Genomic DNA, 46862 nt, shown 5'->3' on the forward strand with positions numbered 1-46862 from the left:
TGATGCCATTGGCTTCGAGCGCGGCGCGGATCGCCCATGAGGCTTCAGTAAGCGATTCAACGTTGGCGAATTCGAGTTGCTGGCCGTGATCCGCCACGAGAAAGAACCAGTTGCCGCCCCAGGCAATATCGCCATGCACGCGGCCAAGCCCCGGCACATCGAGCGCCACGTTCTCGCGATAACGGTATGCGGGCACATTGCGCACGGTCACGCTATGGTCGGCATGCAGTTCGGCTTCGACAACGCCCACGGGCGTTTCGATGCGATGCACGCCCGGCGCGATACGCCCCATATGGGCGAGCGACACGATCAGCCCGATCGTGCCATGCCCGCACATGCCGAGAAAACCGACGTTATTGAAGAAGATCACGCCCGCCGAACAGGTGCTGTCGTGCGGCTCGCAGAGCAGCGCGCCGACCATCACATCCGAGCCGCGCGGCTCGTTGACCACGCCTGCGCGCACGTGATCGAAATCGCGGCGGAAAATGTCGAGCCGCTCGGCGAGCGGGCCACGGCCCAGATCGGGGCCGCCTTCAACGACGAGCCGCGTGGGCTCGCCGCCGGTATGGGAGTCGATGACGGTTATGGTGTTCATGTCGACAATCGTAGGCATCGCCCGCCTGGCCGTCTTGCTCGAACGCCCCGTGCGCGATGACGATTTCTGCATAACGGACGAGCGGGCAAACGGCGCGGCGAACGACAAAATGAAGCGCCCGGCGAGCGTGAATGATGCGGACCATTCACGGCGTGCGCCGGGCGAATTAGAGGACGTCGAAGGTTTTGCCGCTGTCTTACTTCGTCCCGACCGTTTGCAACGGCTTCCATGCGCCGTTGACGACCTTGTAGACCGTCACGCCGCCGTACTTGAGGTCGCCATACTGATCGTAGGACAGCTCGCTGGTCGTGACGCCCTTCATGTTGGTCGCCTTGAGCGCGGCGAGAAAGACATGGGGATCGGTCGAGTCGGCTTTCTTCATGGCGTTGAACACCGCCATCGTGCCGTCGTAGGCATAAGGCGCGTACAGCTCGACGGGCTGGTTGAAGCGCCTGGCGTAACGCTCGCCAAATGCCTTGCCACCGGGCATCTGCGCAAGCGGGCTACCCTCGGATGCGGCCAGCGTGCCTTCCGACGCGTCGCCCGCCACCTTGATGAGGTTGTCGGACTGCAGCATGTCCGGGCCGATCAGCACCGACTTGATCGCCAGCGAGCGCATTTGCTTGAGCATTGGCGCGGCCTGGGTGTCGGCGCCGCCGTAAAAGACCGCATCGGGATTCACGGCCTTGATCTTGGTGAGAATCGCGCGGAAATCCACCGCCTTGTCGCTCGTGTATTCCTCGTCGACCACCGTTGCGCCCGCGGCTTTGGCGGCCTTGGCGAATTCTTCCGCCACGCCTTGCCCATAGGCCGTGCGGTCGTCGACGATCGCAAAACGTTTGAACTTGAGGCCCTTGACGGCGTAATCGCCGAGCACGCCGCCAAGCTGTGTATCCGAAGTCAGCAGGCGGAACGTCGTGGGAAGGCCCAGGCGCGTGTACGTCGGCGACGTCGCCATCGCGATTTCGGGCGTGCCCGCCTTCGCGTAGATCGGCGCGGCCGGGATGCTCGTACCCGAGTTGTAGTGGCCGATCACCGCAACCACGCCGTCGTCCACCAGCTTTTGTGCGACCGTCGTGCCCGTGCGCGGATCGGCCTGGTCGTCCTGGGCGTCGAGCACGAAGTGCACGGGCTTGCCGCCGATAACCGGGTTGGTGCCGTTCATGTCCTCGATCGCGAGTTGCACGCCGCTGCGGAAATCCGCACCGTAATGCGCCTGGCCGCCGGTGAGGGGCGCGGCAAAGCCGATCTTGATCTCGACCGGCGAAGCGGCGGCATAGGAGCATGGTGCAGCGGCCATGGCAACGCCCAAAGCCAATGCGGTGGAGATGGCCGTCCTCTGAAATTGCATTATTCGTGCTCCTTGATAGTTGATTACCCCGTTACCCGCGTCCTGATGGATCATCCGGGCATTCGCCGCTAGCTTGTCCGGCGTGGCCGGTGGTGGGCTGGAAGCAATATAAGTTTTCAAAAATCGCCCAGTCTTGCGGGAAATCGACAGCGGAAATGCAGAAATCGGCATAGTCATCGTGCACCGCTGAATGCGATTTGCGGGTATACGCGTAACAAGGCGCGTGTCCATGTCGTTTTAAGCGTCTCCATACGAAAAAAGCGCCCAATGGGCGCTTTCTCGTGCTGCGACTCTGCCGGTACTCAAACTTCAGGCATTCACTTCCTTCGACCAGCTGGCGTACCAGTTGCGGAACAGTTCGTACTGGGTTTGGGCGTAACGGCGCTGCGCTTCGCTCAGCGCATCGGTTTCGTTGAAATGGAGCGTATATTCCTTGTCGCCGTTGAGCACCATCAGGTACTTGTAGTACAGCACCAGGTCGGTGCCTTCGTCGAACGACGACAGCACCGCGAGCGCCGCTTCCAGCTCGCGCGCCTGGCGACGCGCCGTTACATCGCCCTTGACGGCCTTGCGGCACAACTCCACCAGGTGAAGCACTTCACGCGGCAACGCATTGCCGATGCCGGTGATCGCCCCCGTCGCGCCGCAATTGACGAAGCCATGGAACACCTGCGTGTCGACGCCGGCCATCAACGTGACGCTGTCGTCCTGGCTGGTGATGTGCTCGGCGGCATAACGCATATCCGCTGCGCCGCCAAACTCCTTGAAGCCGATCAGATTGGGATACTTCGCGCGCAATTCGAAGAACAGATCGGCGCGCGTGGCAAAGCCATAGTACGGGCTGTTGTAGATGACCGCTGGCAGTGCCGGAGCGGCTTCAAGAATCGCGGAGAAGTGCGCCTTCTGCGCCGCCGGCGACGCACCGCGCGACAGCACGCGCGGAATCACCATCAGGCCGTGAGCGCCTACCTTGGCCGCGTGCGCGGCATGAGCAACCGCTTCCTTCGAGTTGACCGCGCCGGTGCCGACGATCGTCGGCACGCCTGCTGCAACCAGCCGCGCCACCCCTTCCTGACGTTGCGCTTCGGTCAGCAGCGGCCAGTCGCCCATCGAGCCGCAGTAAACGACCGCCGACATGCCGAGATCGACCAGCTCGCGGCCCTTTGCGACGAGTGCGTCGAAATCGGGCGTACGCGCTGCCGTGCACGGTGTCATGAGGGCGGGAATCGTACCCGTGAAGATGTTGTTGCTCATGAAGTTTCCTTTGGACCCTGAAAAAATTGGAGGCTGCGTTTCGAACCATGACTGCGCAGAACACGTCCTGCCGTCGCGGGCTGCGCGCCGTTCCGGAGTCGATCGCAGTGACCGTGTTCGTGCCGATAATCGTAGGCAACGCGCGCCGGGCCGTCTTGTTCCCGTGGCCCGGCTAGCATGACGATTTCCGCACAGTGGTTCTCGCGGCAGCGCCCGATTACGGGTCCATCGTCAGGATGATTTTCCCCACGTTCGCCGACGATTCCATGCGCCGGTGAGCGTCTGCGGCGCGCGCGAGTGAAAACGTACTGTCGACCACCGGCTCAAGGCGCCGTCCGCCCGAAAAGCGATTGAGCCAGTGCTCGCGAAAACGTTGGACCATGGCGTGCTTTTCGGCCTGGGTGCGCGATTTCATGACCGTGCCAATAATCTGGATGTGGCGATAAAGAATGGCCTCCAGCTCGACACTCACCTGCCCGCCTCCGCCAAGAATGCCGACCTGCACCAGCCGGCCGCCATTCGCAAGCGACGCGATATTGCGCGCGAAATACGGCGCGCCCACGAAGTCGATCACCACATCGACGCCTTTTCCCCCAGTCCTTTTAGCCACGACATCGGCAAAATCCTGTGTGCGATAGTCGATGGCATGGTCGGCGCCCAGTTGAACCACGCGTTCGAGCTTCGACGCCTCGGCGGTTGCGAACACCGTCGCACCGGTTGCATAAGCCAACTGGACCGCAGCGGAACCTACGCCGCCAGCGGCTGCGTGAATCAGCACGGAATCACCTTGCTTGAGCCTGCCGAGATGCATCAGCGCTTCGTGCGCCGTGACGAACACTTCGGGGATGGCTGCCGCGTGCACATAGTCGAGCTGCGGCGGAATCGGCATCGCCATGCGCCAGTCGATGCGTGCGAGTTCGGCGTAGGCACCGCCGCCCACTACGCCCATCACGCGGTCGCCAACTTGATAGCCTTCGACCGACGCGCCGGTTTCGATTACCTCGCCCGCGATTTCCAGCCCCATGAGGGTCGAGTCGCCGAAATTCGGCCTGCCGTAGCCGCCGCGGCGATGCGTAAGATCGGCGCGATTGACGCCCGCAGCGTGCACGCGCACCAGAAGATCATCGGGGCGCACTTCCGGGTCGGGAACATTGGCAATCTTGAGTACATCGGCGTCGCCGAATTCGTTGAATGTGATGGCTTGCATGATCAGGTGTCCTGTTTTGTCAGATCTGGCTGATGAACTTGCTGGTGAGATAGAACTCGATGCCTTCCGCGCCGCCTTCGGAGCCGATTCCGCTTTCCTTGATACCTCCGAAGGGCAATTCGGTGGCGACAATGCGGTACTGGTTAATGCCGATCATGCCGGCCTCCAGCCCGTCGGCCACGTCGATGGCAGTACGCGCGTCGTTCGTGAACGCGTAGGCAGACAGTCCATAGGGCAAGCGGTTTGCCTCGGCGAGACCATCGCTCAGGTTGTCGAAGCGCATCAGCACCGCGATCGGCCCGAACGGTTCCTCGTGCATCACGCGGGCGTCCATCGGCACGTCGGCGAGCACGGTCGGCTCGAAGAAGTAGCCGTCTGCGGCGATGCGCTTGCCGCCGGCCAGCACCTTCGCGCCGTGCGCCACGGCATCCGCGACCAGTTCTTCCATCTTGGCAATCTGGCGCGGATTCGCGAGCGGGCCAACTTGCGTGCCTGGCTGCATACCGTCGCCGATCTTGAGCGCGCTGGCGGCGCGCACAAAATGGTCGGCGAATTCGTCGTAGACCTCGCGTTGAATCAGGAAGCGGGTCGATGAGATGCACACCTGGCCGGTGCCGCGAAAGCGATTCGCTGCGCCTTCGACAGCGGCCTTTTCGACATCCGCGTCCTTGAAAACCAGCACGGGGCCGTGGCCGCCCAGTTCGAGCGTAATCGGCTTGACGCCCTCGGCGGCGCGCGCGGCGAGCAGGCGGCCGATGGGCACCGAACCGGTGAACGTCACCTTGCGAATGACTGGCGAGGCAATCAGCGTCTTCGACACTTCGTCGGGCACGCCGAACACCACCTGCAGCACGCCTTTGGGCAGACCCGCATCGTCCAGCGCGCGGGCAAGCGCGAGCGCCGTGGCGGGGCTTTCCTCGCCCGGTTTGATAATGACGCTGCAACCTGCTGCCAGCGCAGCGGAGAGCTTGCGGGCCGGCGTGATGGCCGGGAAATTCCACGGCGTGAAAGCGGCGACCGGTCCGATGGCCTGCTTCTTCACCAACTGCTGCACGCCGGGGCGATTGGACGGCACGACGCGGCCGTCGATACGACGCGCTTCCTCGGCGAACCACTCGAAGTATTCCGCCGCGCGCAGCACTTCATCGCGGCTTTCGGCCAGCGGCTTGCCCTCTTCCAGCGTCAGCAGTTGCGCGATGTGCTCCGCGCGCTCGCGAATCAGGTTCGCGCCGCCCTTGAGAATGCGGGCGCGCTCAGCCGGCACCGTGTTGCGCCATACGTTGAAGGCGCGCTGGGTCGCTTTTAAAGCGCGGTCGAGATCCGCTTGCGTTGCCAGCGGGACCCGGCCCAGCTCCTGCAGCGTAGCGGGATTGACGACCGGCGCGCTATCGCGCTCGCTGGCCGCAATCCATTCGCCATCGATGAAAAGATAAAGTGAGTCGTAATGAGCATTCATGTTCGCCTATCCCAGATAGTTAGCAATTCGAATTAATAGACATTGATGCGCGGCCTTCCGATTGCGCTTCGATCGACGTTATCGGATCAAGGTCTGCGCTCAGTGCCTGTCTACGGAATGCAGTCTATGCGGGAAGCGCGGCTGGTTTTAGCCGGGGCAGAAAGAATGAATCTTTCCGTGAGAGGGAAAATCCGGGTGCGAGAGCCGGCCAGGCTTAGCGACAGCGAAATCGGCGCTCGCCTATGATGGCTGGGGCTTCGAGATAGAAATTCAGACGAAAGGAACGGATGGGATGGACAAGTTATATAACATGTCGGTGTTTGCGAAAGTCGTCGAAATGGGCAGTTTCACGGCCGTCGCGAACCACCTCGAAACGACGGTCGGCAACATCTCGCGCGCCGTTTCGGTGCTCGAGGAGTCGCTCGACACGCGGCTCATGCAGCGCTCCACGCGCCGCCTGGTCATCACCGACGCGGGGCGGCGGTTCTATGACCGCTGCGTGGCCATCCTGACCGACGTGGAACATGCCGAAGCCGAGGCGCGCGACGCCCTGCTCGAACCGCGCGGCACGCTGCGGGTGCATTCGGTGCCGGGGCTTGGACGCAAGCTCGTGACGCGCGCGGTGATGGCGTACCGCGAGACCTATCCGGATGTCTCGGTCGATCTGCTGCTGTCCCAGCGCATGCCCAATCTGCTCGAAGAACAACTGGACGTCGGCGTCGTGATTACGCGCACGCTGCCCGACTCTGCGTATGTGAGCCAGAAGATCGGCGTGAGTCATTGCATTCTTGCGGCGGCGCCGGCTTACCTGGCCCGGCGCGCAGCGCCACAATGCCCGGAAGACCTCATCGACCACTCGTGTGTGCTGCTCGGCACCGTGGATTACGCACCGGACGAGTGGCATCTGGAGAGCGTCAGCGGGAGCGCCAATGAAAACGCCACGTTTCGCCCCACCGGATCGCATTTCAGCGTCAACGACATGGACTCGATGGCGCAGGCGCTGCGCGACGGCGCCGGTATTGGCCTGCTCGCAGCATTCTCGGCGATAGACGATCTGCGCAGCGGCGCGCTCGTTCGTGTGCTGCCGCAATACCACACGCAGGTGCGCAACGTGTACGCCGTCTACCCGTCGCGTCAATTCGTCGATGCGAAAATCAAGCGCTTCGTCGAGGCATTGAAAACGCACGTAGGCGAGCATCTAGACGCCTACGCCAGAGAACTGGAAATCGAGGCGGGTACCGCGACGCCCGCCGGTCGCTAAGGGAGGCCGGTGGAGATTACGGCACCCGCACCACCGGCTTGCCGCTGAAATTGCGCTGCCGCAGATCGTCTAGCAGTTGCGCCAGCGCCTCGAACGGTCGCACGATGCGCGTCGGCGGCTGAAGCCGCTCATGGGCGACGGCCGCCAGCATCTGCTCGCCCGCCGTGCGCAGCCCCGTCCACGCGTCATCGTCGCCTTGCTGGTGCAGCGCGCCCAAGGCAACCTCGTGCATCGACAAGGTCAGGCCAAACGGATCGCACGGCCACTGTGGCACGCGGTCCTGAATGCAGACGAGATGCCCATTGGCGCGCAACGCAGCCGCCATGCGTGCGGCGTGAGTGCCGCTGACCGAATCGATGACCGCGAAGTAGCGGCGTCCACCTGTCCACGCATCGCCCTCGGCCAGCGGACCGTCGATGCAATCCGCAGCGCCCAGCGCAAGCAGCCGGTCGCGATGTCGGGCATTGGCCATTGCCGTCACCACGAAGCCGCGCGCCGCCGCCAGTTGCACCAGGTACTGGCCCACCGCGCCGCCCGCGCCGGCGACCAGCAGCGGCTGCCCCGGCTTGAGCGGCACCTTTTCGATCGCCAGCCACGCGGTCAGCGCCGGACAGGGAAAGCTCGCCGCCGTGTCGTAATCGAGCGCATCGGGCAAGCGCAATAGCGCGCGGACATCCACCACCGTGTGCTCCGCGAAACTGCCGTCGCGATGCAGGCTGGTGTGCCAGGCCACGCGGCGGCCCAGCCAGTCGGCCGACACGCCATCACCGAGCGCCGCCACCTCACCCGCGCCATCGACGCCCGGCACATGGCCCGGCTGCCAGTTCACCAGCGCGCCGCCCAGCACCTTCCAGTCGACCGGGTTCAATCCGATTGCCACATTACGCACCAGCACCTGACCCGCTGCTGGCACCGGCATCGGCACATGGCGCAGTTTCAGGTCCAGCGGCGCAGCACTGCCGTGCCAGATCCAGGCGCGATGCTCGGCGCGCGGCGTTGCCTGCACATCTGACGTAGTCACGATTGATAGGCCCCCGCCGAGTACGTCAGCTCGTAGCTATGGCTGTAAATCTCGACGATATTGCCGAACGGGTCTTCCATGTAGACCATGCGGTACGGCTTCTCGCCGGGGAAGTACTCGCGCACCGGCATGCGCTGCTTGCCGCCCGCCGCGACGATCTTCGCCGCCAGGCCTTCCACGTCCGGGTCCTGAACGCAGAAATGGAAAACGCCGGTTTTCCAGTATTCGAAGTTGTTGTCGGGCTTCTGCGCGTTGCGGAATTCGAAGATCTCCACGCCGATGCGGTCGCCCGTGGACAGATGGGCGATACGGAACGATCCCCAGCCCGCGCCGAATACATCGGTGCACATCACGCCGATCGCGCTGTCGTCCTCGGTGATGGTGGTCGGCGGCATGATCAGATACCAGCCCATGACTTCGCTGTAGAAGCGCACGGCGGCATCCAGGTCGGTCACGGACAGGCCGATATGGGAAAAACTGCGCGGATACGGGCGGGGATGGTTTTGCGACATGGGGAACACTCCGTTGGATTCGATTCCTCAAGGGTAGCGCCGCTCAAACCAAACATGCTCTAATGCTTCCTTATCTATTCGATAAGATTTCGTTATGCTCAATCCGCAATGGTTACGCTCCTTCGCTGCGGTGGCGGAATTGGGCGGCTTCACGCGCGCGGCGCGGCATCTGGGGCTCACGCAGGCGGCGGTCAGCCAGCATATGCAGCACCTCGAGGCCGAACTGGGTCCGCTCCTGATCCGGCGCGGCCGCCAGCTCGAATTGATGCCGGCCGGCGTCGCGCTGCTGGCCTACTGCGGTGAAATCGAGCAGGCGCACAGGCGCCTGCAGTTGCAGCTATCCGACACCACGCTCGACAGCGGCGAAGTCAGCCTCATCACGCCGGGCAGCGTCGGCCTGGCGCTTTATCCGCTGTTGCTGGACCTGCAGCAGGCGCACCCGGGTCTGGTGATTCGCCATCGCTTCGCGCCCGATTCCGAAACGCGCGAGGCCGTGCTCGACAAGCGCTACGAACTGGGCCTCGTCACCTTGCGGCCCGACGATCCGCGCCTCGCCGCCGAACCGTTCGCAGAAGAACCGCTGGAACTGGTGGTTCCCGCCGGCGAGCAGGTCAATGGCTGGGCGGATCTCGAACGGCTCGGCTTTATCGATCACCCCGATGGCCGGGCCATGGCCACGCGTCTTCTGTCGCGTCATTTCCCCGGCAATCCGGGTTTGAGCACGCTGCCGCTGCGCGGCTTCAGCAACCAGATTTCGCTGATTCTCGCGCCGGTCGCTCGCGGCCTGGGCTTCACGGTGATTCCCCGTCACGCGCGCGAGGCATTCGTCGATGCGCACGCAATTCGCGTGATCGAATGCGCAACACCGGTCGTCGATACCTTGTGGCTCGTCCATCGTTCGGAATGGCCGCTGTCCTCCCGCGCGGCGTGGGTGCTTAAACAGATTCGCGAGCGGCTGACGATCGGGCCCGCGCGTCGAAGCTGACAAGACGCCGCGCCCTCAGAACTTGTGCACCAGACCGACGCCGATGCCGCGCGTGTCGGTGCCAGGCGTGAGCGCGAGGCCCGAATAAGCCGTGCCGGCCAGCGTATAAGCCGCCTGATTGCGGTTCTGGATAAAACCCGCGGCAGTATAAAGCTCAGTGGCCTTGGACAGCGAATATTCATAAAGCAAGCCAATTTCCTGCGCGTTGTTGCCTTTTCCGGTGCGGTCGTGCAGGTAACCGTACATCACCGAAAGCATGGCGGCTGGCGAAAACTCATAGGAGTCCGATATCTGGTAGACGTCGTGCTGCATGTATTTGGGCGTATTGGTCAGGTTTTCCGTGTGATACGCCAACCAGATGCGGTTGGCGCCAATCCCGTATGAGGCGCCTGCGTTGAATACGCTAAAGACCGCGCCAGGACCGGCGGCCGCCCCACCCGCCAGCGTATAGCTGCCGCCCGCCCCGACGCCCGGTTCGTCGCCGCGTTCGTAGCCGGCCGCCGCCTTCAACGGCCCGTTGGAGTATTGGACAACGACGTTGTAAAACCCGATGCCATTACCCGTGCCGGCACTCGAATCGCGTAATGCCACCATAAATTTCGCAGCAAGACCCGCGTAGGTTGGCGTGTAATACGAGATCCCATTATTCGCGCGGATAATCAGCCCGTTGAAATTATTCATGGGCGACGCGATGCTTTTGACCCACGACGGGTCCATGGCCGCCTGAAGCACATCGTATTGCGGCGAGTTTTGCAGGCCAAAGCGGACTTCACCGAAGCCACCGGACAAGCCAACATAGGCAAGACGATTAAAGGCATCGGCCGGGTTCGTCGCCACACCCGTCTGGCCGGAAAAGGCCTGCTCCAACTGGAAATTGACATGAATGCCGCCACCGATATCCTCGCTGCCCTTAAATCCGTAGCGAGTGGCGAACAGGCCGCCAGGCACCGCACGAACCGCCGAATTGCCTCCGCCTGAACTTTGATAGACAAGTCCATTGTCAAGCACGCCATAGAGCGTAATCGACGACTGCGCTAAAACAGGAAATGAAGCGACGCTGGACAGCACCGCACCTGATGCGAGAGTGATCAATTTTTTCAAGCTGCATCTCCGTCTTTATCCGCATCGGCATAGCGACGCTTTTATAATTGATCGATTATTAATTCGCATATCTAATCAACTATCGATCTATCGATTCGAAAACCGCTAGACGTCACGGTTTTACGGCGAGAAGAGCAGCAAGATTAATGTCGCGACTGGCCATCGGTCCATGGATAAAACTTAGATTGGATGGCATTTTTTGTGATTCAGCCGAAGGGGTAAACCAGTATCGACTTTATGATCGGCGCGCAATTGCGCAATTCGCCGAAGTCCAGCGCGGCAATTCAAAATCGCGAACGACCGTTTTTATTCCGGGAATGGATTGTGCCGGATAGCGTTCGATGCGCTGGATTGCGCCGGGCCGTGGAGACCCGGAATCGACTATCGGTATTGTTCGGTTACTGCGATTCGTATCAGGATGCCGCCGCCACGCCGCGAACGAAATGATGCTCCAGCCGCGTGCGCAACACGCCATCAAGCGCGGCAAGCCGCTGGCGCAGTCGGATCGCCTGGCCTTCCGGCATCTCGCCTAGCGCGATTCTTTGCTCGAGCACGCCGCCGCAGCGGCTGACATTCCAACGGTCCGCCACAATGGTTTCACCTTCAAGCACGGCTGCCGCCGCCGAAACAATCTGCGGATTCAACTGCGATACGACATGAACCGTATGCGTCAAGGCGACGCCGGGAAGGACGTGGGACCAGTCGTTACAGACGGTCTGGGGATCGATAGAGGTCGCTTGGCACATGGTGGCTCCGGATACAGGGTTGATCGAACCGGTGCCAGCCAGACGGCTCCCGCTTCGTTGCCGTCAATCGGCCGCATCGCCTCAAGGGCTTCCACCTTGCCCGGGCAGGCAGGTTGGCGTCGGACACTCCGACTCTGGATGCATATTTTGGTATAACGTTCGCTATTCCGAACTGAAATCCATTATACCGAAATATCGTCGCCAGACAAGACGTCTGTGCGAGCCGCCACACCGAAGCGGCCGCGACGTTACGAAAACCTCGGCCGAATGGCCAGGGCCGTCAAGATCGCCCTCATTCTCGGAATTTCCTCATATGTCCGCATTCGCTCGTGCGCTTCAATAGAGTCGCTGATCAACCAAACGGGAGAAAACTGTCATGAGGAAAATCTTCATCGTTGTTGCGCTCATCATTGCATCGATCGCTTCAATTACTTCGATCGCCGTCTATGCGCAAGGCACGCTGCAGTTGAGCGAACTGCGCGGCGTGGTCGACCCGGGCGGGGTCACGGGCTATATCAGCGGGATTGCGACCAACACATCCGGCGTGCGCATCGACGAGGCCACCATCACGATCAATCTGCTCAATGCCCGTGGCGAGATCCTGGGCACCACGTCGGCAAGCGGCGCCGCCATCGCGCCGGGCCAGCACTGGCGCTTCCGCGCACCCACGTCGATGCCCTACGACCAGTCGGCTGTGGCAATGGTCAAGACGTCCTGACCGCAATAGCGGATATCCGCGGATTTACGTGTGTCGCCCGGCGCATCTGCAAGCGCTCAACCGGCACTGGGCGCTCCCGGCTTGCCCTGCGCCACCAGCCGCAGGAACGCCCGCACGGCCGGCGCTCGTTCGTGCTTGCGATAGACCAGCGCCAGTTCCGACGTAATCGGCTTGCCCGCAATGGGCCGATAAACAATGCCTGGCAGCGTTACGCATCCCGCCAGGGCATCGGGGATCACACCCACCCAGCCGTTCACCGAGACACAGGCGAGCACCGCCAGCAAGCCGCCCGGACGCGCCGCGATGCGCGGCACGAAGCGGCCGCGACGCGCGAGTTCGAGCGTGCCGAAGTCCTGTTCCGGCACCGCGAAGCTGGCTTCGGCAAGATCGGCTGCGCGCAGCGTCGCGCTCTCGGCAAACACCGATCCAGCGGGCACCGCGGCCACGAAAGCGTCGCGTTGCACGGTGGCCAGACGCAAGGAATCGGGCAGCGCGAGCGGCGGGCGCACGTAAGCGATATCGAGCAAGCCGGCTTCCAGACGTCGCCCCACATCGTCCATCGCGACCTCGGTCAGGCTCACTTCCACACGCGGCCATGCGGCACGGAATTCGCCAATCGAGCGTTGCAGCGCACCTGAATACACCGCCGACGACACATAGCCCGCCACGATGCGCCCCGCCTCGCCACGCGCGGCCAGTGCTGCGAGTTCCTCGCCACGCTGCAGATGTTCGAGCGCCGCCGCCGCTTCCGGCAGATAGGCTTCGCCCGCCGCCGTCAGCGAAACCGCGCTACGCGAGCGATGGAACAGCCTCGCACCCAGATGCCGCTCGGCTTCCTGGATATGCCGCGTGAGCGCGGGCGGCGCCATATCCAGTTCTTCGGCGGCGCGCGCGAAATGCAGGTGACGCGCCACGCTCAGGAACGCCCGCAGGTGACGCAGTTCGATACGGCTCATGATTGATAGTTTTGCGAAGCAAATCGCTATTTTATGGCAATGACTCACAACCGTCGATGATGCGACGATGCGGGCTTCCTCTCGTGTTGCCCCGCTACCTGCCGATCCCATGTCCGAACCTTCCGTTTCCAGCGCGAGCGTCGCTGCCGCCCCGCCCGACGCGAGCTTTTCGCAGCGCCATCCGCATATCACGCTCACGCTCGCCTCCGCGACCTGCGCCGTGATCGTGCTCGACACCAATGTCGTCGCCGTTTCGCTGCCCTCGATCGCGCACGCCTTCCACGCGAGCTTCGCGCAGATCGAGTGGGTCGTGAGCGCCTACATGACCGCCTTCGCGGCCTGCCTGCTGCCTGCGGGTGCGCTCGCCGACCGCTTTGGCCGACGCCGCACGCTGCTGGGCGGCCTCGTGCTGTTCGCGCTGGCCTCGTTCGCCTGCGGTGCTGCGCCCACGGCTGCCGCGCTGATTGCGGCGCGCGCCGTCAAGGGCGTGGGCGCGGCGCTGCTGCTTACGGCCGCGCTTGCAGTGATCGCGCACCGTTTCGCGCAGGGCCCGGGACGCGAGCGCGCCTGGGCGATCTGGGGCATGTGCATGGGGATCGCGACAACCCTCGCCCCGTGGATCGGCGGCGCGATTACGCAGTGGGCGGGCTGGCGCTGGATCTTTCTGATGAATCCGCCGATCTGCGTCGCGCTCGGCGTCGGCGCGTGGATCGCCATCGACGAATCGCGCGATCCGCACGCGAGGCGCACCGATGCGCCGGGCAGCCTGTTGTTCGCGGCGTCGCTCGCCTGCGGCGTGTGGGCGTTGATCGGCATCCCCGCGCATGGCTGGGACTCGGCGGCCACGCTGGGCAGGGTCGCGGCGAGCGCCGCGCTGCTGGCCGCTTTCGTGTGCGCCGAGCGCTGGCAGGCGCGCCCGATGATCGACCTCGCGTTGTTTGGCCGCGCGCGTTTTGTCGGCGCGCTGCTGGCGATGTTCGGCTATGCCGCCTGCGCACAGGTGATGATGACGTTCCTGCCGCTCTATCTGCAGATCGCCTTCGGGTTTTCCGCGCTCGCGGCGGGCCTGGGCATGCTGCCGTTCGCGGTGGCGATGATCGTCGGACCATCGCTGGGTGCAGCGCTGTCGCGGCGCTTCGAAACGGGCGGCGTGCTGGGCGTGGGCCTTGCGCTGATCGGTCTGGGCAACCTCGCGACGGCGGCGTGCGCCGCCAGTGGCCACTATGTCTACGTCGCGCTGGCGATGCTCGTGACCGGCACCGGCGCGGGCATCATGAACGGCGATACGCAGAAGGCCATCATGGCGTGCGTGCCGCCGCAGCGTACCGGTATGGCTTCGGGCATCAGCACGACCACGCGTTTCGCGGCCATCGTCACGTCGGTCGGCGTGCTGGGTGCTGTGCTGGCCGTGCGCACTCACACGGCGCTGGCGCAACTCGTCGCCGCATCGCCCACCGCATCGCGCGCCGTCGACGCGCATTTCATGGCCAGTCTGCTCGCGGGCGATATGGCCGATGCGCTGCGCGCAATGGACGCGTCGGTCGTGCAGGTACTATCGCGCGCCGCGCCGCTTGCGTTCGCTCAGGGTTTCGCGTGGGCCTTGCTGCTCAGCGGTGGCTTTGCGCTCGTCGCGGCTGTGGCAGTCAAATGGCTGGCCGATGCGCAGGACGCATCAATCTAGTTGCGCTCACAACAAAACTCGCAATAAAAAACGGGCTTGCTCCAACAGAGCAAGCCCGTTTCGAACATCGGTTGCGAGCGGCACACCCGTGCCGCGCGCTTCGGGCGATCGAATCAAGCAGACTTCGGCCCGAACCCCGATCAGAACGCGTGACGCATGCCGACCGTGACCGCCACCTGCGTATCCGTCGACGACGGCGACAGCGTGTTGATCATGGCGTGCGAGAGCACCGAGCCTTCCGGCGCGCCGTGGACGTTCTGGTACACGCCTTCCAGGTAGAAGTCCGTGCGCTTGCTGATCGCGTAGTCCGTCTGCAGCATCGCCGTGTTCCAGCCCGGGTTCGAGCCGTTGTACGCGCCGTGCGTGTACGTGTAGGCGCCCGAAACCGACCATGCCGGCGTCAGTGCGTACTTGACGTTCGCTTCGAAGTTATCCAGACGCAGCGAGCCCGAGAGCGAGCCTGCCGACGAGTCGCCGCTGCCCAGGTACGTACCTGTGCCGAACGAGAACACGCCCGAAGCATTGTCGATCTGCGAGTGGCTCCACAGCAGGCCGGCGGTGACCGGGCCGTACGTGTAGTTGCCGCCCAGCGACCAGATGCGCTGACGTTGCGCGATGAAGTTCGCGCTGGCGTCGCTCTGCGTGACCGCGCCGCTGCCGCTGCCTGCGTTGTTCAGTTGCAGGTAACCGGCTGCGAGGTTGATCGGGCCTTGTGCGTACGACACCGCGAAGCCGTACGAGCGGTTGTTCGCGAAGTTGCCTGCCTGGTTGCTGAACGAGTACATCGTTTCGAACGTGACGCCGTACCACGTCGGGCTTGCGTACTTGACCGAGTTGTTGATGACAACCGAGTTCGCCGCGAGGTTGTCGTTCTCGAACGGATGCGCTGCGAGGCTGCCGCCCCACGTGTTGAACGAAGCCGAGATCGGGCCGACGAGGTCGTTCATCACATCGAACTGGCGGCCGAACGTGACCGTGCCGTATTGATCCGCCTGCAGGCCGACCCAGGCCTGGGAGCCGAACATGTCACCCGAGAAAGCTTGCGCGCCGTTGTTGAGAACGAAGCCCTGCTCGAGCTTGAAGATCGCCTTCAGGCCGCCGCCGAGGTCTTCCGTGCCCTTAAGGCCGAACACCGTGTTCTGCGTGGAGCTGCTATTCAGTTGCCAGTTGCTGTGGCCCATCTGGTTGTTCGTGTAGACGAGACCGGTATCGATGAGGCCGTACAGCGTCACGCTGCTCTGCGCGTGAGCGGATACTGCAAAAGCGCCAGTGAGTGCGAGGGCGATTAGCGATTTTTTCATGTTTTATGGCTCCGAGTTTGGGCGTTAATTCATTGAATCGAATACGCTTTCCACGCGACACATACCGTTGCGCGCGCACCATTCGCAGATCGATGCGAATCGTGCTTCCAGCACCTCAATTGCGCAATACCCCGATAATCACGAGCGATTATTGCGGACAATGCAATGCCCACCTGCGCTTGCATTCACTGACAAAGCAGGCTCGCCGGCCAATACGCTCGTGACGTCGCGCCGCGTGGAAGAAAATACGATCACGCGCATCATAAGGCTTCGAAAATAAAAATTGCGTCGAAATTGAATCGGCGTTGCGTCAAAAGAACACCTCACAATGCATGCTGAAAATAGCGTTGCAAATGCAGGTGCATGGCGCTTCCCGCATCGCGCTTATGCAGTGCAATGCCGCCCCAAAAACGCGCATGAAACACGATAAATCGGCAATCAAGACGGCTTCGTAAAGAAAATGAAATGTTTTAATGTGGCCGATTGCTAATGCACCTGTTTCGCATCGATTTCAACGGTTGTGAACATCGCAAACTCGCGATGGAAATTCAGACGAAATTCGAATGAGGAATAGCGCTACACATTGAAGTTAGAATCGGCGGTATCAGAAATGCCTGCGCGGCAAGCGACAATCGAGCCGCCAGACTCAAGGAGACACGCCATGACCGTCGATTCATTGCTCAGCGCCGCAGTTGTCTATCGCGGCGGCATCGTCGAAAGCACGCATCGGGCGCATATCGCCGTCGTCAACGCACACGGGCAGTTGCTGCACGCCTTCAACGATCCGCATCGGCTCACGCTGGTGCGCTCGGCGGCCAAGCCCGCGCAGGCGCTGGCCGTTATCGAAACCGGCGCGCTGGAGCGCTTCGGCTTTGACGATGCCGATCTCGCGCTCATGTGCGGCTCGAACAGCAGCGAAGCGCGCCATATCGAGCGCACGCGCAGCATGCTCGCAAAGGTCGGTGCGGAAGAATCGGCGATGCGCTGCGGCGCTCACACGCCGCTATCGGATGCGGTCTGGCGCGACTGGATCAAGCGCGGCTTCGAGCCGACACCGGTCTGCAGCAACTGTTCGGGCAAGCACGTCGGCATGCTCGCGGCCGCACGCGCAATGGGCGCGCCGCTCGACGATTACCATGCGGCGGGTCATCCGCTGCAATTGCGCGTGAAGCACACGGTCGCTGAAGTCTGCGATCTGCCCGACGATGGCGTGCAATGGGGCATCGACGGCTGCAATCTGCCTACGCCCGCTTTCCCGCTCGACCGGCTTGCGCGGCTTTATGCGAAGCTCGCACAAGCCGCTGACGTGGACGCGCAGGATGCGCGCAGCCAGGCGCTCGCGCATATCTATCGCGCCATGACCACGCATCCGGAGATGGTCGCGGGCGAACAGCGCTTCTGCACGACGCTGATGCGCGCGTTTGGCGGCGATGTGGTTGGCAAGGTGGGCGCGGACGGCAGCTATGGGATTGGCGTGCGGCGTGGCGCGCTGAAAAACGCCAGGCGCGGCGCTGACGAAGCCATCGGCATCGCTGTGAAAGTGGAAGATGGCAATGTGACCGCGCTCTATGCGATCGTGGTCGCCGTGCTCAAGGAGCTTGGCATCGGCACGCCGGAGCAACTGGCCGCGCTGCGCGCATTCGACAAGCCGCCAATCCGCAACACGATGGGCGTGGAAACCGGCTGGCTGGAAGTGCGCGGCGATCTGTTCGGGCGATAACGCAAGATTCACCCCAACGCGGGATCGCCGCGCATTTCACGGCATTACAGCACCGCCACGACCTTCACATCGCTGCGGTCCGCCGACGCCACCACCTTGCCGTCCACGCGGCGGAACGTGAGCGTGACCGAAGCGTTGCCCACGCGCATATGCCCCACTTCTAGCCAGTCGATGCCTTCGGGCAGCATCGGCTGCTCGACGCGCACCTCGTGGCGCGCGGCGTCGATGCTCACGCCCAGACACGCCTCGAGCATCATGAACGGCGAACCCGCCGCCCACGCCTGCGGCAGACACGCAACCGGGTACGCCGTCGGCGGCTCGCCACGGCGGCGCGGGAAGCCGCAGAACAGCTCGGGCAAGCGCATATCGAAGGTCACCGCCGCTTCAAACAGGGCCTGCAACAGCCGCACGGCCGCTTCCTTGCGTCCATAGCGCGCGAGTCCACGCGCGCACAGCGCATTGTCGTGCGGCCAGACCGAGCCGTTGTGATACGCCATCGGATTGAAGCGCGCCTGCCCCGCCGCCAGCGTACGCACGCCCCAGCCCGTATGGAACAACGCCGATTCGAGCGTTTCCGCCACCGCGCGGCCACGCTCGTACTCCGGCAACCCGAACGCGAGCAGATGCCCCGCATTCGACGCCAGCACGCGGCACAGCTCGCCATGACCGTCCAGCGCGATGCCGTAGAACTGCGACTCCGGCATCCAGTATTTATCTTCGACGCAGCGGCGGATCTTCGCGGCGCGGCCTGCGTAGCGCGCGGCCTCTTCCACCAGACCGCGATGCGTGGCGAACTTCGCCATCGTTTCGAAGGCCGCGCTCGCGTAGGCCTGAACTTCAACCAGCGCGATCGGGCCATCGGGAAAGCGCCCGTCCGCATGAAACACCGAATCGTGGCTGTCTTTCCAGCCCTGATTCGCGAGGCCGCCTTCGGATTCGCGCCGATAGTCGAGCAGGCCGAGTTTGTTGCGCTCGCAAACACCTGCGACCCACGCGGCAGCGCGTTCGAGCGCCGGCCACAGTTCATCGATCAGCGCCATATCGCCGGTACGCTCGGCGTAAGCGCCCGCCAGCACGACGAACAGCGGCGTGGAATCCACTCCGCCGTAATAGAGCGCGAACGGCACTTCACCGGTGGCCGCCATTTCGCTCTTGCGCATCTCGTGCATGATCTTGCCGACCGCGGCATCGCGAAACGCCGAATCCTCGCGCGCCTGATGCGCCGCCAGAAAGCGCAGCACGCCGCGCGCCAGCGCCGGTTGCAGCCAGAGCGTCTGCAGCGAGGTAATGATCGCGTCGCGGCCAAATGGCGTGGAGAACCACGGAATACCCGCGTACGGGTACGGTCCGGTCGGCAGATCGGTGGTCAAGAGGCCGAGATCTGCAATCGAGCGGTTGATCCACGCATTGAAGAGCGGATTGCTGGAACGCACGTGCCCCGTCTGGCGACGCCGTTCGCGCATGACGATGTGCGCGTCGACGAGCGCGGCGCGCACCGCCGCGCGGCCCACGCTCTGTCCGTTCGCGGCGAGACAATGTTGCGGACGGATAATGCCCGCGCTCGGTGAATCGGCCGCAACGCCTTCGAGCGGCTCGACTTCGATCGACACGGTGAGATAGAGCGATACGCAAGCCTGCGCGGGCAACTCGACGGAGAAGTCCGCGCGATCCGCCAGCAGCTTGTCCGGCTTCGGCGAGAACTCGATACACACGCGCCGCGCGACCTTGTCCAGGCCGATGTATTCGAGCCGCACCTCGTTGCCGTCCACACGCGGCGGCTTGAGTTCGCCGCGCACTTCGCGCTTGAGGCCGCGCACTTCGAACATGTCGCGGAAGTCGCTCGCGAACGACACCGACAGCGGCACCACGGCGTCTTCGGTGCCGTAGTTGGTGAGTTCGATGGCCTCGGTCATCATCGTGCCCGAGAGCACGCGCTCGCGTTCGACGTGAATCACGCCTTCGGGCGTGCTGGTGCCGCCGAGCGGCGGCAAGGGACGATTGGTGAGGTGGGCGGTAAAGGCCGTGTTGTCGCTGCTCACGCTGCCGGACAGCAGCGAAGGCACGCGCCCGCCAAAGGTCAGGCGCAGCGACGACAGCACGCGCGTGTCGTTCACAAACAGCCCGTCGTCGATGCCGGTGATATCGCCAAGCGGATCGTTGACGATGAAGGTATCGCCCGACTTCAGCACGTGCTGGTCGGCGCTGGCGACTTCGGGGGTTTCGGGCGCAATAAAGACGCCGTCGGGAGAATGATCGGGGTGATCCACGCCGCTGGAACGCGTCACGCCGCCGAGTGTTTCAGGATCCTGCATTGCCTGCCTCCTCTCTAACCATTGCCAGATCAGTGCATCTAGGTGCTGCGTCCGAACGATTGTAGTGGCTATGCAGCCGTTCGCGCGAATACCGGGCAGGCATCCGATGTGCTTGCGCGTTCGACATATGCATCGTCGCGCACGGCCCCGGAAATAATTACGGGCGCCGGCACGGTAAAACGTGCGGGCGCCCGTCGATCGCTGCACGACGGCTTGTGGCCGTCGCGCGCTCGTCACAACGTTATGCGTCAATGCATGGCGTGGCGATCTTGTTTACGCATTAGCGAAACTGGCGGGTTTAACGTTGCGCGATCGGCTTCGCTTCGCGCGGCGCATTGCCGACGAAGAGCTGACGCGGGCGGCCGATCTTCTGTTCCGGATCGCCGATCATTTCGTTCCATTGCGCGATCCAGCCCACCGTGCGCGCCATCGCGAAGATGCAGGTGAACATCGCCGTGGGGATGCCCAGCGCGCGCTGCACGATGCCCGAGTAGAAGTCGACGTTCGGGTACAGCTTGCGCGACACGAAGTATTCGTCTTCGAGCGCGATCTTTTCGAGCGCCATCGCGAGCTTGAACAGCGGATCGTCGTGCAGGCCCAGTTCGTTGAGCACTTCGTGGCACGTTTCGCGCATCAGCTTGGCGCGCGGATCGTAGTTCTTGTAGACGCGGTGGCCAAAGCCCATCAGCTTCACGCCCGAGTTCTTGTCCTTCACCTGCTCGATGAACTTCGGAATGTTGTCGACCGAGCCGATTTCTTCGAGCATGTTCAGCGCGGCTTCGTTCGCGCCGCCGTGCGCCGGGCCCCACAGACAGGCGATGCCCGCCGCGATACACGCAAACGGATTCGCACCCGAAGAACCTGCCAGACGCACCGTCGAGGTCGACGCGTTTTGCTCGTGGTCGGCGTGCAGGATCAGGATGCGGTCGAGCGCGCGCACCAGCACGTCGTTGACCTTGTAGTCCTCGGCCGGGTTCGAGAACATCATCTGCATGAAGTTCGCGCTGTACGAGAGGTCGTTGCGCGGATACACGAAGGGCTGGCCCACCGTGTACTTGTACGCCATCGCCACCAGCGTGGGCAGCTTGGCGATCATGCGGATCGCGGACACTTCACGATGCTTCGGATCGTTGATGTCGAGCGAGTCGTGATAGAAGGCCGACAGCGCGCCAACAGCCGCGACCAGAATCGCCATCGGGTGCGCGTCGCGACGGAAGCCACGGAAGAAGAAGTGCATCTGCTCGTGAACCATCGTGTGGTTCGTGACAGTGGCGACGAACTCGTCCTTCTGCGCTTGCGTGGGCAGTTCGCCCTTGAGCAGCAGATAGCAGCTTTCGAGGAAGTCGGCGTTCTGCGCAAGATTGTCGATCGGGTAGCCGCGATACAGCAGTTCGCCCTTGTCGCCGTCGATATAGGTGATCGCCGAGTTGCACGCCGCCGTCGACATGAAGCCCGGATCGTACGTGAACATGCCGGTCTGGCCGTACAGCTTGCGGATATCGATCACGTCCGGGCCCTGCGTGCCCTTGTAGACCGGCAGCTCGACGCCTTCAGCGTGGCCGGGGATCGTGAGTGTGGCGTGTGTCTTCGAATCGATCATGTCCTGTCCTTGCATTTGCATTCAATTGCACTCAAGTGCCGTTACTTCGCAAGACGCAGCGCCGCACAAGGGCTTTTCTGCCCGGCTTCACTGCGACCACTTGCCGCATTCTACGCCGCGTCGCAGCAGCGATTGATAGCGAGACCAGCAACAATGCCTCTTCGGATCAACAACATTGAATGCTTGCAGCTTGCTTAATCCCGATTTATGCAACAATATTTTGCCTGTGCAGCGCAACATCAAGGCGCCGTATCTGCGATACTGGTTCCCATGCATTGACTTCCCCTGTCTTGCATGCATCTTTCGGCCCGCCTTCCTTTTGGCGGGCCTTTTTTACTTAGGCCACACGCGCTGTACGCAAAACGTAAGGAAAGAACAGATGAACATCTCGATCGACACCCTGTTCGCTGAAGACGAACTTGCAGAGGGCGCCGTTGTTACGGCTCTCAATCACCAGGACATCGTCGTCGCGCTCTCAGCGGCCCTCGCCTCGGAACGGGTGGCGGTGCTCCACATGCTCTACCCGCGCACCGACGCGCGCACGCACGCCAGCCTCGACGCACTCGTCGCGGCACTGCACGGCCACGGCCTGCACCAGGTCGCGCGCCTCGTCTCGCAGGAAGCGCACTACCTCGTGTTCAAGGACCCCGTGAAGGCATGGAAGGCCTTCCACGAAATCCGCAACGACTCGCTCGCCATCGGCGTGCATCTGTACTACGCGGGCCTGGTTGGCGAAGCCGCCGAGAACAAGCTCGACGCGCACGCGCACGGCCGCGACTAAGCGATCCGCCACACTCGCCCAGCTGGCCGCGCCGTTGCTGTTGGCCAGCCGGGCCGTTGGCGACCACTTCCGTTTCATGACGAATTTCGCGCGATTGACGCACGTTTTTCTGCATGAAAATTAGTTCGGACTGCCATTTGTTGACACGCAGACGACGATGGCCGCATCAAGCGGCCATCGTGTGCATTCAAACGTAAATCGGCAAATCAGCGGCCGTGGCCGCTTGCGAACTGGTCGATCAGATCATTGAACGCGGCAGGGCGCGCGAGGTTCATGCCGTGCGAGGCGCCCTCCACCGTCGCGCGGCGCGCGTCGGGCATCCATTCTTCCAGCGCAGCCGCAGCGCGCTGGAACATCACCGGGCTCAATTCCCCGTCGATCAGCAGCACGGGGCACGTCACCTCGGCGGCCTCTTCACGCGTATAGGCAGCAAGCGGATCGAGGAATTGCGGACCCAGCGTATGCGCGTTGTCGATCGCCATGCGGCGGAACGACTGCGTGCTTTTGGCCCAGAAACCGGGACGGCTCACCGAATCGACGAACAGTTCCAGTCCGCCGTCCACGTCGCCTGCATCGATCAGTTGCACGGCGCGGGCGCGCAGCGCGTTGACCGTCTCGGGCAGCTTCGCGAGGGTCTGGCCGGGCTGCTGCACCGGGCCGCCCGGATCGGCGAGCGTGAGCGACTGCAGATGTTGCGGATAACGCCGCGCGAAGTGGTACGCAACCGAGCCGCCGCGCGAATGGCCGATCACGTGCGCCGGTCCCGCGCCGAGGGCGTCGATAAATTGCGCGACCTCGTCGGCGTGACGGCTCCAGCTAAACGGCTCGCCTCGCGCGCTGTCGGGCGCGGGCCAGTAGTGCGTGAGGCTCACGGACACGCAGCGGTAGTGCTCGCCCAGGCCCGCAAGCTGCGGCTGCCAGTAGCGGTAATCACAAAGCGACCCGTGGATAAACAGGAGCAATTCGCCCTTGCCCGTTTCGACATAGGGCATGGGCTGCCCGCCGGGCAGTTCGACGAACGACCCGGGAGCGGGAAATACGGCTTGATTCACGGCTGGATGATGACTGACGAAAGCTGACGAAGGAACAGCGCTGACGAAACAACACAGCCATTTCGCTGCGGCGCCCGACGTTTTTCAGGGTAATGGAAAAGCAAAAGGCGCGTATTGTCGCACGAGCGCGCCCGCCCCGCGCGGCCTGAGTTTCGGCGGCGCCTCCGTCAGCTTTCTATAAGCTTTCGATTTGCGCGCAGGCAGGCTCAGTCGTAGGCGCTGAAAGCGGGCTGATCCGCCGCCACGGCCCCCGCAGCGGCCGCGCCCGCGCCGCGTACCGCGCAGGTCAGTGGCGCATCGGCCACACGTACCGGCACGCCCAGTTCGGCCGCGAGACATTGGTCGAGGCGGCCCAGCAGCGCACCGCCGCCAGTCAGCACGATGCCGCTATCGGCGATATCGGTCACGAGTTCGGGCGGCGCGCTCTCGAACACCTGACGCACCACGCCGATCACCTGGCGCAGCGGAAGCGCCAGCGCATCGGCGATATCCTCGCTGGTGATTTCGATGGTACGCGGCAGGCCGTCGTCGAGACTGCGGCCGGTCGCGCGCATGCGCCCGATCGGCTCGCCGCGCAGCGCGCTGCCAATGGTCATTTTGACGAACTCGGCGGTCTGCTCGCCGAGGATCACGCCGTAGAGGTTGCGTACGTGCTCGATGATGGCGCGGTCGAACTGGTCGCCGCCCACGCGCAGCGACCCGCCGCACGCCACGCTGCCCAGCGCGATGACGCCCACTTCGGTGGTGCCGCCGCCAATATCGACGACCATCGATCCGGTCGCCGCGCCCACCGGCAAGCCCGCGCCCAGCGCGGAGGCCAGCGACTCGTCGATCAGATTCACGCTGGCCGCGCCCGAGGCGAAAGCCGCCTCGCGGATCGCGCGGCGCTCCACCCGGGTGGCGTCGCCGGGCACGCAGACCGTGAACGCCGAACGGCGGCTCAGCAGACGGCGCGGCCGCGCCATGGCGACGAAGCGGCGCATCATGTGCTCGGCGGCGAGAAAGTCAGCGATCACGCCGTGCGACAGCGGCTTCACCGTTTCGAGGTTTTGCGGCGCGCGCCCGACCAGCGCCTTGGCCTGGACGCCCACGGCCGCGACGCTCGCTTCAGCGCTCTTGCCTTTGCCCTTGTAGCCGTTGCGATCGAAGCAGACGACCGAAGGCTGGTCCAGCACGATGCCCTCTTGAGCCGTGTAGATCAGCGTGTTGGCCGTGCCGAGGTCGACCGCCACCGTGTTGCGGTCGGTGTGGCGGGACAGTTTGTGCAGAAGTGAAGATTGCCGCGTGGCTCGGGCCATGTCGTCGTTGTGTTTGAGGAGCGCGCGCGCCGGCGGCACACTCCCGGAATTCGAACCCGGCGCTTAGTGGTCAAAACTAGTCGTCAAAAACAATCGTCTGAATAATCAGTAACAGTCTGAACAATCAGCTGAACTATCCAATCCCCGATGGGACGATTCCGCTGACGAATGCTGTATCCGACGTGTATTGCGACTGCGCGTCGGGCGCATGGGGCCTCGACGGCCCATTGGCTCTGTTTACGGCACAAGCCGCGCGAGACTTTAACCGCAACAGAAATAACCGGGCAGCTTAAACGCGAAGTGTGGAAAAAATGCGTCAGGCCGCAACAAGGTGCGGCCTGATGAGATTGACAAGGCGCGACGGGCGTCGCGCTCGATAATGTTATTTAACCCAACGCGCGCACCAGCGCATCGCGGCCGAGCATCGCGCCCTGCGCCGTGATCGTGTGACCGACACCCGGCAGCGCGTAGGCGGCCACGGCGTAGCCCGCGTCGCTGAACGCGGTGGCGGCGCGTTCAAGCTCCTGCACGGGTATCACGGAATCGTCGTCGCCATGCACGAGCGTGAGCGGCGTACGGTTTTGCGCGACAACCGGGGCCGAGAGCCGGCCGGCGTAAGCGACCACCGCCGCAAAGCCGGTGGGCTGCGTCGCCACCAGATACAGCGACATGATCGAGCCTTGCGAGAAACCCACCAGCGCGAGCGCGTCGGCGGCGAGGCCCCAGTGCGCGAGTTCGTCGGCCAGACGCTTTTGCAGGATCGGCGCCGCGGCGATCACGCGCGCGCCGCGATTCGCTTCGTTGACGTCGCGCAGACTGAACCACTGACGCCCGCCAAAACCGCCGTCGAACGGCTCACTGCCATCCAGCGACGCGAACGCGACGCCCGGCAGCGCATCGCGCCACGCATCGGCGAGCGGCATCAGATCGCGTGCGTTGCTGCCCACGCCGTGCAGCAGCACGACCAGCGCGCGCGGCGCGCCGTCGGCCGGCGCGAGACGCCAGCCACCATCGAATTGTTCCCAGCTCATTCTCGAAATCCCCTGTGGGCGTGTGTCATATCAATGCAGAAAGCGCGCGGAGGTCCAGCCGCAGGCATTGCGCTTGCGATCCTCCGCGCCAGCCGCAAGGATACGCCGGGCTTGCAGGACGCGTCGCCACGTCCGCCACCCGAAAGCCAGCAGCAAGGCTGAGCCGCTACCAGGCCGCCGCGAATTCCCTTTGCCGCGTGGGGATGCTTACACGGGCGTCCATGGCATTTGCCGATTGCGGTTATCCTTGCCGCAAAACCGGCCCGCCGTGCGCGGGCCTTCCCTGTTTTGCAGCACCGAAACACGCGGAGAAGAAGCTTGAACCAGCCTGCCGCCTCGGCCACGCCGCCTGCACCGCCCAAACCGCCTGCGCCACCCGCACCGCCCCCGCCGCTCGAAGGCGGCCGGCTGATCCTCGCGACCGTCGCGGTGGCGCTCGCGACCTTCATGAACGTGCTGGACACCTCGATCGCCAACGTCGCCATCCCGACGATCTCGGGCGACCTGGGCGTGTCGGTGGACGAAGGCACCTGGGTCATCACCGTGTTCGCCGCGGCCAACGCCGTCTCGATTCCGCTCACCGGCTGGCTCACCCAGCGTTTTGGCCAGGTGCGGCTGTTCGTGGCGTCGATTCTCTCGTTCGTGCTCGCCTCGTGGCTGTGCGGCATTGCGCCGAGCCTGCCCTTCCTGCTGATCGCGCGCGTGTTGCAAGGCGCGGTGGCCGGCCCGCTGATTCCGCTTTCGCAGGCGATCCTGCTCGGCTCCTGGCCCAAGGACAAATCCTCCACCGCACTCGCGTTCTGGGCCATGACGACGACGGTCGGCCCGATCGCCGGCCCGGCGCTGGGCGGCTGGATCACGGACAGCTACAACTGGTCGTGGATCTTCTACATCAATATTCCGGTGGGCCTGTTCGCGGGCTTCGTGACGTGGAGCATCTACCGCAACCGCGAATCGCCGACGCGCAAGCCGCCCATCGATATCGTGGGTCTGGGCCTGCTGATCGCATGGGTCGCCTCGCTGCAGATCCTGCTCGACAAGGGCAAGGACCTCGACTGGTTCAATTCGCCGCTGATCGTCGGGCTGGGTGTCGTGGCGTTGATCAGCTTCGCCTTCTTCCTCGTGTGGGAATTGACCGAAGCGAATCCGATCGTCGATCTGCGGCTATTCGGCCAGCGCAACTTCCTGGGCGGCACGATTGCGATTTCGGTGGCATACGGCGTGTTCTTCGGCAATCTCGTGTTATTGCCGCAGTGGATGCAGGAGTATCTGAACTACCGCTCCGTCGATGCGGGGCTGGTGACCGCGCCGCTCGGCATTTTCGCCGTGATTCTCGCGCCGGTGGTGGGCCGCATCCTGCCGCGCTCGGACGCCCGCGTGATCGCGACCTGCGCGTTCGTGCTGTTCGCCGTGGTGTTCTTCATGCGCTCGAAATACGTGATCGAAATCGACACGTTCCATCTCGTGCTGCCCACCCTGCTGCAGGGCATTCCGATGGCGCTGTTCTTCGTGCCGCTGACCGCGATCATTCTCGCGGGGCAACCGCCCGGGCGGATTCCGGCAGCGGCGGGCCTGTCGAACTTCGTTCGCGTGTTCTGCGGCGCGGTGGGCACGTCGATCGCGACGAATGCCTGGAACAACCGCACGGTACTGCACCACGAACGCCTTACCGAACAGGCCTCAATCGACAATCCGGTATTCCGCCAGTCGATCGAAAACACGCAAACGCTGCTGCATATAAGCGAGCCATCGGCGCGCGCGCTGTTCGATTTCCAGTTGACCACGCAGGCCGCGATGATGGGCCTGAACGATATCTTCTATATCTCGGCGATCATTTTTCTCGCCATCATCCCGCTCATCTGGATCACGAAGTCGACGCGCGGTGGTGGCGGTGGCGCGGCCGGAGCGCATTGACGACACACATCGACGCTATGCCGACTGCGCGCCCGCGCGCTCAGGCAAAGCGCATCGGCGAGTACGGCGTGGGATCGGTGAAAGGCGTCTCGCCCGCGATCAGTTCGGCGACGAGTCGCCCCGTCACCGGGCCGAGCGTGAGGCCATGATGGTTATGGCCGAACGCGAACCACAGCCCCGCGTGACGCGGCGCGGGCCCGAGCAGCGGACGCATGTCCGGCGTGCAGGGGCGCATGCCCATCCACGGCGTGGCGTCGAGGCGCTCGCCCAGACCGAACACGGGCCGCGCGGCGCGCTCGGCGGCGTCTAGCTGCGTGTAGTTGGGCGGCCGGTTGCGCGTGGCCAGTTCCACGCCGGTCGTCAGACGCAGGCCGCGGCGCATCGGCGCGACCACGTAACCGCCTTCGATATCGACGATCGGACGCAACAGCGGCGCGCCCGCCGTGCTCGCGTAGTGCATGTGGTAGCCGCGCTTGGCCATGAGCGGCACGCGGTAGCCAAGCGGCGCCGTCACCTGATCCGACCACGGCCCCATGGCCACCACGGCCAGTTCGGCGGCGAGCGGACCCTCGTCGGTCTGCACCTCCCAGCCACTGCCCCGCGCGCGCAACGTGCACGCGTCGCCCTTCGCAAAATGGCCGCCTTCACGCAGAAATAGCTGCGCATACCCCTTCACGAGCGCCCCGGGATCGGCCACGCTCGCCGGATCGATCCAGTGGATCGCGCCCGCATAGCCTTCGCCTAGCGATGCCTCGGCGGCGCGCAGTCCTGCGGCGTCGAAAATTTCCGTGCCCAGATGATGTTCGGCGGCCAGTTGCTGTGCCGCTTCGCGCTCGCGCTCGAACGCCTGCGGCGAGCGATACGCTTCCAGCCAGCCAATCGGGCGCACGAGCGCACGCAGATCAGTGCGCCCGATTAGGGCTTCATGTTCGGCGACGGAGCGCGAGATGAGCGGCAGCATGTCGCGCGCCGCTCCCGCCAGGCGCTGCGGCGCCGACTCGCGCCAGAACGCTGCCAGCCAGCGCGCGTAGGCAGGCAACGAACGCACGTCGTAACGCAGCATCGTCGAGTCATTGCGCGCGAGACGCAACAACGTGCGCCAGTCGCGCGGAAAGCCATACGGCACCACCGACGACGACTCGATCAGCCCCGCGTTGCCGTAACTCGTCTCCTCGCCGGGCGCGCGCCGGTCCACCAGCGTGACGCGCACACCGCGCGCCTGCAGATGCAGCGCGACACTCACGCCGACGATGCCCGCGCCGAGTACGATCGCGTCCTTGCTCATGCCATTCCTCTGGAGTCCGTAGCGGTTTGCATCGCCATGCCTATGCCATCACTTCGCCACGATATCGCGGCCAAAGTATTTCATCGAGAGCTTCGTGAGCGTGCCGTCCTGACGCAGCGAATCGAGCGCCGCGACCAGCTTCGCCTTGAGCGCCGGATCGTTTTTGCGCAAGCCCAAACCGGTGCCCTCGCCCAGCGTGGCGGGGTCCTTGAGCGGCGCACCCGCGAAATCGAAGCCCTTGCCCTGCGGCTTCGAGAGAAAACCATCGGTGGCAGTCTGCACTTCCTGCACTGCGCCGTCCAGACGCCCGGCCGCGAGGTCAGCGAAAATCTGGTCCTGATTCTCATAGGTGACGATCGACACGCCCTGCGGCGCCCAGTGCTTGCGCACGAAATCTTCCTGCGTCGAGCCTTGCAGCACGCCAATCTGCTTGCCCTTGAGGCTGGCAGGCGTGGGTTGCAGCCCCGAGTCACGCTTCGCAACCATCTGGATCGGCATGACGTAGACGGCCGGCGTGAATTCGATCTGCTGACGACGCTTGTCCGTGATGTTCATCGCCGAATTGATGACATCGAACTTGCGCGCTTCGAGCGCCGCGATCAGGCCGTCGAAGCTGTTTTCCACCCACACGCACTTGACCTGCATGCGCTGGCACACCGCATTGCCGATGTCGATATCGAAGCCCTGCAACTGGCCGGACGGCGCCTTGCTCTCGAACGGCGGATACGACGCCTCCACGCCGAAGCGCAAGGTCTGCGGGTCCTGCGCGTGCGCCACGCCCGCCATCATGCCGAGCCCAGCACCGAGTACAGCGGCCAGTCCCACAAGGCGCGCACGGCGCGCGTAGCGAATCGTCTTCCTGTTCATCGTCGTCACCATAGTCGTAATGAGGTCGGGCAGGCGGCGCACGGGAAGGCGTGCCGCGGCCACAGGGCGAATATAGACGAAAAATAAAAATAAAGTCTAGAATAGACAAAAAGGTCCACGCAGAAAGTTTCCACAGGAGTCCAGCATGACCGTAACGACCCTCCCGGGTGCGGGCGCCGCACCGTTCATCGTCAACGCCGCGCAGGTGCGCGCCGCACTGCCCGCCCTCGACGTGCGCGGCGCCCTTGCGAGCATGTTCGGCGCGCTTGGCCGCGGCGGCGCCGTGCAGCCACCGCAAACGCTTACCGTGTTTCCGCAGCAGGCGGGCGACTACATTACCTACCTGGGCGTGCTGGCCGAAGCCGGCGTGTTCGGCGCGAAGCTGTCGCCCTATATCGCGGGCGTGGACGGCGCAAAGCCCATCATCACGGCCTGGACCGCGCTGATGTCGATGCAGACCGGCCAGCCGCTCATGTGGTGCGACTCGGCGCTCCTGACGACCGAGCGCACCGCGGGCACCACCGCACTGGCCGTCGAGCAGCTTGCACCGCGTGAAGCGCGCCGCCTCGCCGTGATCGGCGCGGGAGACGTGGCGCTTGCGCATATTCGCCATGTCGCGCCGTTGCGCGAATGGGAACGCATCAACGTGTGGTCGCCGTCGCTGGCAGAACCGTCGGTTGCAAACAATACGGAGCGCGCCGCCCAGATCCGCGCCGCCGACACGCGCGTGCACATCGCGCCGACCGTTCAGGCCTGCGTCGCCGATGCCGACGTCGTCATGCTCTGCACCTCATCGGGCAAGCCCGTGCTTGCGCTCGACGCGCTCACAAAACCCGCGCTCATCACCTCGATTAGCACCAACGTCGCGCACGCACACGAAATCGACCCGGCCGCGCTGCCCACGCTCGACGTCTATTGCGACTACCGCAGCACCACGCCGCAAAGTGCGGGCGAAATGACGATCGCCGCGCGCGAGCACGGCTGGTCGCCCGAGGCGATCGTCGGCGATCTCGGCGAACTCGCCAACGACACCTGCCCGCGCCCCGGCTACACGCGTCATGTGTTCTTCCGCTCGATCGGCCTGGGCCTCGAAGACATGGCGGTGGCCTACGCGCTTTACTCGCTTCTGCGCGAACCGCAGGCGCGATAAGCAGTATCATCGTCGTCCTCTTCGATGTGACACCCGACGGTCCCTGCCCGATGCAGAAAACTAAACCCGCCAGCAAAAAGGCGCCGCCGCACTCCGTGTCGCGCGCGCGCCTGCTCGAACGCTACGCGCACGTGGCGGACAGCATCACCACGCTGTTCTTCCCGTTTGCCGAAGTGGTGATCCACGATCTCGCGGATCAGACCGTGGCGTATCTCTCGAACAATCTGTCGAAGCGCGAGATCGGCGACGATTCCGCGCTCGAGGACGTCGAGGAAACCACGCGCAACAAGCTGCTCGGCCCCTACGAAAAAGTGAACTGGGACGGGCGGCGCATGCGCTGCGTCAGCACCGCCCTGTTCGACGACGAGGGTCGCGCCGCGGGCGTCATGTGCATCAACTTCAACATCGCCGCGTTCGACGACATGCGCTCGACGCTCGATCTGTTCCTGCGTGGCGCGGGTGTGATCGCGCAACCGGAGGAACTGTTCAAGGACGACTGGCAGGAGCGCATCAATACCTTTCTGCACGGCTGGCTGCGCGAGCGTCAGATCGCCCTCAACGCGCTCACCCGCGAGCATCGGCGCGAGCTGGTCGAAGCGCTCCATGCCGAAGGCGCCTTCAAGGGCAAGAGTTCGGCGAACTATGTGGCCAAGGTGCTGGGCATGGGACGCGCCACGGTCTACAAGCATCTGCGCGAGATGAAAGGCGACGGCGCCTGAATGACGTTGCCGCGCAGGCATCGCGCCTGCGCGCATGAATCGCTACAATCGCCGGACTGCGGCGCGCGCCTGGCCCGCCGCCCTTTCCCGCGATGTCCATGAACTACACGCCTATCCTCGACGCGATCCATCGCGACCTGCAACCGCATATCGGCCGTGGCCGCGTCGCCGATTACATCCCGGAACTCGCCAACGTGAGCGCCGATCATTTCGGCATGGCGATCGTCACCGTGGATGGTCAGGTTCACCGCACCGGCGACGCCGACGTGCGCTTCTCAATCCAGAGCATCTCCAAGCTGTTCGCCTGCACGCTGGCGTTCCAGTTGCTGGGCGACGCACTCTGGGAACGCGTGGGCCGCGAGCCGTCGGGCACGGCGTTCAACTCGCTCGTGCAGCTCGAATTCGAAGGCGGCAAGCCGCGCAATCCGTTCATCAACGCGGGCGCGCTGGTGGTCACCGACGTGCTGTGCCGCCGCTTCGTGCAGGCCGAAACGGCACTCGTGGATTTCGTGCGGAGGCTCTCGGGCGCAGGCAGTATCGGCTACGACCTCAAGGTGGCGCAGTCGGAACTCGCGCACGCCGAGCGCAACCGCGCGATGGCGCATTTCATCGCCAGCTTCGGCAATCTGGAAATGGCCGCCGATGCGGTGATCGACGCTTACTGCCGGCAGTGCGCGATCTCGATGAGCTGCGTGGAGTTGGCGCGCGCGGCGCTGTTTCTCGCCAACGGCGGCGTGTCGCCGGTGAACGGCGAGCAGGTGCTCGACGCCAGTTCGGCCAAGCGGCTTTCGGCGCTGATGCTGACTTGCGGCACCTACGATGCGGCGGGCGACTTTGTGTATCGCGTTGGCCTGCCGGCCAAAAGCGGCGTAGGCGGCGGGATCGTCGCGGTGCTGCCGGGCGAGTTCGCTGTATGCGTGTGGTCCCCGGGGCTCGACGCCAACGGGAATTCGCAGGTGGGTTCGCTGGCGCTGGAGTGGCTGACCACGCGCACTGGGCGATCGATTTTTTGAAGAATCGACGGCCCGGCATCAAACGCCTGAAGACGTTGAACGTCATTTCCCGTACAAGTCGACGCGCCGTTTCAAAGCTCGCATTACTGGTGTGGCGAAAATAGCGAAGCCAGGCAATCGTATTTTTGAAATGGTTTTTTTGAGCGTCATCATAAGGCAACAAACGTTGAATCGTGTTTGTAGCTAAATGGGGGCGTGTCATGGGAAACGGACTTGTTTGGGCGGCAATTCCTCACAACAGTGATGGCGTCGTGTTCCAGGTTCGCGTAATTCGTGGACTTCAACGTTTCCATATCCCACGCCGGGTGCTTGAAGAGGTGTTTGGCCTTGTGTTTCCTGCATCTGATGCAGGGCAACTCGAACTCTTTTATCGACACGCCCATCACATCCTGAGTCGGGCCATGCATAAACGTCCGATTGCGGCTGCCGATACCGCCGCGCTTCAGGCTACCGATTTCACCACTGTCATGAAGGCGCAACCGGGCGGCGTCGGTTCCTTCGACGGCAATCTGGACGATTATCAGCAGTTCCTGCGCGACGAAGCCCGTCGCACGCGCGAAGAGGCCGGCGCATAGCGGCAGGTCTGCGTCTGGGATATTCCCGGGCCGCCGGGCGCGTCTCTCCCAGACGCCGTCCATTCACTTTCCGGCGCGATACCAATGCGCATAGAGCGATGCCATGGCCCGGAAGTCAGTGATGCCAAGCATATTGACCTCGCGTCCGTTCGCTATCTCTGACACGACTCTTTTGAAATCGTCGTCGACTTTCAAAAGCATGTCCAAAACGCCGATGCTTTGGAGCGTCGCAATCTTCGGCGCAGATTCGCCGGTGAACACCATAGGCAAACCGGCTGGATACGCCTGGACCACGAGCGGCCAGTGCGACTCGAGCAAACCCGCGAGATCTAGTTGCTGGGATAAATCCATCGCTTCTCCAATCGTTACCGACTCGTTGGGTCGGCAACGCTATCAAGTACGTCTGTCTGTTTGATTACCGCGCGCCCCTCGCGACACGCCCGACACTCGCTCGCGAATAAGCCAGGCCCTGCGCCGCGCTCCATCTAAACCCATCCCTTTGTAAAACGGCTGTCGCACTCTACCGTGTCCCCGCCGATTTCAGTCTACCGGCCGCCCTCTCGCTTCCGACCCCAATATTTTCGCGCATTCCGGCCACCTTGCTGTGCACTCGCTCCCCCAAAATTATCTTTGACAAACACTCTTAAGATATATATCTTAAGACACATCTTAAGACACTCAGAGACAGGAGGCCTCATGCGCCACCATCATCATTCCGGTCACCACGCACACCACGGCCGCCACGGCCACGGCGCTCGCGACGCTCGTGACTTTTTCGATGCCTTCGGCCGCAGCGATTTCGCCGATGCCCGTTCCGCCATGCGCCATCCCCTGCATGCACTGCGCGCGCTGCGCCATGCCATGGGTCGCCACGGCGGCGACGGTCGCGGCAATTTCGGCGATCGCTTTGGCGACGGCTTTGGCCGTGGCTTCGGCGGCCCTGGCGGCTTTGGCGACGGCGACGGTTTCGGCCGTGGCCGCAAGTTCACCTCGGAAGACCTGCAATTCATGCTGCTGGCGCTGCTCGCCGAGCGCCCGAGCCACGGCTACGAGCTGATCAAGGCGCTGGATTCGCGCTCGAACGGTTTCTACAGCCCGAGTCCCGGCATGGTTTATCCGGCCCTCACGTATCTGGAAGAACTCGGCTATGTGAGCGTGACGCTCGAAGGCAATCGCAAGCGCTACGAACTGTCCGAAGAGGGCCGCGCCCATCTGGACGCCAACCGCGAACGCGCAGACCTGATCCTTGCCAAGCTCACGCATTTCGGCCGCAAGATGGATCTGATGCGCCGCGCGTTCGCCGGTGAAGATCCCGCCGACGGCAGCGGCTGGGTCCGCGAGCTGATCGAGGCGCGCCGCGCCTTCAAGCACGCACTGCTGCGCCGCACGGACGCGTCGCCCGAAGAACAGCGCCGCATCGCCGCCATCATCGTGCGCGCCACCCAGGAAATTGAAAACGGCGGCGAGAACGTCAAGCCGGACGAAGGCGCGAATCCCGGCGCGTAATCACCGCGCCCGCCTCTTCACCGTCGCAACGTCAGCCGCTTATTTATCGGAGTCATAGATGCAGAATCAATCCAATCTCGAAGTCGTCCGCGTACGCCATCCGCTGAAATTCCGCCTGCTGCGCGTCACGCGTGTGGAGGCGCTGTCGTCCGCGCTTGTGCGCGTCACGCTGACCGGCGACTTGAGCGACTTCGTCTCGGCGTCGTTCGACGATCACGTGAAGGTGTTTTTCCCAGCCCCGGGCGAGGACAAGCCCACGTTGCCGAGTCTCGGCCCGGACGGCATCGCCTTCCCCGATGGCGTCGAGCGCCCCGCCGCGCGCGATTACACGCCGCGCCGCTTCGACAACAACGCCAACGAGCTCGATCTGGAGTTCGCGCTGCACGAAGCGGGTCCCGCCACCGCGTGGGCGGCGCAGGCGCAACCGGGCCAGTATCTGGGCCTGGGCGGCCCGCGCGGCTCGATGGTGATTCCCACCGGCTTCGACTGGCATTTGCTGGTCGGCGACGAAACCGCGCTGCCCGCCATCCAGCGCCGCCTGAGCGAACTGCCGTCGGGCGCGCGCGCTGCCGTGGTCGTGGAAGTGGCGAGCCGCTCGGCACGCATCGAGCTGCCGACTGAAGCCGATCTCTTCGCGACGTGGCTCTATCGCGACGAACTGGAATCGGAACAACCGCTTGTCGATGCGCTCGGCGAAGTCTGGCTGCCGCCCGGCGAAGGCTATGTGTGGGCGGCTGGGGAAGCGTCGGCGATGCGTGCCGTGCGAGCCTACCTGGTCAACGAACGCGGCGTCGACAAGAAGCGCATCCGCGCGTCGGCGTATTGGCGTCGTGGTGCGCAGGCGACGCACGAAACCATCGACGATTGAAAGCGGACGATTCGTTACGGATGACCGGCCAGCGCCGAACGGTTTTCGCCGCCGGCGTTGCACTCATTCGATGCTTCCGGCCAGCCGTTCGGCCAGCCGATCCCGTTCGAACGCCTCGACCACAAAGTCGACAAACACGCGCGTTTTGGCCGGCATGAGCGCGCGGGTCGCGTAGTAGATCGAAATCGATCCGGCGTCTGCGTACCAGTGCGGCAGCAATCGAATGAGTTCGCCCCGCTCGATCGACGCCAGCACGTCTGACACCGACAGCAGCGCCACGCCCAGTCCCTGTATCGCCGCTTCCCGCATCGCGGCGGGGTCGTTGAAAACGATGGTCTCGCGAAGTTGCGCGGGTTGTTCGCTGCCGGCCCGGTCGCGCATCGTCCGTTGACGCACGCGTCCGGTATGGCCCGAGCGCATCACAATGCCGTCGAGTGGCGCGAGACCACCGGGATCGACCGGCGGCACGCGGCCCGACATATAGGCCGGCGACGCGACCGCCACCAGATGCACGGGCGCGAGCGTTCGCGACACCACACCCGGTGCAAGCTCGAACCCCCCACCCAGCGCCGCATCGAATCCCTCCGCGATCAGATCGACAGGCCGGTTCTCGAACTGCCAATCCAGACGGATCATCGGATAGCGCGCGCGAAACGCCGGCAGCAGCGGCATGACATACGCGATGCCGAAGGTCGGCGCGAGACTCACTTTCAGCACGCCGGCCGGTTCGCTCCGATCGGTCGAGACCGACGCGATCGCGGCCTGCAAAGCGTCCAGATTGGCGCCTATTTCCATGAGAAAGCGCTCGCCCGCCTCGGTCAGCGTGAGCTTGCGCGTCGAGCGCTGGAACAGCCGCACGCCAAGATTGCGCTCCAGCAGCGCGACATTGCGGCTGACCGCGGCGGGCGTCAATGCCAGCCGCCGCGCGGCTGCCGAGAAGCTGCCCATTTCGGCGCTGCGCACGAACGATTCGAGGTTGGTGAGGGTTTCCATGTCGGTATTAAAGCATCGCTTGAAAATGATTCAAGCGATTACCGGCTAAAAACCGATCAATAAACGCGCCATGATTCGCTCACTGAACACAACCTCTTAATCAGGAATCAGGAGCAAGTTATGAGCACCATCGGCATCATCGGAGCAGGCGCCATTGGCTCTGCGTTCGCGAAAGCGCTCGCCGCCAAGGGCCTCAAAGCCATCATCGCCAATAGCCGCGGCCCGGAATCGCTTGCCGATCTCGCCCGCGAACTCGGCCCCTCGATCACGCCTGGCACGCGCGAGCAGGCGGCGGCTCAGGATATCGTGCTGGTCGCCGTGAACTGGTCGAAACTGCCGTCGGCCTTGAGCGGCTTGCCGGACTTTGGCGGGCGCATCGTGATCGACACGAACAACCCCATCGAGGCGCCGCTGTTCCAGCCCGCCGATCTGCATGGCCGGGCGTCGAGTACGGTCCTGGCGGAAATGGTGCCGGGCGCGCGCGTCGTGAAGGCGTTCAATCATCTGCCCGCGCATCTCATTTCCGCCGATCCGCATGCCGAAGGTGGCCGCCGCGTGCTGTTCTATGCGGGCGACGATGCGCTCGCGAAATCCGCTGTGAGCGCCCTGATCGAGCAGATCGGCTTCTTCGGCGTCGATCTGGGTTCGCTGCAGGACGGCGGAAGTCTGATTCAGATTCCGGGCGGCCCGCTCGCGGTGTTGAAGCTCGCCAGATTCGACTAGCGCACAGTCGCGCGCGGCACGCTCGCGAGTTGCGGCACGCCCGCGAGCGCCATCGCCGCCTCAAGCTCGGTCTGCAGGATCGTCAGCATATGCGCGACGCCCGCCACGCCGCCCACCGCGAGCGCGTGCAGCACCGGCTGGCCTAGCAGCACGGCCTGAGCGCCAAGCGCGAGCGCCTTGAGCACATCGGTGCCGCGCCGCACGCCGCCGTCCAGCAGCACTGGCACGCGGCCCTGGACGGCGGCGGCGATTTCCGGCAGCACTTCGACCGTCGCCGGGACGGTGTCGAGCGTGCGGCCGCCGTGATTCGACACGATCAGGGCCGCCGCGCCCGCCGCCAGCGCGCTCGCGACATCGGCGGGATTGAGGATGCCTTTGAGCACGACCGGCAATGTCGTGGCGCGGCAGAGCCGTTCGATATCGGCCCATGTCGGCGCTGTCGCGAGCATGCCCTTGAATACCGGGCTGCCCGCACGGCTGTCGGCGGCGCTCGCGCGCGCAAAGCCATTTAGATTCACCGATTCGACACCCGGCGGCAGACGAAAGCCCGCGCGCTGCTCCACGTTGCGAATGCCGTTGACGGGCGCATCCACGGTGACAACCAGCGCGCGATACCCCGCCTGCTCCGCGCGGCGCACGAGCGTGAGCGTGTCGTCCCAGTGCGGCTGCAGATAGAGCTGAAACCACAGCGGCGCGCTCGAGGCCTGCGCAATGGTTTCGAGCGCGACGCTCGCCTGAGTGCTCACCGTCATCCAGGTACGCGTGAGCGACGCCGCCTGCGCGGTGGCCATCTCGCCCGGCTCGTAGACCAGCTTGTGCCACGCGGTCGGCCCAATCAGGATCGGATAGTCGAGCGTTTCGCCAAAGAGCGTGGTGCGCGCGCTCGCCGTGGACAGATCGACCAGCGCACGCGGCATGATCCGCACGCGCTCGAAGGCACGGCGGTTCTCCTGCTGCGTGATGCCGTCGGCAGCCGCGCCGGCGATATAGGCGCGAATCGCCGGATCGACGCGCGCGTGAAAATAGCGTTCGTAGTCGAACAGGGAAACGCAATCGGCGGGAATCATCGTTGTGGCGCTCATCGCGGGCCTCAGAGTTCCGACCAGCGGCGCAGCAGGTTGTGATAGTGATTCACGAGACCATGCACGGCGGGATGCTCGTCGCCCATTTCGGCTCGGATCGCGATGATCGAACGATCCAGTTCGTAGAGCACGGTGCGGCAGGTTTCGTCTTTGACGAGCGATTGCGCCCAGAAAAACGAGGCCCAACGCGCGCCGCGCGTCACCGGCATCACGCGATGCAGGCTGGACGCGTGATAGACGATCATCGATCCCGCGGCCAGCTTGATTGAACGCGCGCCTTGCGCGTCTTCGACCACGAGTTCGCCGCCGTCGTATTCGTCGGGTTCGGAGAGGAAGAGCGTGCTGGAGACGTCGGCGCGCATACGCATGCCGCCCGTGCCCGGCACGGTCTGAATCGCATTGTCGACATGCGTGCCGAAAGTCATGCCCACGTCGTAGCGATTAAAGCGCGGCGGCAATACGCGTAGCGGCAACGCCGCCGAGTGATAGGTCGCACAGCGCCCGAGCGCATGCAGGATCAGCTCGCCGAGTTCGCGCGCCTGAGCGCTTTCGGCGGGAATCTGCAGATTGCTCTTGGATTTCGCCGCCAGATCGCCCGCGCTCTGGCGGCCATCCACCCATTGCGCCGCTTCGAGCACCTGGCGGCAATGCTGGACTTCGGCGGGCGTGAGTACGTCGGGAATCTGGATGAACATGATTGCCTGGCGGGTGAAAAAATGTGGAGCGAAAATTGTCGGGCAAAAAATAGCCATGCAGGAGATCGCCTCGCGGACAATCCCCTGCAATCAGCGCGGCAGCGTTTAGAACGTCACGCCTGCGCTCAGCAAGAAGGTGCGCCGCGAAGCCGGAACCGCACGCACCGAACTGAACGCCGACTGATAGTTCAGATGGTCGGTCAGGTTGTACAGATTGAGCGAGACGCGATAAGGCCCCTGCTCGTAACCGATCATGCCGTCGAGCGAGAAATTATCCGGCATGCGCGCGGTATTCGCCGAATCGACCCAGTAGCCCGACGCGTACTGCAGCCCGCCGCCCACCGTGAGCTTGCCCGGCAGCGGCAGCAGCTTGTGCGGCACGATATAGCTGGTCCAGACCGTGACGTTGTTATTCGACACGCCCGGCGCGGTCTTGCCGATCGAACTGGCCGCGCTCGCTTCGGTAACGATGCCGTTGTAGTACGCGTAAGCGATATTGGCGGTCCAGTTGCTGGTGATCTTGCCCGAGAGCCCCAGCTCCACGCCGCGGATGCGATAGCCCTCGCCGTTATCGGAGAAGCCCGGCGTGAGATCGCCCGTGTCGGGATCGACGGTGTACGAGTGCGACTTGCGGGTCTGGAACAAGGCCGCCGTCACACCCAGACGCTTGTTCAGGAAGTCGAGCTTGGTGCCAATCTCAACCGTGTCCGCGCGCTCCGGCTCGTTGGCGACGCCGTCCTGCGGCACTTCCGACTGCACGCCGCCCACGGCGAGCGCGATGTCGGTGCCCACCGGCCGATACGTGCGCGAGAACGATGTGTAGAACATGGCGTCTTTGGTCGGTTCCCAGATCGCCGAAACAGCGGGGCTAACCTTGCTGGAATCGGCCGTGCCGCCAACCGACGACGCGCTCGTCCAGTATTTGCTGCGGAAGTAGTCCCAGCGCAGATTGCCCATCAGCGAAAACTGTTGCGTGAGCCAGATGCGATCGTTGGCGAACACCCCGACATCCGACGACTCCGCGTCGCGCGTGGTCGCGCCATAACCCAGCGAATAACCCGCCGGCATCTGGTAGGCCGGGTTCACGACGGTCTGGTTGTTCGTGCGGCCCGTCCACGTGCCCTGGTCGCGATGATCGCGCTGATAGTTCATGTCGAGTCCGACCACGGCGCGGTTACGGAATGGCCCAAGATCGAATTCTCCCTTGGCGGTCGTCACGTTCTGCACGCCCAGACCGCGCTGCAGGTACGCCGAACCGCCGCCCGCGCCGTAGGTCAGCGCAACGTTCTGGCCCGCGAGCAGCTTTTGCAGATTCGCGTTGGTGATCGCTGCAGGATTGGTCGACGAGAAATCGCGTTCGTAGAAGGTAAAGCGCGTGTCGTTGTCGATCTGGATGCCGTTATCGAGCTTCTTCGTGAACAGCGACGAGACGATATGCGTATCGCTCTTGTCGTGGTCCGTGTTGCGCACGTACGAAGTCGACGAATCCATGCCCGGCACGTTGTATTCGAGCACGGGCCGATAGATCCCGTCCGAGCCCTGCGCCGTAGGCACGCCATAGTCGGGCACGCCGTCACGGTGCAGATACGAATAACCCAGATGCCATTCGGTATTCGTGCCGATGCCCAGCCCCAGATCGAGCGCAACACCCGCGCGATTGTCCTTGACGTTATCGCGGTCCGGCGTGTTGCCGTTCTGGTACATGCCGTTCACGCGCAGCGCCGTCGTATCGCCAAGTTTGATATTGCTGTCGAGCGTCGTGCGATACGTCGAACCTGAGCCGCCGCTCTGATCGATGCTCGTCGAAGTCTCCAGGTTGGCGAGTTTCGACGTCTGGTTAATCAGCCCGCCAATGCTGCCCACGCCGAAGCTGTCGCCCGACGGCCCCTTAATGACCTGGACGCTGTCCACATCGAAACTGTCGCGCTTATAGGCGCCAAAATCGCGCAGACCGTCGATATAGATATCGCCCTTGGCCGAGAGGCCGCGAATCTTGAACTGATCGCCGCTCTGGCCGCCATTGCCTTCGCCGGTCGAAATCGTGATGCCGGGCACGTTCTTGAGGATCTGTTCAAGCGACGTGGCCTTTTGCTGCTCGATCAATTCGTGCGAGACGACATCGACGGTTTGCGGCATCTCCTTCACGCTGTCCGGCAGACGCGCGATACCCGTGGACGCCTCATTGTTGTTCGCGGGCATCGAGGCCGAAACCGCGATGGTTGGCAGCGCGCCGCCTTCCGCGGCGGGATTCACCGCTGCTTGCGCGACGCTGGCCGTGCCGTCGCTTTTGGGCTTCGCGTTTGACGGGTTTGCCGCATTTGCCGCGTTTGCTGGGTTCTCGGCTGCGGCCTGCGTGGCCTGTGCCTGCGCGCAGGCCATGAACGGCACCGATGTCAGCGTGAGCGCCACGCCTGCCCTGGCCGTGCCGGAAAGAAGGCGGGAAATCGCCAGCGATACGACTGTCTGCTTCATCAAGATACTCCGGGTTTCGTCGATTTCGAGTTGTAGTGATTCGGACAACGAATAAATTCCGAGCGCCCGCCAACCTCACAGTCGAAACGACTGGACGGCGGGTTATGCGTCGTGGCGCGTCAAAGGATTCGGAGCACGGCGAACGCGGTCGGCCGGACGGCGTCGGGCGTCATCGCTAACGCGGCGCGTGCGCGCCGGGTGAACCGGGTGAATCGCGCATACGGCCGGGCGTTTCGTGTGCTGGGTCCCGCGGTGGCGGCAGGCTGCGCGGGGAGATGTAAGCGAATCGAATAATGCGTAATGAAATCGCAGGCAGAAATATAAGGTCAGTTCACGAAGATGTAAACGATTCTTATTTGCAGATCGGAGGCGAATATGTTACCTTACATTACAACAAGAAAGAATCGTAATGAAATCAGCGATTTGTTGTTTGCGCAACGAAATTGCCTGAGGAAATGCAGAGATCGCCCGCGTTTTGCGGGCGTATTTTGACGCGCGACCAGAGGCCGGGAAAAGATGCAAAGCTTACAAGCGTGCCAAATTCGTGGCGAAGTCGGCGCAGATATCGACCCGTTAAGCGCCCTATGCCTGAGGCGGCAGAAGCGCCAGCAACAGGCGCCGCAACTGTAGACATTCGTCCGCGCTGAGCCGGGCGGTCAGAATGCGCTCGACCTCCTCGACACGCGGACGCAGGGCCGCGAGCTGCTTTTTGCCGCCCGCGGTCAGGAACAGCACATAACTGCGCTTGTCGACTGGATCGTCGGTGCGCCGGATGAGGCCGTTGCGAACCATGCGCGCGACGAGATCGGCAATGGTCGAGCGATCCACGTCGAGATCGTCGCCAAGTTGCCGCTGATTGATGCCCGGCCTGTCGTGCAGGATTTCGAGCGCGGCATACTGCACGCTCGTAATCTCTGCGGAGACTTCGCTGAGCCAGACCGCAACGTGGCGCTGCTGGGCGCGCCGTACCAGGCTGCCGGTGAATCTTGCGAGCGCTTCGGCCTCGTCGGCGCGCTTATCCAGTTTGATTGCCAATTTCGCAGTGTCGAAGAAAGTCAGCGCCAGCGAAATATCGGCCTGAAAAAGGCGCTCAATTCCGCGTAGGCGTCCAGAGGTAAAACATGGGCGACGTACTGGTCGGGACGGACCACCACCAGCGCGCCTCGTTCGCGGTCGATGCCGCGCGCGTCGAAGATATCAGCCGCCGCGTCGCTCGTAAATGCTTTCTCGTAGTCGACCAGACCATAGCGGCCCTTGCGCGGCAGCAGGAGACCGTGCAGCGCTTCCACACGCAGTTCGCGATGCGCCTGCTGAAACACCGCGCGCACGTCAAGCACGCTGTCGATATCGGCGTCTTCGGGCGTGGCGAGCCGCAGCACGGAATCGGGCGCGGCCAAGAGATGCTCGCACAGCGCGTGGAGCGCTTGCTGACGTGCATCGGCGAACGCGTAGAGACGCCAGCGGCCATCCGCGCGCGCAGCGTGACCAAGATGGACCGGCTTCGCGTCGGCGAGGCGAATCACCGGCGCGGAATGAAAGCGCGTGCCGATCGCAAAGCCGCTGGCGAGCGCCTGATGCGTAGCTTCGCCCGTGAGCGTACCAGGCTTGTAACGCGTCGCGACGCCGGCCGTATAGCGCCCTGCTCGCACGAAATACGCCTGCAATTCGGCGGGATCGACGCCGCCCGCTTCGGGCCGGTGCGGGTCTTTCGGCGGCGCGGCCATCATCGCCGACCATTCCTTGTCGAAATCGATCAGCTCCTGCGCGACCGGTTGGCGCTCGTCCGAATAGGTGCGCAGCAGATCCGCGTGACTGCGCCCTTCCAGCACCGCAGCGAGTTTCCAGCCCAGATTGAAGCCGTCCTGCATCGACACGTTCATGCCCTGCCCGGCCTTCGCACTATGCGTGTGACAGGCGTCGCCGGCGATAAACACGCGCGGTTCGCGAGGCGTGCCATCCAGTGCGATAGCATCGTCGAAGCGATCGGTCAGACGCTGCCCCACTTCGTACACCGAGAACCAGGCGATTTCCTTCACGTCGAGCGTATAAGGCTGCAGAATCCGCTGCGCGGTTTCGATAATACGATCGACGCCGGTCTGCTTGATGCCATCGCGATTCTCCGGCGTGACCTCGCCGAGATCGACATAAAAGCGCACGAGATAACCGCCCTCGCGTGGAATGAGGAGCAGATTGCCCTTGCTCGCGGATTGAATTGCCGCCTTGAGACGAATATCCGGAAAGTCAGTGACGGCGAGCGCGTCCATCACGCCCCACGCATGATTGGCCGCGTCGCCGCGCAGCGTTTGCCCGATGGCCGCACGTACGCGGCTACGCGCGCCGTCACACCCCACGACATAGCGCGCCCGCACGACGACCGGTTCGGCAGCGCCGTCCGCATCCGTGCGTCGCAGTGTGACGCGTACCGGATAGTCATCGTTGTTGTCGCGCTCGACGTTGACCACTTCGAGACCGTAATCGGGTTCGAGCCGCTGCGACGAACAGCGCATCGCATCGAGCAGATAATCCTGGATGCGCGCCTGATTGACGATGACGTGTGGAAATTCCGATAAACCTGTTTCGGTGTCCTGAACACGACCGGTACGCTTGATGGCGCCCCGGTCATGCTGATCGGGCCGCCAGAATACGGTTTCGTTGACCCAATACGCCTCGCGCAGCAGACGATCGCTCAGGCCGAACGCTTCGAACATTTCTACAGTGCGACATGCGATGCCATCCGCCTGTCCCATCTGCAACGGTCCATTGCGACGCTCGACAATACGCGTCCTGATGGACGGAAAGCGCGCAAGTTGCGCGGCAAGCACAAGTCCGGCAGGACCGCTTCCGACGATCAGCACATCGACGGGATCAAGTGTCAGGCTTTGCGGCGCCCCCTGGGCAGGCGCCTCGATGGTTGGGTCGCCAACGTGAAAGCCGTTGAGATGGAACTGCATGTCTTCCTCCATTTATCGCATGTCATCGCGATGGAGAATATACTCCGTACACCAACCATTTAGAAGCACTTCAGGGCATCCCTGATGTTTACCCTGATTCTGGTTGTGCCTGGCGGTCGCGGACCTGCAGGAGGAAGACAGTGACGAGAAAAACCTTGCTAGCCGAATCGCGCGTAAAGCCATTGCTGCGCCCAGGTCTGGGCATAAGCAATGGCATCCTCGCGGATTTCGAATCCGGCGAGGTCGCCGCTCAAATGCACATCATATTCACTGCCATCGGGACGTTTTGTGCTAATGCGCACATGCGCCATGTACTCGCCATCCGCACGACGCGGCGTGGGGTCAATGCGGAAACGTGTCGAATCTAAACGCATACTTCTACCTTTTAAAATGTACCGGAATTCGTTCAAGCCTTCATATCGAGCACGGTCTCGCCTGGCGAGCACATATCGATCAGATGTTCCGCGTAGGCAATGGATGCTCGCCGCGCATCGCCCGCATTGAGAAACGGCGTCTTGACCAATACGCCGAAAACGCGGCTTCTTGGCGCGTGAGGAAGCCCATCGGCCTCCTGGATACGGACTGCCGCATCGAAACCCTCGTCGTAATTGCGTCCAAAACCCGCCTGGGTTGGCAGATGCGGAAAAACAAACGGGTAAATCTCGAGTCCACGATAAAAGCGAACAGTGGTTGTCATGGAGCCAGCTCCTTGGTCTCGCACGTTGTGCGGAGGATCCAGAAAAGGACGCAGCAAATGCACCGGTTCATGCCGATGCAATGTCTGAGGTGGTCTGCGAGGGAGAGAAGCAGCTCGGTGCCCGAACGGGCGATAGAAGAGGCGCGGGGATCGGTCGCAGGTCGACTGATACAACCATCCTACGCTGATCCCGGCGTTTGTATAGCGAAAGTTGAATTCGCAGAAGCTTGCCGCAAGTCACGCCAGGCAGGGCGCGCAGCGATATGGGGCAGCACAGGGCCACATCGTGCGATCCGAAGAACGGCCCATTTCGCAAAACAGTTACAAGTTAAACATTGACGCTTGCGCCTTCCTGCGGTTAGTGTGTCGCCTGAAGTTCAAGAAGTTCGATTGCTGTTCATCAATTGCTCGCTCCCAAGCGGTATTCGTGGTCCTCTCCCTCCTTGACGCTTCAAGCGCTCTTTCACAGAGCAAAACTTTTTATTTGTTAATCAAGGATTTTCCATGGATACCGGTATCGTCAAGTGGTTCAACGACAGCAAAGGCTTTGGCTTCATCGCTCCTGATAACGGCGGCGACGACCTGTTCGCGCATTTCTCCGAAATCAAGACGGACGGCTTCAAGACGCTGGCTGAAAACCAGAAAGTGACCTTCGAAACGAAGCAAGGCCCGAAGGGCCTGCAAGCGGCTAACATCAAGCCGCTGTAAAGTTTGAAGGACCCGGCCTCCGGAAACGGACGCCGGGTTGCAGCGAATCCTCGCGGAGCATTTTGTCTCCCACAGTTAGCGCGACCTCCCCAAAGCTGAACCTGTTCAATCAGCAGCTTGCCAGGCGCCACGCGCCTCGTTGCACTTCACTTTCCCCTCCGGCTGCAACAGCCCTTCTCATTCCGACTGCTTGAGATTCAGCCTGCAATGGCTTGAACCGGCTCACCCGTGCATCTTTCGCACGGCGCGCCAGCACTCGTACATCATTAAAATTAAAATGCAAAACAAACAAATTCAGCAATATAACGGCTATGCCGTTCACCCCTCGGCACATCGTTTGCCCGACGGTAGTTTTTCATCCAACCTGCTGCTCGAACGCACCTTCGAACGCACCGATAGCGCGCGCACCGAAGGCCGCTACCAGTTCTATTCGCTCGATTACTTCACGAGTGAAGAGCAGGCGCTGCAGCACTCGCGACACTGGGCACGCAATTGGGTCGACACGCGCGGTTAAGCGCGACGCCTTCCGTAATGCAGGGTTGAACGCTAGTTGAAACTCTGCACCATGCGCAATTTGATTGCCGTCATGATGTCACGGCGGCACACACCAAATGCCACTAGAAAGGCGTCATCGGCATTTTCGAATGACGCCTGGATATAGCGCCCTTGCGCCGGATGAATGAATTCGGCCATCGAAAATTCTTT

Annotated in this window: 43 protein-coding genes and 1 riboswitch; of the genes, 16 read left to right on the forward strand and 27 right to left on the reverse strand. The window is 63.3% G+C overall.

Annotation, left to right across the window (positions count from 1 at the left end):
• From VG320_RS29255 to VG320_RS29275, 5 genes are all read right to left on the reverse strand, one after another.
• A partial coding sequence (locus VG320_RS29255) for a proline racemase family protein (protein WP_414696157.1) occupies positions 1 to 595 on the reverse strand: 595 nt, incomplete at its 3' end.
• Positions 596 to 791: 196 nt separating this feature from the next.
• Positions 792 to 1946, reverse strand: coding sequence for a branched-chain amino acid ABC transporter substrate-binding protein (locus VG320_RS29260; protein WP_414696158.1), 1155 nt, complete (start codon positions 1944 to 1946; stop codon positions 792 to 794).
• Between the two features lie 309 nt (positions 1947 to 2255).
• Positions 2256 to 3200, reverse strand: coding sequence for a dihydrodipicolinate synthase family protein (locus tag VG320_RS29265; protein ID WP_327203569.1), 945 nt, complete (start codon positions 3198 to 3200; stop codon positions 2256 to 2258).
• 217 nt (positions 3201 to 3417) lie between these two features.
• Complete coding sequence (locus VG320_RS29270; RefSeq protein ID WP_327203570.1) at positions 3418 to 4407, reverse strand: NAD(P)H-quinone oxidoreductase; 990 nt, start codon at positions 4405 to 4407, stop codon at positions 3418 to 3420.
• A 19-nt stretch (positions 4408 to 4426) separates the two neighbouring features.
• A complete protein-coding gene (locus tag VG320_RS29275; RefSeq protein WP_327203571.1) occupies positions 4427 to 5863 on the reverse strand; it encodes an NAD-dependent succinate-semialdehyde dehydrogenase in 1437 nt (478 codons plus the stop codon).
• A gap of 292 nt (positions 5864 to 6155) precedes the next feature.
• On the opposite strand from VG320_RS29275, the gene VG320_RS29280 reads away from it, so the two are divergent.
• A complete protein-coding gene (locus VG320_RS29280; RefSeq protein ID WP_327203572.1) occupies positions 6156 to 7124 on the forward strand; it encodes a LysR family transcriptional regulator in 969 nt (322 codons plus the stop codon).
• A 16-nt stretch (positions 7125 to 7140) separates the two neighbouring features.
• Here VG320_RS29280 and VG320_RS29285 read toward each other — a convergent pair whose 3' ends face one another.
• Both VG320_RS29285 and VG320_RS29290 read right to left on the reverse strand, forming a co-directional pair.
• Positions 7141 to 8145, reverse strand: coding sequence for a zinc-binding dehydrogenase (locus tag VG320_RS29285; RefSeq protein WP_327203573.1), 1005 nt, complete (start codon positions 8143 to 8145; stop codon positions 7141 to 7143).
• Positions 8142 to 8657 (reverse strand): lactoylglutathione lyase family protein, encoded by a 516-nt coding sequence (locus VG320_RS29290; protein ID WP_327203574.1) that lies wholly within the window; start codon positions 8655 to 8657, stop codon positions 8142 to 8144. Before VG320_RS29290 ends, VG320_RS29285 begins: the two co-directional genes overlap by 4 nt.
• Positions 8658 to 8751: 94 nt before the next feature.
• Between VG320_RS29290 and VG320_RS29295 the strand changes: the two genes are divergently transcribed.
• Positions 8752 to 9642, forward strand: coding sequence for a LysR family transcriptional regulator (locus VG320_RS29295; protein WP_327203575.1), 891 nt, complete (start codon positions 8752 to 8754; stop codon positions 9640 to 9642).
• Between the two features lie 15 nt (positions 9643 to 9657).
• Here the strand turns inward: VG320_RS29295 and VG320_RS29300 are convergent, their stop codons facing one another.
• Together VG320_RS29300 and VG320_RS29305 are read right to left on the reverse strand one after the other, a co-directional pair.
• Positions 9658 to 10743 carry a porin gene (locus VG320_RS29300; RefSeq protein ID WP_327203576.1) on the reverse strand — a complete coding sequence of 362 codons (1086 nt, stop codon included), beginning with the start codon at positions 10741 to 10743 and terminating at the stop codon, positions 9658 to 9660.
• A 413-nt stretch (positions 10744 to 11156) separates the two neighbouring features.
• Positions 11157 to 11489 (reverse strand): hypothetical protein, encoded by a 333-nt coding sequence (locus tag VG320_RS29305; RefSeq protein ID WP_327203577.1) that lies wholly within the window; start codon positions 11487 to 11489, stop codon positions 11157 to 11159.
• Positions 11490 to 11532: 43 nt separating this feature from the next.
• A riboswitch (SAM-I-IV-variant riboswitch) is annotated at positions 11533 to 11636 on the reverse strand.
• Between the two features lie 229 nt (positions 11637 to 11865).
• Between VG320_RS29305 and VG320_RS29310 the strand changes: the two genes are divergently transcribed.
• Positions 11866 to 12207, forward strand: coding sequence for an FxLYD domain-containing protein (locus VG320_RS29310; protein ID WP_327203578.1), 342 nt, complete (start codon positions 11866 to 11868; stop codon positions 12205 to 12207).
• A gap of 56 nt (positions 12208 to 12263) precedes the next feature.
• On the opposite strand, the gene VG320_RS29315 is transcribed toward VG320_RS29310, so the two are convergent.
• The gene (locus tag VG320_RS29315) at positions 12264 to 13163 is read right to left on the reverse strand and encodes a LysR family transcriptional regulator (RefSeq protein WP_327203579.1); all 900 of its coding nucleotides are present in this window, start codon (positions 13161 to 13163) and stop codon (positions 12264 to 12266) included.
• A gap of 109 nt (positions 13164 to 13272) precedes the next feature.
• On the opposite strand from VG320_RS29315, the gene VG320_RS29320 reads away from it, so the two are divergent.
• On the forward strand, positions 13273 to 14844 hold the full coding sequence (locus VG320_RS29320; RefSeq protein ID WP_327203580.1) for an MFS transporter: 1572 nt from the start codon (positions 13273 to 13275) through the stop codon (positions 14842 to 14844).
• Positions 14845 to 14984: 140 nt separating this feature from the next.
• Here VG320_RS29320 and VG320_RS29325 read toward each other — a convergent pair whose 3' ends face one another.
• Positions 14985 to 16145, reverse strand: coding sequence for a porin (locus VG320_RS29325; protein ID WP_327203581.1), 1161 nt, complete (start codon positions 16143 to 16145; stop codon positions 14985 to 14987).
• 661 nt (positions 16146 to 16806) lie between these two features.
• On the opposite strand from VG320_RS29325, the gene VG320_RS29330 reads away from it, so the two are divergent.
• Positions 16807 to 17865 carry an asparaginase gene (locus VG320_RS29330; RefSeq protein WP_327203582.1) on the forward strand — a complete coding sequence of 353 codons (1059 nt, stop codon included), beginning with the start codon at positions 16807 to 16809 and terminating at the stop codon, positions 17863 to 17865.
• Between the two features lie 44 nt (positions 17866 to 17909).
• Here VG320_RS29330 and VG320_RS29335 read toward each other — a convergent pair whose 3' ends face one another.
• Positions 17910 to 20177 carry an amylo-alpha-1,6-glucosidase gene (locus tag VG320_RS29335; RefSeq protein WP_327203583.1) on the reverse strand — a complete coding sequence of 756 codons (2268 nt, stop codon included), beginning with the start codon at positions 20175 to 20177 and terminating at the stop codon, positions 17910 to 17912.
• Positions 20178 to 20475: 298 nt separating this feature from the next.
• On the reverse strand, positions 20476 to 21777 hold the full coding sequence (gene gltA / locus VG320_RS29340) for a citrate synthase (protein ID WP_327203584.1): 1302 nt from the start codon (positions 21775 to 21777) through the stop codon (positions 20476 to 20478).
• A gap of 379 nt (positions 21778 to 22156) precedes the next feature.
• Here gltA and VG320_RS29345 point away from each other — a divergent pair, with 379 nt between their 5' ends.
• Entirely contained in the window at positions 22157 to 22558 is a 402-nt protein-coding gene (locus tag VG320_RS29345) for a hypothetical protein (RefSeq protein ID WP_103703499.1), read from the forward strand.
• 206 nt (positions 22559 to 22764) lie between these two features.
• On the opposite strand, the gene VG320_RS29350 is transcribed toward VG320_RS29345, so the two are convergent.
• The 3 genes from VG320_RS29350 to VG320_RS29360 all read right to left on the reverse strand — a co-directional run bounded on the left by VG320_RS29350 (position 22765) and on the right by VG320_RS29360 (position 25939).
• A complete protein-coding gene (locus VG320_RS29350) occupies positions 22765 to 23550 on the reverse strand; it encodes an alpha/beta hydrolase (protein WP_327203609.1) in 786 nt (261 codons plus the stop codon).
• Positions 23551 to 23816: 266 nt separating this feature from the next.
• Entirely contained in the window at positions 23817 to 24908 is a 1092-nt protein-coding gene (locus tag VG320_RS29355) for a rod shape-determining protein (protein ID WP_327203585.1), read from the reverse strand.
• A 386-nt stretch (positions 24909 to 25294) separates the two neighbouring features.
• The gene (locus tag VG320_RS29360) at positions 25295 to 25939 is read right to left on the reverse strand and encodes an alpha/beta hydrolase (protein WP_327203586.1); all 645 of its coding nucleotides are present in this window, start codon (positions 25937 to 25939) and stop codon (positions 25295 to 25297) included.
• A gap of 318 nt (positions 25940 to 26257) precedes the next feature.
• Here VG320_RS29360 and VG320_RS29365 point away from each other — a divergent pair, with 318 nt between their 5' ends.
• Entirely contained in the window at positions 26258 to 27853 is a 1596-nt protein-coding gene (locus VG320_RS29365) for a DHA2 family efflux MFS transporter permease subunit (protein ID WP_327203587.1), read from the forward strand.
• Between the two features lie 40 nt (positions 27854 to 27893).
• On the opposite strand, the gene VG320_RS29370 is transcribed toward VG320_RS29365, so the two are convergent.
• On the reverse strand, positions 27894 to 29138 hold the full coding sequence (locus VG320_RS29370) for an FAD-binding oxidoreductase (protein ID WP_327203588.1): 1245 nt from the start codon (positions 29136 to 29138) through the stop codon (positions 27894 to 27896).
• Between the two features lie 48 nt (positions 29139 to 29186).
• Positions 29187 to 30005, reverse strand: coding sequence for an ABC transporter substrate-binding protein (locus tag VG320_RS29375; RefSeq protein ID WP_327203589.1), 819 nt, complete (start codon positions 30003 to 30005; stop codon positions 29187 to 29189).
• A gap of 145 nt (positions 30006 to 30150) precedes the next feature.
• Between VG320_RS29375 and VG320_RS29380 the strand changes: the two genes are divergently transcribed.
• The 4 genes from VG320_RS29380 to VG320_RS29395 all read left to right on the forward strand — a co-directional run bounded on the left by VG320_RS29380 (position 30151) and on the right by VG320_RS29395 (position 33462).
• Positions 30151 to 31155, forward strand: coding sequence for an ornithine cyclodeaminase family protein (locus VG320_RS29380; protein WP_327203590.1), 1005 nt, complete (start codon positions 30151 to 30153; stop codon positions 31153 to 31155).
• Positions 31156 to 31205: 50 nt separating this feature from the next.
• The gene (locus VG320_RS29385; RefSeq protein WP_327203591.1) at positions 31206 to 31874 is read left to right on the forward strand and encodes a helix-turn-helix transcriptional regulator; all 669 of its coding nucleotides are present in this window, start codon (positions 31206 to 31208) and stop codon (positions 31872 to 31874) included.
• Between the two features lie 98 nt (positions 31875 to 31972).
• Positions 31973 to 32887 carry a glutaminase gene (locus VG320_RS29390; RefSeq protein WP_327203592.1) on the forward strand — a complete coding sequence of 305 codons (915 nt, stop codon included), beginning with the start codon at positions 31973 to 31975 and terminating at the stop codon, positions 32885 to 32887.
• A gap of 200 nt (positions 32888 to 33087) precedes the next feature.
• Positions 33088 to 33462, forward strand: coding sequence for a hypothetical protein (locus VG320_RS29395; protein WP_327203593.1), 375 nt, complete (start codon positions 33088 to 33090; stop codon positions 33460 to 33462).
• 63 nt (positions 33463 to 33525) lie between these two features.
• Here the strand turns inward: VG320_RS29395 and VG320_RS29400 are convergent, their stop codons facing one another.
• Positions 33526 to 33813, reverse strand: coding sequence for a hypothetical protein (locus VG320_RS29400; protein ID WP_327203594.1), 288 nt, complete (start codon positions 33811 to 33813; stop codon positions 33526 to 33528).
• 345 nt (positions 33814 to 34158) lie between these two features.
• Here VG320_RS29400 and VG320_RS29410 point away from each other — a divergent pair, with 345 nt between their 5' ends.
• Entirely contained in the window at positions 34159 to 34968 is an 810-nt protein-coding gene (locus tag VG320_RS29410; protein ID WP_414696159.1) for a PadR family transcriptional regulator, read from the forward strand.
• A 58-nt stretch (positions 34969 to 35026) separates the two neighbouring features.
• Positions 35027 to 35836: a siderophore-interacting protein gene (locus VG320_RS29415; RefSeq protein WP_327203597.1), complete on the forward strand. Its 810-nt coding sequence runs from the start codon at positions 35027 to 35029 to the stop codon at positions 35834 to 35836.
• 63 nt (positions 35837 to 35899) lie between these two features.
• Here VG320_RS29415 and VG320_RS29420 read toward each other — a convergent pair whose 3' ends face one another.
• Entirely contained in the window at positions 35900 to 36829 is a 930-nt protein-coding gene (locus tag VG320_RS29420) for a LysR family transcriptional regulator (protein ID WP_327203598.1), read from the reverse strand.
• A gap of 120 nt (positions 36830 to 36949) precedes the next feature.
• On the opposite strand from VG320_RS29420, the gene VG320_RS29425 reads away from it, so the two are divergent.
• Entirely contained in the window at positions 36950 to 37552 is a 603-nt protein-coding gene (locus tag VG320_RS29425) for an NADPH-dependent F420 reductase (RefSeq protein ID WP_327203599.1), read from the forward strand.
• Here the strand turns inward: VG320_RS29425 and VG320_RS29430 are convergent.
• The 7 genes from VG320_RS29430 to VG320_RS29460 all read right to left on the reverse strand — a co-directional run bounded on the left by VG320_RS29430 (position 37549) and on the right by VG320_RS29460 (position 45449).
• Positions 37549 to 38634, reverse strand: coding sequence for an alpha-hydroxy acid oxidase (locus VG320_RS29430; RefSeq protein ID WP_327203600.1), 1086 nt, complete (start codon positions 38632 to 38634; stop codon positions 37549 to 37551). The two genes, VG320_RS29425 and VG320_RS29430, sit on opposite strands and share 4 nt — an antisense overlap.
• Positions 38635 to 38642: 8 nt before the next feature.
• Complete coding sequence (locus tag VG320_RS29435; RefSeq protein WP_327203601.1) at positions 38643 to 39329, reverse strand: Fe2+-dependent dioxygenase; 687 nt, start codon at positions 39327 to 39329, stop codon at positions 38643 to 38645.
• A 105-nt stretch (positions 39330 to 39434) separates the two neighbouring features.
• Positions 39435 to 41801, reverse strand: a complete 2367-nt coding sequence (locus VG320_RS29440; RefSeq protein ID WP_327203602.1) for a TonB-dependent receptor — start codon at positions 41799 to 41801, stop codon at positions 39435 to 39437.
• A gap of 582 nt (positions 41802 to 42383) precedes the next feature.
• Positions 42384 to 42836, reverse strand: a complete 453-nt coding sequence (locus VG320_RS29445) for a MarR family winged helix-turn-helix transcriptional regulator (protein ID WP_414696160.1) — start codon at positions 42834 to 42836, stop codon at positions 42384 to 42386.
• Positions 42837 to 42856: 20 nt separating this feature from the next.
• Entirely contained in the window at positions 42857 to 44752 is a 1896-nt protein-coding gene (locus VG320_RS29450) for an FAD-binding monooxygenase (protein ID WP_327203603.1), read from the reverse strand.
• A gap of 158 nt (positions 44753 to 44910) precedes the next feature.
• Positions 44911 to 45126, reverse strand: coding sequence for a hypothetical protein (locus VG320_RS29455; RefSeq protein WP_327203611.1), 216 nt, complete (start codon positions 45124 to 45126; stop codon positions 44911 to 44913).
• A 32-nt stretch (positions 45127 to 45158) separates the two neighbouring features.
• Complete coding sequence (locus tag VG320_RS29460; protein WP_327203604.1) at positions 45159 to 45449, reverse strand: hypothetical protein; 291 nt, start codon at positions 45447 to 45449, stop codon at positions 45159 to 45161.
• 504 nt (positions 45450 to 45953) lie between these two features.
• Between VG320_RS29460 and VG320_RS29465 the strand changes: the two genes are divergently transcribed.
• Both VG320_RS29465 and VG320_RS29470 read left to right on the forward strand, forming a co-directional pair.
• The gene (locus VG320_RS29465; RefSeq protein ID WP_327203605.1) at positions 45954 to 46157 is read left to right on the forward strand and encodes a cold-shock protein; all 204 of its coding nucleotides are present in this window, start codon (positions 45954 to 45956) and stop codon (positions 46155 to 46157) included.
• Between the two features lie 277 nt (positions 46158 to 46434).
• Positions 46435 to 46671, forward strand: coding sequence for a hypothetical protein (locus VG320_RS29470; RefSeq protein ID WP_327203606.1), 237 nt, complete (start codon positions 46435 to 46437; stop codon positions 46669 to 46671).
• Positions 46672 to 46862 lie beyond the last annotated feature (191 nt).

The organism is Paraburkholderia sp., from assembly GCF_035948235.1.
Lineage (GTDB): Bacteria > Pseudomonadota > Gammaproteobacteria > Burkholderiales > Burkholderiaceae > Paraburkholderia.

What these genes read in the sequence shown, in the direction of transcription:
- VG320_RS29375 (WP_327203589.1), bottom strand. Translation starts at nt 30,005, where the DNA reads ATGAACAGGAAGACGATTCGCTACGCGCGCCGTGCGCGCCTTGTGGGA.
- VG320_RS29265 (WP_327203569.1), bottom strand. Translation starts at nt 3,200, where the DNA reads ATGAGCAACAACATCTTCACGGGTACGATTCCCGCCCTCATGACACCG.
- VG320_RS29325 (WP_327203581.1), bottom strand. Translation starts at nt 16,145, where the DNA reads ATGAAAAAATCGCTAATCGCCCTCGCACTCACTGGCGCTTTTGCAGTA.
- VG320_RS29385 (WP_327203591.1), top strand. Translation starts at nt 31,206, where the DNA reads ATGCAGAAAACTAAACCCGCCAGCAAAAAGGCGCCGCCGCACTCCGTG.
- VG320_RS29460 (WP_327203604.1), bottom strand. Translation starts at nt 45,449, where the DNA reads ATGACAACCACTGTTCGCTTTTATCGTGGACTCGAGATTTACCCGTTT.
- VG320_RS29275 (WP_327203571.1), bottom strand. Translation starts at nt 5,863, where the DNA reads ATGAATGCTCATTACGACTCACTTTATCTTTTCATCGATGGCGAATGG.
- VG320_RS29395 (WP_327203593.1), top strand. Translation starts at nt 33,088, where the DNA reads ATGGGAAACGGACTTGTTTGGGCGGCAATTCCTCACAACAGTGATGGC.
- VG320_RS29305 (WP_327203577.1), bottom strand. Translation starts at nt 11,489, where the DNA reads ATGTGCCAAGCGACCTCTATCGATCCCCAGACCGTCTGTAACGACTGG.
- VG320_RS29360 (WP_327203586.1), bottom strand. Translation starts at nt 25,939, where the DNA reads ATGAGCTGGGAACAATTCGATGGTGGCTGGCGTCTCGCGCCGGCCGAC.
- VG320_RS29390 (WP_327203592.1), top strand. Translation starts at nt 31,973, where the DNA reads ATGAACTACACGCCTATCCTCGACGCGATCCATCGCGACCTGCAACCG.
- VG320_RS29315 (WP_327203579.1), bottom strand. Translation starts at nt 13,163, where the DNA reads ATGAGCCGTATCGAACTGCGTCACCTGCGGGCGTTCCTGAGCGTGGCG.
- VG320_RS29465 (WP_327203605.1), top strand. Translation starts at nt 45,954, where the DNA reads ATGGATACCGGTATCGTCAAGTGGTTCAACGACAGCAAAGGCTTTGGC.
- VG320_RS29350 (WP_327203609.1), bottom strand. Translation starts at nt 23,550, where the DNA reads ATGCCCTATGTCGAAACGGGCAAGGGCGAATTGCTCCTGTTTATCCAC.
- VG320_RS29290 (WP_327203574.1), bottom strand. Translation starts at nt 8,657, where the DNA reads ATGTCGCAAAACCATCCCCGCCCGTATCCGCGCAGTTTTTCCCATATC.
- VG320_RS29330 (WP_327203582.1), top strand. Translation starts at nt 16,807, where the DNA reads ATGACCGTCGATTCATTGCTCAGCGCCGCAGTTGTCTATCGCGGCGGC.
- VG320_RS29345 (WP_103703499.1), top strand. Translation starts at nt 22,157, where the DNA reads ATGAACATCTCGATCGACACCCTGTTCGCTGAAGACGAACTTGCAGAG.
- VG320_RS29310 (WP_327203578.1), top strand. Translation starts at nt 11,866, where the DNA reads ATGAGGAAAATCTTCATCGTTGTTGCGCTCATCATTGCATCGATCGCT.
- VG320_RS29410 (WP_414696159.1), top strand. Translation starts at nt 34,159, where the DNA reads ATGCGCCACCATCATCATTCCGGTCACCACGCACACCACGGCCGCCAC.
- VG320_RS29415 (WP_327203597.1), top strand. Translation starts at nt 35,027, where the DNA reads ATGCAGAATCAATCCAATCTCGAAGTCGTCCGCGTACGCCATCCGCTG.
- VG320_RS29260 (WP_414696158.1), bottom strand. Translation starts at nt 1,946, where the DNA reads ATGCAATTTCAGAGGACGGCCATCTCCACCGCATTGGCTTTGGGCGTT.
- VG320_RS29355 (WP_327203585.1), bottom strand. Translation starts at nt 24,908, where the DNA reads ATGGCCCGAGCCACGCGGCAATCTTCACTTCTGCACAAACTGTCCCGC.
- gltA (WP_327203584.1), bottom strand. Translation starts at nt 21,777, where the DNA reads ATGATCGATTCGAAGACACACGCCACACTCACGATCCCCGGCCACGCT.
- VG320_RS29440 (WP_327203602.1), bottom strand. Translation starts at nt 41,801, where the DNA reads ATGAAGCAGACAGTCGTATCGCTGGCGATTTCCCGCCTTCTTTCCGGC.
- VG320_RS29425 (WP_327203599.1), top strand. Translation starts at nt 36,950, where the DNA reads ATGAGCACCATCGGCATCATCGGAGCAGGCGCCATTGGCTCTGCGTTC.
- VG320_RS29400 (WP_327203594.1), bottom strand. Translation starts at nt 33,813, where the DNA reads ATGGATTTATCCCAGCAACTAGATCTCGCGGGTTTGCTCGAGTCGCAC.
- VG320_RS29320 (WP_327203580.1), top strand. Translation starts at nt 13,273, where the DNA reads ATGTCCGAACCTTCCGTTTCCAGCGCGAGCGTCGCTGCCGCCCCGCCC.
- VG320_RS29370 (WP_327203588.1), bottom strand. Translation starts at nt 29,138, where the DNA reads ATGAGCAAGGACGCGATCGTACTCGGCGCGGGCATCGTCGGCGTGAGT.
- VG320_RS29280 (WP_327203572.1), top strand. Translation starts at nt 6,156, where the DNA reads ATGGACAAGTTATATAACATGTCGGTGTTTGCGAAAGTCGTCGAAATG.
- VG320_RS29430 (WP_327203600.1), bottom strand. Translation starts at nt 38,634, where the DNA reads ATGAGCGCCACAACGATGATTCCCGCCGATTGCGTTTCCCTGTTCGAC.
- VG320_RS29380 (WP_327203590.1), top strand. Translation starts at nt 30,151, where the DNA reads ATGACCGTAACGACCCTCCCGGGTGCGGGCGCCGCACCGTTCATCGTC.
- VG320_RS29420 (WP_327203598.1), bottom strand. Translation starts at nt 36,829, where the DNA reads ATGGAAACCCTCACCAACCTCGAATCGTTCGTGCGCAGCGCCGAAATG.
- VG320_RS29335 (WP_327203583.1), bottom strand. Translation starts at nt 20,177, where the DNA reads ATGCAGGATCCTGAAACACTCGGCGGCGTGACGCGTTCCAGCGGCGTG.
- VG320_RS29270 (WP_327203570.1), bottom strand. Translation starts at nt 4,407, where the DNA reads ATGCAAGCCATCACATTCAACGAATTCGGCGACGCCGATGTACTCAAG.
- VG320_RS29435 (WP_327203601.1), bottom strand. Translation starts at nt 39,329, where the DNA reads ATGTTCATCCAGATTCCCGACGTACTCACGCCCGCCGAAGTCCAGCAT.
- VG320_RS29470 (WP_327203606.1), top strand. Translation starts at nt 46,435, where the DNA reads ATGCAAAACAAACAAATTCAGCAATATAACGGCTATGCCGTTCACCCC.
- VG320_RS29455 (WP_327203611.1), bottom strand. Translation starts at nt 45,126, where the DNA reads ATGCGTTTAGATTCGACACGTTTCCGCATTGACCCCACGCCGCGTCGT.
- VG320_RS29450 (WP_327203603.1), bottom strand. Translation starts at nt 44,752, where the DNA reads ATGCAGTTCCATCTCAACGGCTTTCACGTTGGCGACCCAACCATCGAG.
- VG320_RS29295 (WP_327203575.1), top strand. Translation starts at nt 8,752, where the DNA reads ATGCTCAATCCGCAATGGTTACGCTCCTTCGCTGCGGTGGCGGAATTG.